Below are 57,671 nucleotides of genomic sequence, written 5' to 3'. Positions count from 1 at the left end.
CGGCCTTCTGGCGCGTCACCTTCCCGCTGTCGCTCGCCGGTGTCGTTGCCGGCTGCCTGCTGGTCTTCATTCCGGCGGTCGGCGAGTTCGTCATCCCCGATCTGCTCGGCGGATCGGAAACGCTGATGATCGGCAAGACGCTCTGGAACGAGTTCAACGCCAACCGCGATTGGCCGGTCTCCTCGGCGGTGGCAACGATCCTGCTCTTGATTTTGGTGATACCGATCGTGTTCTTCCAGAACGCGCAGGCCAAAGCCGACGGCGAGGGGAGGTAGGTCATGGGCAACTGGTCACGCTTCAACATCGCCTCGATCGTACTCGGCTTCGGCTTCCTCTACCTGCCGATCGTGCTCTTGGTGATCTTCTCGTTCAACGAATCGAAACTCGTCACCGTCTGGGCCGGGTTTTCGACCAAGTGGTACGCGCAGCTCTGGCACAATCAGGCGCTTCTCGATGCGGCTTGGGTCACCATCCGCGTCGCGCTGATCTCGGCCACCTGCGCGACGGTGCTCGGAACGCTCGCGGCTTTGGCGCTGGTGCGCTACACGCGCTTTCGCGGCCGCATGCTGTTTTCCGGTATGGTCTATGCGCCGCTCGTCATGCCCGAGGTGATCACCGGTCTGTCGCTGCTGCTGCTGTTCGTCGCCATCGGGCTTGATCGCGGTTTCTGGACGATCACCCTTGCACACATCACCTTCACCATGTGCTTCGTTGCCGTCGTCGTGCAGTCGCGGCTCCTAAGCTTCGACCAGTCGATCGAAGAGGCGGCATTGGATCTTGGTGCGACCCCGGTCAGGACCTTCTTTGCGATCACCCTGCCGGTGATCGCGCCGGCCGTCTTTTCCGGTTGGGTACTGGCCTTCACGCTGTCGCTCGACGATCTCGTGATTTCGAGCTTCACCACGGGGCCTGGTGCCACCACGCTGCCGATGAAGATCTACAGCCAGGTCCGCCTGGGGGTGACGCCTGAAATCAACGCGATCTGCACGATCCTCATCGGTATTGTCGCCATCGGCGTCGTCGTCGCCTCGATCGTGACCAAACAGCGTGAAGCGCAACGCGAGAAGGACGAGCGCGCCGCTTTCGCGCAGTAGAGCCTTTCCAGGAAAAGTGCGATGCGGCTTTCCGTTAGGAAATGCGCAAAAACAAAGAGTTAGACCGCTTTTGCGACTCCGCATAAAGCGGAAACGGTCTAACGCTTAGCTCCGTTTTTCAAGAGATCGGCCGGTGCTTCCAAGCACCGGCCGATTCAGTTCGGCTCGCCGAGAACGGACAGCGGCGAGATCCCTGCGTTCGGCCAGGAGCCCCCGACGAAGAACCGCAGTCGCTGGGGCGCATTGCCGGCGTCGGTAAAGGTTCCGGCGAGAGCCAAGCTGCCGCTGCGATAGGGGACGACGCCATTGACCGACAGGCTGCCCGTCGGCCCGGTAAAAATAGCGCGGTTCAACCGGGCAGATCCGTCGCTGAAACGCGCCTCGATGTCGGCGCGCTGGAAATCGAAGGTGCCGCTGCCGGCCTGCGACAACGAGAAGAACTCACCCTTGCGGACCAGGTCGGAGAAGGCGTTGGCGTCGAACTCCGAGAGTGTGCCGTTGGCAAGCGACAATGTCAGGCGTCCGGAGGCATCGGCTGCCTGCGGCGTCCAGAACGGATGGTCGGTCGCGAGATCGAGACTGACGCTGCCGCGTCCCGTCGGTACCGGGCCGGTGAAGCCGAAGTCGGCGACGGCCGCCGCAAGATCCGCATCCTTCAGCACCAGCTCCAGCTTGCCGCCACGGGTCAAGCCTGCTTCCGACAACACGAGGCGGCCGCTGAGCCTGCCGTCGGCATAGGTGCTGTCGCCGATATCGAGTGACGCACGCCCGTGATCGATCATGACGCCGGCCGCCACATCGGTGAGCCGCAGCGGGCCGATCGCCGCTTCCTGTGTCGAAAGGCGCACGTCGACGCGCCATGTGCGGGCGAAAGCGTCCGTCATGTGCCTGGCAAGTTCTTCGGGATCGACCGGAAGCTGCGCGAAGAGCGGCTGCAGCCCGTTGAGATCGATCCGGTCGAAGGCGAGCGTGCCCTCGACGCGCGGCGTGTCGTCGGCGGGAGCGACAACGTCGAGCACGCCGGTCGCCGTCGCGCCGCCGATCGACAGTTGCAGGTCGTCCAGCTTCAGCGTCGCGTCCCCGGTCGTGACATTGGCATTGAGATTGAAGCTGCTCTCGGGCAGCCCTTCGTGCGCCTTGCCCTCGAACCAGGCGGCAAGCGCCGGCAATGATGCGGTAGAAACCTGAAGACGGCCAGAGGCGAAGGGTTTCATCGACAGATTGCCGACACCTTCGAAGGAGAAGTTGAGAGGCGCCGAGGTCAGCGACGTCTTCAGCGTCGTGTTGCGGCCGGCCAGAAGCGTCAGCGGTTCGTCGCAGGCCAGCGCCCAGGTCACGGCCTGCCCGCCGATCATGGTCGACAGTTGCGCATTCAGCCGTCCGGCGAAGGAGGGCCACTTCACGGTACCGGATATGCCGGGAAATTCACGCGCATAGTTGGTCGTCCGGTCGAAGACCTGCAGACGGCCGTTCTCGATGGTGATGTCGCCGAACGGCGTGTCGTTGCCGTCGGCGGTGGGCTCGCGCGGCGCAAGCCAGCGCGGTCGCTCCCAATTCAGCGCGCCGTCGATGCCGCGTTCCAGTGTCACCACCGGTTCGATCAGGCGGATGTCTTCCAGCGCCGGTTCGCCGCGAAGTGCTGAAAGCAGGCTGAAGGCTGCGGTGATGCTGCCGATCCGGGCGAGTGTGCGCGGATTGCCATCGGTCGTCTCGATCGTGGCTCCGTACAATGTCAGCGTCGGGTTCGGCCAGAAGCGGATGTCCGGCTCGCCGGTTATCCTGCTCTTTCCACCGGACCAGGCGTCGAGCATGCGCTCCATCGTCGGCCGCACGTCCGTCGTCGAGATAACGAGCGGCAGGGCCGCGTTGTATCCGACGGCAAGCACGATGCCGATCGCCGCCGGCCAGAGGAAATGGCGACGGCGAAGCCGCGACCAGGGGCGTGATTCACCCATCATATGCAGGATTTTTCTTGTCATTTCCGCCTGGTTGCCCATCGCTTGGGATCACGCAGCTTGGATAGGCTTTCGGCTCGCATAAATCAAATGCGGTCGACACGGAAATGTCGCCAATGCGACGCCGGAGCAGGTTCCGCTGCTGTTTATTTTGCGTTGCAGCATGGTATAGAGAGCGTGGAGTAGGAGTGGAGGAAAGCATGCAGTCTGAGCAACCTTTGTGGGTTCCCGGTCCAGAGATCCGCGAGCACAGCCCGATGGCGCAGTTCATCGCCTGGTGCAGCGAGCGATTCGGTAGAAGCTATGCCGATTATGACGCGTTTCACGCCTGGTCGGTTGCCGAGCGCGGCGATTTCTGGACGGCGGTCTGGGAGCATTGCGAAGTCATCGGCGATCGTGGCGCAACGGCTCTCATCAATGGCGATCGCATGCTCGACGCCCGCTTCTTCCCCGAGGCGTCGCTGAATTTCGCCGAGAACCTGCTGCGGCGGGCCGGCAGCGACGATGCGCTCGTTTTCCGCGGCGAGGACAAGGTCAGCTACCGGCTTTCCTGGGACGATCTGCGTGCGCTGGTCTCGCGGCTGCAGCAGGCGCTGAAGGCGCGCGGCATCGGCAAGGGCGACCGCGTCGCCGCCATGATGCCCAACATGCCCGAAACGATCGCGCTCATGCTGGCGACAGCCTCGATCGGGGCGATCTGGTCGTCCTGTTCTCCCGATTTCGGCGAGCAGGGCGTTCTTGATCGCTTCGGTCAGATCGCCCCGAAACTGTTCATCGCCTGCGACGGCTATTGGTACAACGGCAAACGCCAGGACGTCGACGCCAAGGTTCGTGCGGTCTCGGCAGCTCTGGGCGTGCCGACGCTCATCGTTCCCTATGCGGGGGAAGCGAGGGTACTGGCGGCATCGATCGCCGAAGGCGTGACGCTCGACGATTTCACCGCTCCGTTTGCAGCCAAGGCGCTCGCCTTCGAGCGCTTGCCGTTCAGCCATCCGCTCTATGTGCTGTTCTCCTCGGGCACCACGGGTGTTCCGAAGTGCATCGTTCATTCGGCCGGCGGCACGCTGCTGCAGCATCTGAAGGAGCATCGCTTCCACTGCGGCCTTGGAGACGGGGAGAAGCTCTTCTATTTCACCACCTGCGGCTGGATGATGTGGAACTGGCTCGCTTCCGGCCTGGCGGTCGGCGCGACGCTTTGCCTGTTCGATGGCTCACCGTTCTATCCGGACGGCAACGTCCTCTTCGATTATGCGGCGGAAGAAACCTTTGCCGTGTTCGGCACGTCTGCAAAATACATCGACGCGGTCCGCAAGGGCGGTTTTGAGCCGGCAAAGACCCACGACCTTTCCCACCTGCGCCTTCTGACCTCGACCGGCTCGCCGCTGTCGCCCGAAGGCTTCTCCTTCGTCTATGAGGGCATCAAGTCGGACGTCCAGCTTGCCTCGATTTCCGGCGGCACCGACATCGTCTCGTGCTTCGTGCTCGGCAATCCGCTGAAGCCTGTGTGGCGTGGCGAGATCCAGGGCCCGGGCCTCGGACTGGCGATGGATGTCTGGGATGACGAGGGCCGCTCCGTGCGCGGTGAAAAGGGCGAACTGGTCTGCACCAAGGCATTCCCGTCGATGCCGGTGATGTTCTGGAACGATCCCGAAGGCGTCAAATACCGCGCCGCCTATTTCGAACGTTTCGACAATGTCTGGTGCCACGGTGATTTCGCCGAATGGACGTCGCATGGCGGCATCGTCATCCATGGCCGCTCCGACGCGACGCTCAATCCGGGCGGCGTGCGCATCGGCACGGCGGAAATCTATAACCAGGTCGAACAGATGGAAGAGGTCGCCGAGGCACTCTGCATTGGACAGGATTGGGAGGACGACGTGCGCGTCGTGCTGTTCGTGCGCATGGCATCCGGCGTCTCGCTCGATGAGCAGTTGGAGAAGGCGATCAGGAACCGCATCCGGATCGGCGCATCACCGCGCCACGTGCCGGCGAAGATCATCGCGGTCGCGGATATTCCGCGCACGAAATCCGGCAAGATCGTCGAACTGGCGGTCCGCGACGTCGTGCATGGACGCCCGGTCAAGAACAAGGAGGCCCTCGCCAACCCGGAAGCGCTCGATCTTTTCGTCGGGCTCGATGCCCTCAAAAATTGAGGGGCGTTAACTTGTTCGCGCTTTTGGAATTAACCAAGCCTTCAGACATGCTGAAAAATCCCTAAAATTGTCGGATCGGCTGGTAAGGTCTTGTTTACGATTGGGGGCGCATGGTCAGGCCAACTTGAGGCCGGCCGATGAGTGGTCGGCGCCTGGCAGCGATGCCGCCGCAGACATGATGTCATTACTTCTCGAGCATTTGTTGGTTTAGCATTCAATTATCGAGGTGGCCTCCCAGCCACCTCTTTTTTTGCCTTGGCGTCGGCCGGGTCAGGGCCGGCGTTCCATCGATCTCGAAACCAGGATCACAGGGATCATGCCGGCAACAACGATGATCATCGCAGCCACCGATGCATCCTCGACCTTCGCACGCGATGCGTCCTCATAGACGAGCGTTGCAAGCGTGTTGAAGTTGAACGGGCGCAGCATGATCGTCGCCGACAGTTCCTTCATGGTCTCGATGAAGACGAGCAGCGCAGCGGTCAAGACGGCAGGGCGCATCATCGGCAGAAGCACGGTGCGCAGCGTCTGCCCGCCGGTGCGGCCGAGTGCACGTGCTGCCATGTCGAGGTGCGGCGACAGCTTCTGGAAGCCGGCCTCCAGCGTGCCTTCGGCCATGGTGAGGAAGCGTACGGTGCAGGCATAGATGATGGCAAAGCCCGTTCCCGTCATCATGAGGCCGGTGGATATGCCGAAGGTGCTGCGAAAGCCGGCGTCGACCAGATTGTCGAGTGCGGCCAGCGGGAAGAGCACGCCGATCGCCAGAACCGTGCCGGGCACGCCGTAGCCGAAGGAGGCGAGGCGGCCGGCCGTGTCGGTGAAGCGCGAGCGTCCGGTGCGGGCCGCATAGGCAAGCACGAAGCCGAGCAGCACCGTGAACAGCGCCGTGGCACCGGAAACCAGCATACTGTGGAAGAGTGCGTTCAGCAGCCGTGGCTCGATGAATTGATCTAGCCGCTTCAGCGCGTAATTGCCGAGGATCAGGAACGGCACAGCAAAGCCCGAGAGAACCGGTAGCAGGCAGGCGATCGTCGCGGCCCATTTCTTCCAGCCGGAAAGCGGGAGCCTGACGGCGTCATGAACCGCGGATGTCGTCTTCTGGCTGGAAAAGCGCTGCCTGCGCCGTGCGGCACGCTCGATCATCATCAGGCCGATGACGAAGACCAGCATGATGCAGGCGATCTGCGCCGCGCCGGCAAGGCTGCCGCGGTTGAGCCAAGTGTCGAAGATCGAGAAGGTGAGCGTCTGCACGCCGAGGAATTCGACGGCGCCGATGTCGTTCAGCGTCTCCATCGCCACCAGCGTCAGGCCGATCATGATCGCCGGTCGCGCCATCGGGATCTGGATGCGGAAGAACACCTTGAGCGGCCCGGCGCCGAGCGTGCGGGCGACGTCAGCCGCTGCGCGCCCCTGCATCAGGAACATCGAGCGGCAGGCCAGATAGATATAGGGATAGAGCACCGAGCTCAGCACCAGGACGGCGCCGCCGAGCGAGCGGATGTCGGGGAACCAATAGTCGCGGCTGGTCTTGAAGCCGAAGATGGCGCGGATCAGCCCCTGCACCGGCCCGGTGAAGGTGAACAGTTCGCCGAAGGCATAGGCCGCGAGATACGCGGGAATGGCTAGCGGCAGCACCAGGGCCGCAGACAGCAGTCGGCGCAGCGGAAACTCACAGCTCGCCACCAGCCATGCCGTCAGGATGCCGACGACGGCGGTGACCGCACCGGTCAACCCGATCAGCAGCAACGTGCGGATCGTGGCGCGCGGGATGACGTTTTGCATGAGATGCGGCCAGTCTGCACCGCCACCTGAAATCGCGAGCCACGCGATGGCGAGGATCGGCATCAGCACGATCAACGATGCGCCTCCGGCCCACAAGGCGAGCAGCGGATGGGAAAGACCGGTTTTTGCGCCGGTGCGGCGCTGTTTGAGGCTTTGTGACGTGGACTGCAATCGATCGAATCCGGAGCGAAACGGCTACAGCGCCGCGCGTCGAATATGACGCGCTAAGGACGCTGTAACGCTTGAAACTCGCCGCATGATCTTCTCCTTAAATCGACTACGATTTAAGGAGAAGATCATGCAGTAGGAATAGCCGTGAGGATGCCAACAAACTGGCTTCCTCAAGTCAACATTTCCTTACAGCATCTGTCCTCAGTTCGCCAAGACGCGTTGTGACGGGAAGGAGATTTCCACCAATGTGCCCTCGTTCGGTGCGGAGGTAATGGCGAACTGGGCGCGGTTGGCTTCGGCCATGGCCTTGGTCAGCGGAAGACCGAGCCCGGTGCCGTCGCCACGCTTGCGGCCTCCGGTGGTCACCTGCCGGAACGGCTTCATCGCCTGATCGAGTTCTCCGCGCGTCATGCCGACGCCGGTGTCGCGGATGCGCAGGATCACACTGCCGTTCGCCTCATAGGAGGTCGACACCACGATCTGGCCGCCGGACGGCGTGAAGCGGATGGCGTTCGCCAGGATATTGAGCGCGATCTGCTTGATCGAGCGGCTGTCGGCAACCACGCTCGGCACCGCTGCCGAAAGCGACGTGCGGATGATGACGCGCTGGCTGTTTGCTTGCGGCTGCACCAGCGACACCGCTTCGGAAACCGCATCGTTGATTTCGACGGAGCCGAAGTCGAAATCCATCTCGCCCGCCTCGATCTTCGAGATGTCGAGCAAGTCGTTGACGATATCGAGCACATGGCGGCCGGAGCGGCCGATGTCGCCGGCATATTCGATATAGCGCGGATGGCCGACAGGGCCGAAATGCTCGCTCGCCATCATATCGGAAAAACCGATGATCGCATTGAGCGGCGTGCGGATCTCGTGGCTGACGCGTGCCAGGAACTCGGTCTTGTGGGCATTTGCCGTCTCGGCCGCGCGCTTGGCGTTGCGCAACTCTTCCTCAGTCCGCTTCCACTGGGTGATGTCGCGGATGACGGCGCAGTATCCGTTAGAGGCAGACAGGCGGCCGATGGTCATGAACAGCGGCAGGAAACCGCCTGCCGCCTCGCGGCCGATCACTTCGCGGCCGTCGTTGAGCACGCTGGCAACGCCGTGGCCGGACAGGCCCTGCAGATAGTCTATGACCGCCTTCTGGCTCTCATGGGCAAAGAGCGCTGCAAACGGTTTGCCGCGGATTTCGCTCTCATCGTAGTTGAAGAGCGCGCTCGCCGAGCGGTTGATCGAGCGGATATCACCGTCGTGTCCGAGGATGACGACACCATCGGTCGCCGTCTCGAGGATCGAGCGCAACTCGTCGATTTCGGTCTTGAGCTTGTCGACCTGTTCGTCGACGACGGGAGCCTGGCTCGCTTCAACCTGGCTGGCTTCGCTCTCCTGGGGTTGCGAGGCTTCGGTCGATGCCAGCGCCAGCATCAGCGCGCTCTTGCCGTCCCAGCGGATCGAATGCAGGTGCGCCGTCACCGCAACGAGCTGACCGGTCTTGCGGATCAGCGTCATCGTGCCGTCGGGCTCGGTGTCGCCAATCTCTTCGTCATTGGCAAACAGCGCGTCGATGCCGCCTTCCTGCTTGAAATCATCGAGAGTGTCGTAGCCGGTCAGTCGCAGGAATTCCGGATTGGCGTGCAGCAGGTCGTCGCCGAGATGCACGAGCAGGCCGACAGGCAGGCTGTCGAGGATCTCTCCGCTGAAGCCGACGGTCGCGATCGCCGCCGGATCCATGCCCCCCTCGGCCAGGTCGTCGGATCGCGGTTCGGCTGCGGCCACCTCGATCGAAGCCTCTGGCGTCTCGAGTTCGGGCTCGCCGGTCGCGGTCGGCGCGGCCTCAACAGCTGCTTCGTCGTCGGGTTCGGATACCTGCCGTTCCGTTTCGCCTTGGATGGCGTCGTTGGAAGCTTCGTCCGACGGGGTGTCCTGCGCCTCTGGGCGCGCTACGAAATTCTCGCCGAGCTGTCGCGCGATTTCGCGAAACGCCGCCTGTTCGCCGCGGGTGAGCGCGCTCGAGCCGGCGGGGCGGTGTTGCTCGAGTTCGATGATCTTGTCGGAAGCCCGCCGTCCAGGCGTCTCGACGATGCGAAGCGCCGGGCGTTCGCCGAGGAAGGGATCGGCCGGCACCGCAGGCTGGCCGGTCGTTCCTGTCTCGGTCGGCTGCGGCTCGTCAGCAAAAAGCGAGGGCTCGTCGGTCTCATGCTCACCAGCGGTCGGGATCTCGTTGGTCGCATCTTCAGCGTTTGCCAGGTCATCCGCAGCAGCCGGGACGGCCACGTCCACCACCTCAATCGCACCCTCGTCACGATCGAGTGAAAGACCGTTGGCGTTTTCGTCCTCGACGGCGTCTGCAACGCGCACGATGCCGAAGCCGCGGAAGCCGTCGAATTCCCGCGAGCGCGAGTAGGTCGGCAAGGCGGCGAGGTCGACCGGAACCTTGAGGCTCGTGCCTTCCACCGGCCAGAAGATCGTCTTGCCGGACCAGGTGTCGCGGCGGTGCAGCAGCTCGTTGATCTTGTTGTCGGGGTCGAGGCCGTAGCGCGCGGCGAGGGAGGCGAAGCTGACGCCGATCACGTCGGCAGCCTTCGGCCCGACGGCGGAGGCAAATTCCTCCGAGATTTCGCTGAACTGGCCTTCCGCGTCGATCTTCCAGACGAACCGCACCGCCCGCCCGCCGGTTGCAAAGGCGAAGTCGGACTGAGCGTCAGTGGCCGCGTCGCCGTGCTCGGACGGTTCCGCCGGCACCAGGTCGGCGACGGGGGCTGCCTCAGCGGTCGGCAATTGCTCCGCGCCGCCGTCGACGGCGTCTGTCTGCTCTGGGGCCTCATCGGCTGTTTCGGCGGTCGCCATCTCCAACGGCGTCTCGAAATCGGCGTCGATGGTGAGGTCGCGCGAAGCTTCCTCGATCTCGGTCGATGAGACGATATCGTCCGCCTCTGCAGGTGGCTGCTCGATTTCGCCTTCGGTGACGATCTGCCCATCCGTTGAAGCCAGGCCACCAGGAGCCGATTGCTCGTAGACTGTTTCCATAGCGTCGGCGGCCATGGCTGCGTCCATTTCGACGGCAGCGGGCGCGACCTCGGTAACAACGTCACCCTCGACGACGCCCGCAACGGCTGCCGGCGGTAGCACAGCCTCGGCCGGTGCTTCATCCGGGTCGAGGTTGCCGAGGATGGTTTCCACCGCGAAGAGAAGATGAAGTGCTGGTTCGTCGGCGATCTTACCAATGGCGGCGGGCAGGTGTCCCTTTGCCGTGGCGACCGGCCGCTTGATCAGCCAGTCGTGGTCGCGGGCAACGGCCAGGACGAGCTGGCGCCGCGTCTCGTCGGACATGCCGAGATTGGCAAAACCCGGTGACTGCGCGACGATCGCGCCGTCGGCGTCGAGCACGGCCATGTGCGTGTCCGGGCCGTCGAGGCCGGCGATCATGTGCGCAGCGCGATCCTCCGTCGAAAGCGGTTTTCCGGAATGGGGCGCGGTGAAAAGCACGCCGAGTTCGTCCGGCCGGACACGGATCAGTTCCACCGCCGTGTTCAGCGGCACGCTTCGAAAGCCTGAGGCGATACGCATCAAAAGCTGACGACGGTCGCCGACCGAAACGAGCTGCGTCGCAGCCGCCTTCAACTGGCGCACCGACAGGTCGTTCGGATTGGGGCCAATGTCGATGAAGTCGTAGATGGAACCGACGCCGAAGAACGCGGCGCCCTGATCGTTGGCCCAGAGAACGCGGCCAAGATCCCTCGAAAACAGGATCGCCGCATCGCCGCGCGCAAAATGTTCGCGCACCCGCTCATGCACGGCAATGTCGATGAAGGGGTACTGTCTTGCGGGCATGAACGGGCCTATTGACGGGACGCTGGTACGTTAACACTCTATTAATACCCGCCGAGAGGCTGAGGGTCCAGCAATCGGCGTCTCTCGCTCACCCCTTTCAGTGCGAAGGGTTAACGCAGATGATTTTGTGCACTGCACAATTTTATTGCAATGCACAAGAGTATCGATTATATAGCGTGCATCAATCAACGGCGCCTCAAATGAGGGCCCTGACACCAAGGAGCGCTTTCATGGCTACCAAGAAGACCGACGACGCATTTTCCTTCTCCTCTTTCGACCCGGCAAAGGTTGCCGATAACTTCCGCGACTTCGCGGAAAAGGGCGCGGCCCAGTCGAAGGACGCCTATTCCAAGATGAAGACCGCTGCCGAGGAAGCAAGCAAGACCGTCGAAGCGACGCTTGAAAGCGCCCAGACCGGCAGCGTTGAACTCGGCCTCAAGGCCATCGACGCCCTGCGCACCAATGCCGAAAACTCGCTTTCCCACATGGAAGCGCTGCTCGGCGTGAAGTCGCTGTCTGAATTCGTCGAACTGCAGACCTCGTTCTTCCGCAAGCAGGCTGAACTTGCCGTCGAACAGACCAAGTCGATGCAGGAAGCAACCAAGAAGGTTGCCGAGAATGTTGCAAAGCCCGGCAAGGACGCCGCTGAAAAGGCGATCTCGTCTTTCAAGAAGGCCTGATCCTCGCCGGCCCCTGGCCGCGCTGGACATGAATGGGACCGGGTGGCTTGCCATCCGGTCTTTTTACTGGATAATCTCAAGTTTAGGCTTGCAAAGCGACGGAAGTCTCCGTATGTGAGCCGCCAAGCGACTGATGTCGCTCGTATGTGCGGTTGTAGCTCAGTTGGTTAGAGCGCAGGTTTGTGGCACCTGAGGTCGGAGGTTCGAGACCCCCCAACCGTACCATTCTCTTTATATCTATCTGATATTAAGCGCTTTTCGCGCACCCGCTCCGTCTCTATCGACGTTCTCTGGACATTTGCACGACAAATGCACCACAATCGACGGTGCGGGTTGGTCGTGCCAACGCTAAAATCCGCTTTAAGGCAGGAGCGGAATTCCAAACGTCGCTGTGTCCATCTCCGCCATCGACCCGAACCGGTCGTTCCTGAGGGCCGGATCGCACCCTGAAGCCGACATTCTTTGGAACTGCATCGGCGCACCACACAAGTGGAGGTTGGCGCGCCCTGCAACGATGTTGGATATCGATCAACCAGCTTCAAGCCGAATGGACATGGGAGCAAGACGCCAGTAAAATTTCGCCAATGGGCGCTAGCAAGGCGCCCCAGGAAGGCGCCATTGTCCATGGCCAACGAACCCATCACACGGCGGCTTGCCGCCATTTTGGCGGCTGACGTAGTCGGCTACAGCCGGCTCATGGAGCGTGACGAGAAAAGCACCTACACGCAGCTCATGGCGCGATGGAAAGAGGTGTTGGAGCCGCTCGTCGCTACACATCAGGGCCGCGTCTTCAAGAGGACCGGCGACGGCGTGCTCGTCGAGTTCTCCAGCGCCGTCAACGCCGTCGAATGCGCCGCGGCACTTCAGCGGGCCATGGCAGCCGCCAACAAGGACGTGCCGCCAGACCTGGCGATCGTGCTTCGCGTCGGCGTCAACCTGGGCGACATCATGGTCGCTGACAGCGATCTCTACGGCGATGGGGTCAATGTGGCGGCCCGCATCGAGGCGCTTGCCAGGCCTGGCAGCGTGGCCATTTCGGATGGCGTTCATGAATATGTGCATGGTCGCATCGACCTCGACTTCGTCGACAGCGGTCATCACGAGGTCAAGAACATCGAACGCCCGGTGCACATCTGGACGTGGTCGCCGGACGACCGCACGAGCGATCCCATCAAGATTGCCACCGAAGCCCCGCCGCAGCTTCCAAAGAAGCCATCGATAGCCGTTCTGCCGTTTGACAACATGTCCGGCGACCCGGAGCAGGGTTATTTCGCCGACGGCATCACCGAGGACATCATCACGGATCTCTCAAAGGTTTCCGGTCTGTTCGTGATCGCCCGCAACTCCTCTTTCGCCTACAAGGGCAAGGCGCCGGATATCCGCAAGGTGAGCCAGGAACTTGGCGTCCGCTATGTCCTGGAAGGCAGCGTGCGCCGGGCCGCTGATCGAATCCGCATCAATGCCCAGATGATCGACGGCACGACCGGCGGTCATCTATGGGCCGAGCGCTACGATCGGGGAATTGAAGATATCTTCGCGGTTCAGGACGAAGTGACCCGCACCATCGTCGCCGCGCTCAAGGTGAAGCTAACAACCGACGAGGAAGAGCGACGCGGGAGCCTCGGCAAGGTCGATCCGGAAGCCTACGACCTGCTTGTCCGCTCCCGCCAGGCTATCCTACGGTTCGATCCCGTGTCGTCTTCGGAAGCGCGCAGCATGCTCGAGCGCGCGATCGCCATCGACCCGGGGCTTGCTGCGGCCTATGCTTCGCTCTCGATCATCGCCTTGACGGACTACATCAACAGGTGGAACGGCGGGACCGTCGACAATGTCCGGCGCGCATTGGAGCTCGCCCAGAAAGCCGTCGATACCGACGACAACGAGCCGCATGGCCATCATGCGCTCTCGCTGGCGCTCTGTTGGATGCGGAACTTCGACGACGCCGAGCGCGCCGCGCAACGGATGATCGAACTCGATCCCAATTCCGCCGGCGGCCATACCGCCCTCGGCACGATCAGGGATTTTCAAGGCCAGTTCGAAGAGGCCTTGCCATTCTATACGCGGGCGCACCGGCTCGATCCGCAATTCGACCTGTCGCTGCATTTCCTGGGGCGGACGTTGTTGAACCTCGGCCGTTTCGGCGAGGCCGAGATCGCCTTCAAGCGCCGCCTGGCGCTTGCGCCGCGATCGGACATGACGCGCTTTTATCTCGCCTGCCTCTATGGTCGCACCGGGCGCCACGAGGAAGCACGCCGCTACTGGCACGAGGTATTCGAGGTCAACCCGAACTTTTCCATCGATCACCTCAGGCGGGCCTTGCCCTACCGGGATCCCAATGTGCTCGATCGACTGGCGGGCGGACTCCGCGAGGCCGGAGTGTCCATCTAACCAGGGAAGGCGCGGATCAGGAGGTCCATTCGACCTCGCCGCCGTGCCGTCCCGTGGCACGGATGACGTTTCGCTGCTTACTGCTTGCTCGTCGGCCAATGTGAGGCCATTCTCAGGTCGATCCTGGCTGTACGCTAAGACGCGAGGTCAGGCCGTGCGGCGCTTAATCTCGACCCCGACAACATGGCGGAGGCCGAGAGCCTTTTGCGTTGGAGCAGGACGTGTGCGCCCAGTACGGGCCCGACCTCGAAGCGCTTGTCGTGCTGCCTCTTCTTCATTGGTCCTTCGGGCGAGGAGGTTGACCATGTCTGCACATTATCTGGGCCATCCGTTACAACCGGGCGACCAGGCTCCGAACTTTGTGCTGGATGCGATCTCACGCGAGGGGAAGATCGCACTTGATGATTTTCGCGGCCGTCGCCCGTTGTTGGTCGGTTTGTTTCGAGGCCTGCTGTGTCCGTTCTGCCGACGCCATGTCGCGGCGATGGCACAGTTCAACGCGGCCCTGCGCGAAAAAGGCGTCGATTCTCTAGCGGTGGTCAACACTCCGGTCGAGCGCGCGCGACTCTATTTCCGCTATCATCCGATACCCGGTCTTCTGGCTGCATCGGACCCGGAACGAGCTTCACACCGCGCCTTCGGCTTACCCCTCATCGAGTTCACGGAGAATGAGACCGACTGGCCACGCAAGGTCGGAATGGACATGATCATGACAATGCGGGTCGATCGGCCGGATGAATTGCCTGAACCGATGGATCCGGCGACCGCGGACGACCTTCTCAGCAAGAAGGATGGGTACGAAATCACAGAAGCCGATCAGCAGGTGAGGATACCCGGCCATATGCAGCTCGTCGGCCAGTTCCTGCTCGATCGAGAAGGTGTGGTGCGCTGGAGCTTCACGGAAGTTGAGGACCAAGGCCGAAATATGTGCCAAGCGCTGAACTCCGAAGAATTGATGTCGGCAGCTTCACAAGTCGCACATTGACAGCGAAAAACGCGCTCGGCGAAACCGCCGCGTTGGATTCTGTGGGGAAAGACATTCGCCGGCGCGCGATTGCCCCGGATCTCTCCGGCTCTGTTGCGCGGTCAGGCGAATATCTGATGTTCTGCCGTCACCAGTTCCTGCAGAAACGCCACTACTGTGCGCACGCGGACGAGGTCGCGGGCGCTTTCATGATAGGTCGTCCAGTAGGCGCGGCGGATGGTCGTGTCCGGCAGGATGCGCTCGAGTTCGGGCGTGTGCCGGGCGATGTAGTTGTGCAGGATACCGATGCCGGCGCTGGAGCGTACCGCTTCCGTCTGGCCGGTGGCGCTCGAGATCTCGAAGGCGGCGTCCCAGCTGCGCATGATCTCGGCGGAGAAATTGAGCGACGGAGTGAAGATCAGGTCTTCGACATAGCCGATGCGGCGATGGTGCTTGAGGTCGTCGATCGTTTGTGGCGTGCCGTGCTGCGCAAGATAGGTCGAGGAGGCGTAAAGGCCGAGCGTGTAGTCGGTGAGTTTTGAGGAGACCAGGCGGCCCTGTTCCGGCCTTTCGATGGTGATGGCGATATCGGCTTCGCGCTGCGACAGCGAGAAGGAGCGGGGGACCGGCACGAGCTGCAGCTTCAGTTCCGGATAACGCGCCGTCAGCCGGCCGAGACGCGGCGCCAGGAAAGAGACGCCAAATCCATCGGGCGCGCCGATGCGCACGGTGCCGGCGATCGCCGTGTCGATGCGTCCGATCTGTGACTGCGCCGCCAGCATCTCCGTTTCCATTCGCTCGGCGGCCGCCAGGAAGATCTCGCCTTCGGCCGTCAGCTCGCAGCCGTTCGGCCGGCGCACCAGGAGGCGGGTCTTTAGGGTTTCCTCAAGAGCTGTGACCCGCCGGCTGAGCGTGGCGTGGTTGAGGCCGAGGCGCTTGGAGGCGGCAAGGATCTGCCCGGTGCGCGCGACCGCCAGAAACATTCTCACGTCGTCCCAGTTCATGTTTCTGATCCTCATGGGCTTCAATTTGTGCACAACGGTTGCTGAATATCGGAAATTGCTTTGTTCAAATCGTAGTGCGATCATGCCACCACAATCAAGATCAGGAGGAGACATCCATGTACGAACTCGGTCATTTCATCGATGGCAAGCGCGTCGCCGGCACAAGCGGGCGCAAGAGCAACATCTTCAACCCGGCAACGGGCGAAGTGCAGGGCACCGTGGCGCTGGCAAGTGACGCGGAACTCGCTGCTGCCGTCGCAAGCGCCAAGGCCGCGCAGCCGAAGTGGGCTGCCACCAACCCGCAGCGCCGCGCCCGCGTCTTCATGAAGTTCGTCGAACTTCTGAACACCCACATGAACGAGCTTGCCGAGATCCTCTCGCGCGAGCACGGCAAGACGATTGACGACGCCAAGGGCGATATCGTCCGCGGCCTGGAAGTCTGCGAATTCGTCATCGGCATTCCGCACCTGCAGAAGAGCGAATTCACCGAAGGTGCCGGGCCCGGCATCGACATGTATTCGATCCGCCAGGCCGTCGGCATCGGCGCCGGCATCACGCCGTTCAACTTCCCTGCCATGATCCCGATGTGGATGTTCGCCCCGGCGATCGCCTGCGGCAACGCCTTCATCCTGAAGCCGTCCGAGCGTGACCCGTCCGTTCCGGTCCGCCTTGCCGAACTGATGATCGAAGCAGGTCTGCCGGCCGGCATCCTCAACGTCGTCAACGGCGACAAGGGCGCTGTCGACGCGATCCTCACCAACCCCGATATCTCGGCCGTATCCTTCGTCGGCTCGACCCCGATCGCCCGTTACGTCTATGGCACGGCTGCCATGAACGGCAAGCGCGCCCAGTGCTTCGGCGGCGCCAAGAACCACATGATCATCATGCCGGACGCCGATATGGACCAGGCCGCCAACGCGCTGATGGGCGCCGGCTACGGCTCGGCCGGCGAGCGCTGCATGGCGATTTCGGTTGCCGTGCCGGTCGGTGAGGACACCGCCAACCGCCTGATCGCGAAACTGACGCCGATGGTCGAAAGCCTGCGCATCGGTCCCTATACCGACGAGAAGGCCGACATGGGCCCGGTCGTCACCAAGGAGGCCGAGCAGCGCATCCGGAGCCTGATCGACAGCGGCGTCGAACAGGGTGCGAAGCTCGTCGTCGACGGCCGCGACTTCAAGCTCCAGGGCTATGAGGACGGTCACTTCATCGGCGGCTGCCTGTTCGACCATGTGACCCCTGACATGGATATCTACAAGACGGAAATCTTCGGACCGGTTCTCTCGGTGGTCCGCGCCAAGGACTACGAGGAAGCCCTCGATCTGCCGATGAAGCACGAATACGGCAATGGCGTCGCGATCTACACCCGCGATGGCGATGCTGCCCGCGACTTCGCGTCGCGCATCAACATCGGCATGGTCGGCGTCAACGTGCCGATCCCGGTTCCGCTCGCCTACCACTCGTTCGGTGGCTGGAAGTCCTCGTCCTTCGGCGACCTCAACCAGCATGGCACGGACTCGATCAAATTCTGGACCAGGACGAAGACCATCACCGAGCGCTGGCCCTCGGGCATCAAGGACGGTGCCGAATTCGTCATACCGACGATGAAGTAACGACGGGATAAAGATCCTCCCGCCTCCAGGGCCTCCTTCGGGAGGCCCTTTTTTGTTGCTTGCCGGGCACTTCCTGTTGCATGCCATTTTGCACTGCAACTAATTTGATATGCTCGAGGCGGCGGAAAATTGATTCGCGCCTTGATCGAATATTGCAAGCATTTCGACCGTTCTTTTGCATGGAAGGCTCATCCGGGGGATAGCCACAGTTCGCTGGGTTCACAAATGACGTCATCCTGTCGCAACGCGGCGCTTGTCTGTTAGCGGGCCGCCGCAAGCTGATTTCATTGAGAGAGGTTTTATCATGGTCGTGGCCGAAACGGCGTCGATGCACGGGACGTTGACGCAGAGGGTACCGGACAATTTCCACCGCCTGGCGTTTACCGGCAGCGGAAAAGAGTATTTTGGCATCTGGATCGTCAACGTGCTGCTGACGATCATCACGCTCGGCATCTATTCCGCCTGGGCAAAAGTCCGCCGCAACCGCTATTTCTACGGCAATACGGTGCTGCTCGGGCGCGCCTTCGAATATCATGCGAAGGGCAAGCAGATCCTGATCGGCCGGGTGATCGTGTTCGCCTACCTGATTTTCTACAACGTTATGCTGACCTTCGTGCCGATCGCCGGCATCATCCTTGCGCTGCTGCTGGTGGCCTTCGTGCCGTGGCTGGTTGTCAGGGGCCTGCGCTTCAGTGCCCGCGTCACCAGCTACCGCAATGTGCGGTTCGATTTCGTCGGCGGCGTCGGCGGTGCGTTCCTCGCCTTTATCGTCGGTCCGGTGATTTCGGTCCTGACACTCGGCATCCTGGTGCCGCTCGCCAGCCGCTGGTCCTACCGCTACATCGGCAGCAACCTGCGTTACGGGCAAAGAGCGTTCGCGACCGATCCTTCCGTCGGTGCGATCTACAAGTCCTGGTTCCTGTCGGCGGCCATTATCGTCGCTGGCCTGTTGATCATTGCCTTTGTCGGCTTCCTCAATCTGGCCGTGATCATGACGCTGTTCGACGGTTCCTATGTGGCCACCCCGGAAATGCAGGTGTCTCTGGTCGCGTTGGCCGTCCTTGGTTACATCGCATTCTTCTCGATCTTCGGGGTCGCGGCCCTGTTCTATCGTGCCGGCGTGCGCAACGTGTCCTGGTCGGCGACGACCTTCGACGGCAAGCATCAGCTGACGAGCGATCTGTCGCGGGCCCGTTACGCCTGGATCGCGATCACTAACGTGATCGTCACCCTCTTCACGCTGGGGCTTATGCGTCCCTGGGCCGCCGTGCGCATGGCGCGTTATGTCAATGAGCATACGGGCGTTCATTTCGAAGGCAATGTCGGCGAGATGTTCGACCGGATCGCCCAGGAAGGTTCGGCCGTCGGTTCGGAGTTCATGGATTTCGAAGGTTTCGACTTTGGCTTCTAGCGGCACTGAGATTGCTGTTGGCGAGTGGCATCCGGTCGGTTCCAGCCGGTCGGTGCCCTCGCGGCTGATCGAAGATGGCGGTGGCCTCAAGGCTTTGGACGGCGCCGGCGCCGTGCTCGCAACCGGCGCCCTTGCCGCGGTCGATATTTCCGCGCGTGTCGGTGCCATTCCGCGTCGTGTCGAATTTCCCGACGGTTCGCTGTTCGAGACGATCGACAACGATGCCGTGGATCGTTTCCTGAAGGGGAAGGGAAAAACCAATCTCGTCCACGAATGGGAGCGCTTTCACCCGCGCCTGATCGCGGTCGTCCTGGCGACCGTGCTCTGCGGTGTGGCGATCTATCGTTATGCCGTGCCGGCGCTGGTCGAAGTGGCGGTGCTGGTGACGCCGCCGATCGTGCCGAAGATCATGTCGGCAAGCACCTTGGAGACGATGGATCGAACGTTGCTCGACACGTCGGCGCTGGCAGCTGAGCGCCAGGACAAGATCCGTGACGGGTTCAAGGCAATCGCGCGCCTGTCCGATCGTGGCGAAGGCGGCTATAGCCTCAACTTCCGCAAGGGCGGCACCATCGGCCCGAATGCGTTCGCGCTGCCCGACGGCACGCTGATCGTTACCGACGAACTGGTCGAACTTGCCGGCGACGACACGGAAATGATCGTCGGCGTGCTGGCGCACGAGATCGGTCACGTCGAGCTTGAACATAGTCTGCGGCAGATCTACCGCGCCGCCGGGGTCGCCGGGCTGATCATGATGATCGGCGGCGATATCGGATCCGGTGCGGAAGACATCCTCGTGCAGGGCGCAGGCCTCCTGTCGCTCTCCTACTCGCGTGCGGCGGAAGCGGCGGCGGATCGGCACTCGGTGGAGCTAATGCTGAAAGCCAGGCGTGATCCGACGGCGATTGCCCGGTTCTTCGACTTGCTCGAGAAGGAGCTTGGCGACAGTTCCGATACCAGCATCCTTGCGACCCATCCCGGAACACCGGAGCGACGCAAGACGATCCTCGACTATGCCGGCGAACTGAGGACGCAAGGTCAGTAGCGCCCGGGCCTGTCGAGCGGCTTCGCGATACACGGTACGACGGCATCATCAAAACGAAAACGGCGGGCACTCGGCCCGCCGTTTCCAGTTCATGCGACTGCTGAAATCAGTCCTGCGGACCGTCGTTGTAGCCGACCTTGTCGACCAGTTCGGATGCTTTCTTGCGGTTGGCGGCAATGTCCGCCAGCGGCAACTCGTCGGGCTTGATCGTGCCGAAGGACTTGACCACGTCGGAGGGCTCGGCACCCGGCAGCACCGGATATTCGTAGACCTGCTCGGCGTAGATTTTCTGCGCTTCGCCTTCCGACAGGAATTCCATCAGCTTCAGCGCGTTGTCCTTGTTCGGAGCGTTCTTGGCGAGCGCCATGCCCGAAATGTTCACATGCGTGCCACGGTCCTTGGCGTTCGGGAAGAGCACCTTGATGGCTGCTGCCCATTCCTTCTGCTCCGGCTCCTTCTCGTTGGTCAGCATCAGACCGACGTAGTAGGTGTTGCCGAGTGCGAGGTCGCACTCGCCGGCGAGGATCGCCTTGGCCTGGTCGCGATCACCGCCGTCGGGCTTCTTCGCCAGATTGTTCTTCAGGCCGGTCAGCCACTTCTCGGTCTCGGCTTCGCCGTTGTGGGCGATCATCGAGGCGAACAGGCCGATATTGTAGGAGTGCTGGCCATCACGGGTGCAGATCTTGCCCTTCCACTTCGGATCGGCGAGGTCCTCATAGGTGATGTCGTTTTCGGCGACGCGGTCCTTGGAGGCGTAGACGACGCGACCGCGGGTGGTCAGGCCGAACCAGTTGCCATCCGGGTCGCGGAAGTGTGCCGGGATGTCCTTGTTGATCGTCTCATTGGCGACCGGCTGCGTCACGCCCGCGTCCTTGGCTTCGGTGAGGCGGCTGATGTCGACGGTGAGGATCACGTCCGCCGGCGAGTTGGCGCCTTCGGCCTGGATGCGCTCGACGAGGCCCTTGTCGAGGAACAGCACGTTTGTCGTGATGCCGGTTTCCTTGGTGAAGGCATCGAGCAGCGGCTTGATCAGGTCGGGCTGACGATAGGAATAGATGTTGACCTCGCCATCGGCCCAGGCTGCAGTGGACGCGAGCAGGCTGGCGGTGAGAGACAATACGCCCATTGCAGCTCTTGAAACGGACATGGCTTCCTCCATTTTTTGGTTTGAGCTAAGTTAACAAAATCGCTCATCTTTTTGATCTGCAGCCGCCCAACAGTCAATCGGGAAACGGTTAACGATCAAGCAGATGTGACTTTTTTGGTTTTTTGGAATTGTTCCAAACTACGATCCGTCCTATATCAAGGTTCGATAAACCTCTCGATTCCGGAGCGAATGATGCGACTGACGAAACAAACGAACTACGCAGTTCGCATGTTGATGTACTGCGCTGCAAACGGCGACAAGCTCAGCCGCATTCCCGAAATCGCCAGGGCCTATGGCGTCTCCGAGCTGTTTCTGTTCAAGATTCTCCAGCCGCTGACCCGCGCTGGCCTGGTTGAAACCGTTCGCGGCCGAAACGGCGGCGTCCGCCTGCCGAAACCCGCTTCGGCAATCACCCTGTTCGACGTCGTCAAGGTGACGGAAGACAGCTTCGCGATGGCCGAGTGCTTTGAGGCTGGTGAAATCGATTGCCCGCTGGTTGACAGCTGCGGCCTCAACGCCGCCCTGCGCAAGGCTTTGAACGCCTTCTTCGAGGTGCTTCAGGGCTACACCATCGACGATCTGGTCAAGGCCCGTCCCCAGATCAACTTCCTGCTCGGCCTCGAAGAGACCAAGCGCCCGCAGACGACCGCGGCCTGATCCGGCTTTTCCAGCGCCGCGTGTTAAGTATGACGCTCGGCGCTGCAACCCTTAAACCCACCGCATGATTTTGCCGCTCCGAGCGGCTGCCGACCGCCCGTTCAGCTCGGCGCCAGATATTCCCTCAGTATGAACTCTATTGCCGTCGGATCGATCTCGGACTTGTCGATCCGGAAGTCCGCGCCGTACTCTTCCAGGTTCTGGAAATAGGGATCGGCGAGCGACCCCGAGATCACGCCGATCGGGCCGATGAAGCCCTGGTGCCGGAGTGCCGGTACCGTTTCGCGGAAGTCGCGCTGCGGTTGAAGGCGGTTGTCCATCAACACCATCGAGACCGGTTTGCCCGAACGAAGGAATTCGAGCGCGCTTTCGATCGTCTGGCAATAATGCAATTCGATCTCGATATTGCTGACCTTCTTGATCAGCCCGCGCAGAATGAGGTTCTCTGCAGGGTCGTCGTCAACGAGCAGGATATCGGCTTTTTGTGTCATGATCGTCCAAGTACCTGAGTGACCGGGAGCCATTCTGCTGTGCCCGCCTGTCAGCGGCAAGCGGGTGGGGAGGCGAGTTTGTATCGTTTCTGCGGCGTCTGATGCCGGCGCTTGCGCCTTGCGGCGCCGCCAGGTTCAAATCGCCCCGTCGATCGGCTTCACTGAATGATCTGTTCCCTTATCGCCTTCGCCACCATTTGAGTCCGATTGACGACATCCAGCTTCTTCAGGATCGTCGCCGTATGCGAATTCACGGTGTGTTCGGAGACCGATACGATCAGCGCGATCTCGCTTGCCGTCTTTCCATGGGAGATCCACTTGAGAATCTCCGTCTCGCGCGGCGTCAGGCCCATGCCGGCCTTGTTGGAAAGCGCGATGCGATAGAAATAGTCGAAGGCGCAGACGGCGTCATAGCTCAGCTCGAAATGCTCTGAGCGGGCGATATCGTTGCCGTCGCCCAGAAACAGGACGGCGTAGCGCGCGCCCGTCGCCGCCGCGTGCACAGGCACGCTCAAGAGCAGCTCGAAGCCGAGCTGGACCAGCAGGTTTTGGCCGTTGGCGCAGCCGGGATCGTCCGACCTCCAGACGGAGGAAATGATCGACGTGTGCAGGGTCTTGTAGAAAAGCGAATCGCCGAAGCGGTGACGCTTGTCGTATTCCTCCGCGAGGCCTGACGGAAGATCGTGCAGAACGAGCCGGGTGGACAGCATGCACGCGTCGTTCTCGTTGCCGAGCTGCAGAATGCCGAAATGGTTGAAGCCGAACCGCAATGCCATCGTGTGAAAGATGCGAAAGAAATCGACGCGGTTGAGCGCTTTCTCCAGATCGTCGCGGAGATCGTAGCGCCTGTGATTTTCCAGCAAACGTGCCACGCGTGCGCTACCCCCTTGTCGCGAGGCGGCAGTCTACTCGCAAGCCCGGCTCAATCAACCGCATGAAGCCGGTGACGAAATTGCGGATCGGCATCATCACGGCCGTCTCGCGGCCGCGACGCCGCGATGTTGAAAGCGCCTGGAGGCGGATACCGCCCCCTCCCAAGGACGTTCTGGCACGTCGATTGTCTCCCCCGAGATCTTCTGCAGGTTCTATTGCACAATCGAGCAGGTGATTTCTACCCAACTATCTTGGGATTGACCCGTTTGCTGCGATTTCATCGAATCGCCGATGGCCTGGCTGTAACGACACACGCAGGGCGGGTGCATGAGGGATGGCGATCGGTTACAGGCGTCCCGTTCACGCTCCTGCCTTTTGCCATCGCACATCAGTCGCGCCGTCTACGATGAACCGGATGCGGTTCGGCGCGCCGGCCGGGCAGCGACCGATAAAGCCCATAGAAATGTCAGGGATTTCTAAAACAGTGGACAGATTTCCGGCTCGTCCATAGGAGGAATTTTTCGCATAGACAAATTTGTTTGGCGACTTATTGCAAAGCGACGCCAAATGTCGTTCCATCCGGCCTTGACCGGGGGCAAACGTCATTCCGCGTCAGGAAAATACGAGAACAAGAACAAATCTGGGAAGCAAAGCTCATGAAAAAGCTCACTACTCTCTTCGCAGCGACGGCGCTTGCCACGCTGATGGCCGGCTCCGCCTGGTCGAAAACGTTCGTTTATTGCTCGGAAGGTTCGCCTGAGGGTTTTGACCCGGGCCTCTACACCGCCGGCACGACGTTCGACGCAGCGGCGCACACGGTCTACAACCGCCTGCTCGAGTTCAAGAAGGGCACGACCGAAACCGAGCCGGGCCTCGCTGAGAGCTGGACCATTTCCGACGACGGTCTTGAATACACGTTCAAGCTGCGTGCGGGCGTGAAGTTCCAGACGACGGAGTTCTTCACTCCCACTCGCGAGCTGAATGCTGACGACGTCGTGTTCTCGTATGAGCGCCAGCTCAAGGCCGACAACCCCTGGAACAAGTACGTGACCGGCGCTTCGTGGGAATACGCAGCCGGCATGGGCTTCCCGGAAGTCATCAAGTCGGTCGAGAAGGTCGATGACCTGACGGTCAAGTTCACCCTGACGCGCAAGGAAGCACCGTTCCTCGCCAACATCGCCATGCCGTTCGCTTCGATCCTGTCGAAGGAATATGCCGACAAGCTGCAGGCCGAAGGCAAGATGAACCAGATGAACCAGATGCCGCTTGGCACCGGTCCGTTCGCGTTCGTCGCCTACCAGCAGGATGCCGTCATCCGCTACAAGGCAAACCCGGACTACTGGGGTGGCAAGCAGAAGATCGACGACCTCGTCTTCGCGATCACCACCGACGCTTCGGTTCGCTTCCAGAAGCTGCAGGCCGGCGAATGCCACCTGATGCCGTATCCGAACTCGGCCGACGTGCAGGCCATGAAGGCCGATCCGAACCTGAAGGTCATGGAACAGGCCGGCCTGAACGTTGCTTACCTCGCCTACAACACGACACAGGCTCCGTTCGACAAGCCGGAAGTCCGCAAGGCGCTGAACAAGGCGATCAACAAGCAGGCGATCGTTGACGCCGTGTTCCAGGGCGCTGCCCAGCCGGCAACCAACCCGATCCCGCCGACAATGTGGTCGTACAACGACACGCTCCAGGACGACACCTACGACCTCGACGCAGCCAAGAAGATGCTCGAAGAAGCAGGCGTCAAGGATCTGTCGATGAAGCTCTGGGCGATGCCGGTTTCGCGCCCGTACATGCTGAACGCCCGCCGCGCTGCGGAACTGATGCAGGCTGACTTCGCCAAGATCGGCGTCAAGGTCGAGATCGTGTCCTACGAGTGGGCCGAATACCTCGACAAGTCGAAGGCGAAGGACCGTGACGGCGCCGTCATCCTCGGTTGGACCGGCGACAACGGCGACCCGGACAACTTCCTCGACACCCTTCTCGGCTGCAACGCTGTCGGCGGTAACAACCGTGCTCAGTGGTGCAACCAGGAGTTCGACGCCCTGGTCAAGAAGGCCAAGGAAACGTCCGACTTGGCAGAGCGCACCAAGCTCTACGAAGAGGCGCAGATCGTCTTCAAGCGCGAAGCGCCCTGGGCAACGCTCGACCACTCGCTGTCGGTCGTTCCGATGCGCAAGAATGTCGAAGGCTTCGTCCAGAGCCCGCTCGGCGATTTTGCCTTCGACGGCGTGGATATTGTCGAGTAAACTAATGAACTGATCCGAAAGGGGGCGTTTGCCACGGGCAAACGCCCCTCTTTGCATCTACTACAGCGCCGTGTGTCTTCTAAAACGCGCAGAGGTCGCTGTAGCACTTTGAGTTGCTGCATGTTTTTGCCCTCAAATCCGAAGGGTTTAAGGAAACATGCAGTGGTGCCAGCGCCGGGAGACAACGGCGCGGCCACGTGGCGCGGGGTAAAACATGTTTCGATTTCTCTTGGGGCGTTTGGCGGTCCTGATTCCGACTTTCATCGGGGTCTCCATCATTGCCTTCTCCTTCATTCGCATGCTTCCGGGCGATCCTGTCGCCCTGCTTTCGGGCGAGCGTGTCATGTCGCCGGAGCGGCATGCGGAAATTTCACACGCGCTCGGTTTCGACCGGCCGATCGTGATCCAATACTTCGATTATCTCTGGGGCGTCGTTCAGGGCGACTTCGGCATGTCGATCGTGACGAAGAAGCCGGTGATCGACCAGTTCTTCGAACTGTTCCCGGCGACGCTGGAGCTTTCGCTCTGTGCGATCATCTTCGCGATCGTGCTCGGCATTCCCGCCGGCGTGATCGCGGCGATCAAGCGCGGCTCCTTCGTCGACCAGACGATCATGGGCACGGCACTCGTCGGCTTCTCCATGCCGATCTTCTGGTGGGGCCTCCTCTTGATCATGCTGGTCTCGGGCATCCTGCAGTGGACGCCGGTTTCGGGCCGCATTTCGCTGATGTACTTCTTCCCGCCGGTCACAGGCTTCATGCTGATCGACTCCTTGCTGTCGGGGCAGGCGGGGGCCTTCAAGTCTGCGGGGGGGCATCTCATCCTGCCGCCGATCGTGGTTGGCACCATTCCGCTGGCCGGGATTGCGCGCCAGACCCGGCGGCGGTGCTTGAAGTGCTTTTGGGAGACTATGTGCGCACGGCGCGTGCCAAGGGCCTCTCGACCTTCCGTGTCGTCGGCGTCCATGCGCTCCGAAATGCGATGATCCCGGTCGTCACCACGATCGGCCTGCAGGTGGGCGTCATGCTCGCCGGCGCGATCCTGACCGAGACGATCTTCTCCTGGCCGGGCATCGGCAAGTGGATGGTCGATTCCGTCTTCCGGCGCGACTACGCCGTCATCCAGGGTGGCCTGTTGGTCATCGCCGGCATCATCATGCTGGTGAACCTAGCCGTGGACCTGCTCTACGGTCTCATCAACCCCCGTATCCGGCACTAAGGAGGGCGATATGTCTCAAGCTGCTGCAACGAGCGCCGTTTCGACAGATCCGTCCCGCCGGGCGCGACTGGCCGAATTCTGGTACTATTTCTCCGAAAACCGCGGCGCCGTCATCGGCCTCGTGTTCTTCCTGTTCCTCGTCCTTTTGGCGATCTTCGCTCCGATCATCGCGCCGCATGACCCAACCGCCCAGTACCGCGATGCGGTGCTGATCCCGCCGGTCTGGCAGGAGGGCGGCCGCGCCGAGTTCCTGCTCGGCACCGACGCCGTCGGCCGCGACATGCTCTCGCGCCTGATCTACGGCACCCAGTTCTCGCTGTTCGTCGGCGTCATCGTCACCACGCTTTCGCTGGTCGGCGGTATCTTCATCGGCGTGATCGCGGGCTATTTCCGCGGTTGGGTCGATACCGTCATCATGCGTGTGATGGACATCATCCTCGCCTTCCCGTCGCTGCTGCTGGCCCTCGTGCTGGTCGCCGTTCTCGGACCGGGCCTCACCAATGCGATGATCGCCATCGCGCTGGTTTTCCAGCCGCACTTCGTTCGTCTGACGCGTGCTGCGGTGATGGGTGAGAAGACCCGCGACTATGTCGTGGCTGCCAAGGTCGCAGGTGCCGGTCACGGCCGCCTGATGTTCAAGACGATCCTGCCGAACTGCATGGCGCCGCTGATCGTCCAGGCGACGCTGTCGTTCTCGAGCGCGATCCTCGACGCTGCCGCCCTCGGCTTCCTCGGCATGGGCGCCCAGCCTCCGACACCGGAGTGGGGCACGATGCTCGCCGAAGCGCGTGAGTTCATCCAGAGCAAGTGGTGGGTGGTGACGCTTCCGGGCGTGGCAATTCTGGTCACGGTGCTGGCGATCAACCTGATGGGTGACGGCCTGCGCGATGCTCTCGATCCCAAGCTGAAGAGGTCCTGACATGGCGCTTCTCGAAATCGAAAACCTGGTCGTCGAATTCCAGACGGCCACCGGTCCCTTCCGCGCCGTCGACGGCGTTTCCATGAAGGTCCATGAAAAGGAAGTGCTGGCGATTGTCGGCGAGTCCGGTTCGGGCAAGTCCGTGTCGATGCTGGCGGCCATGGGCCTCCTGCCCTGGACGGCCAAGGTCACGGCCGACAAGCTGACGTTCAACGGTCGCGACCTGCTCGGCATGTCGTCGGCGGAGCGCAAGAAGATCATCGGCAAGGACATTTCGATGATCTTCCAGGAACCGGTCGCAAGCCTCAATCCGTGCTTCACGGTCGGCTTCCAGATCGAGGAAGTGCTGCGCATTCACCTCGGTCTCGACAAGGCGGGACGGCGCAAGCGCGCCATCGAGCTGTTCGAGGCGGTCGGCATCCCCGACCCGGCCGAACGGCTGGGGCACTTCCCGCACCAGATGTCGGGCGGCCAGTGCCAGCGCGTGATGATCGCGATCGCCATTGCCTGCAACCCGAAGCTCCTGATTGCCGACGAGCCGACCACCGCGCTCGACGTCACGATCCAGAAGCAGATCCTCGATCTCCTGATGCGGCTCCAGGCCGAGCATGGCATGGGCCTGATCATGATCACCCACAATATGGGCGTGGTCGCCGAGACCGCCGACCGCGTCGTCGTGCAGTACAAGGGTCGCAAGATGGAAGAGGCCGACGTGTTGTCGCTGTTCGAATCGCCGAAGAGCAACTACACGCGCGCGCTTCTGGCAGCCTTGCCGGACAATGCAACGGGTGACCGGCTGCCGACCATCTCTGAACTGTTCGTGGATGAGCCGAGCCTTCAAGGAGCCGCCCGATGACCGTCGTTCTCGAAGCACGCAATCTGGTGCGCGACTACCATATTCCCGGCGGCCTGATCAAAAAGGCCAAGACCGTGCATGCGCTCAAGGGCGTGAGCTTCACGGTCGAGCAGGGCAAGACGCTGGCGATCGTCGGCGAAAGCGGCTGCGGCAAGTCCACCCTTGGCCGCATCCTGACGCTGATCGATCCGGCGACATCAGGTGAATTGTTGATCGATGGCAACAAGATCGACATCACCAAGGGCGAGCTGACGTCGGAGATGCGCCGCAAGGTGCAGATCGTCTTCCAGAACCCCTATGGCTCGCTCAACCCGCGCCAGAAGATCGGCGATATTCTCACCGAACCGCTGATCATCAACACCAAGACGCCCGCCGATGAACGGCGCGACCGGGCGATGGCGATGCTGAAGAAGGTCGGTCTCGACGAGCGGCACTACAATCGTTACCCGCACATGTTCTCAGGCGGCCAGCGCCAGCGTATCGCCATTGCGCGCGCGCTGATGCTCAACCCGAAGCTTCTGGTGCTGGACGAGCCGGTCTCGGCGCTCGACCTGTCGGTTCAGGCGCAGGTGCTGAACCTGCTTGCGGATCTGCAGGACGAGTTCCAGCTGACCTACGTCTTCATCAGCCACGATCTCTCGGTGGTGCGCTATATCGCCGACGAGGTCATGGTGATGTATTTCGGCGAGGCCGTCGAATACGGCAGCCGCGACGAAGTCTTTGCCGACCCCAAGCACAGCTACACCAAGACGCTGTTTGCCGCGACGCCGCGCGCCGACGTTGCCAGCATCAAGGCGAGGCTTGCCAAGAAGCAGGCCGCCTAAGCCTTCTCGGCGTTGTCATCCAATAGCGAGGCCGGGGAAAGAATTCCCCGGCTTCTTGGCCTTGCCGGGCCGATGGTGTAGAGCTTTCGCGCCGCCATTCACTTCTCGCCTTCCGGCGGCGGGCAGCCGCTTTTCGGCCGGACCATTCAGCGTTCGGCCCAACTTCAGGAACACGATCATGGAAATCAAGCGTTTCGAAACCGGCCCCCGGATGAGCCAGGCCGTGGTTTACAACAACACCGTCTACCTCGCCGGTCAGGTCGGCAATGCCGGTGACGATGTCGTGACCCAGACGAAGCAGGCGCTTGCCGAAGTCGACCGTCTTCTGGCGCTCGCCGGCACCGATAAGACCCGCATCCTCTCGGCCACCATCTGGCTCGCCGACATGGCCGATTTCCCGAAGATGAACTCGGTCTGGGATGCCTGGGCACCGCAGAGCCACACCCCGGCACGCGCCACCGGCGAAGCCAAGCTTGCAACGCCGGAATACCTCGTCGAAGTGATCGTCGTCGCAGCCGCCGCCTAAGGCAGGTCGCGCAAAAGTGCGTAGCGGTTTTGCGATAAAGACATGCGCAAGAACAAGAGCTTAAAGCGCAGCAATCGTATCTGAAGATCGCGCGCGTTAAGGCGCTTGGCGAAGCCGAACGGCTTCATGCGACATTGCATTTCCGCCGCCGTGCCCCGGGCACGGCGGCGTTTTCTTTTGCCGGATCTGCGGCCAGCATTCCGCCGCGGCACAGGAACCATTCGCCAGCCTGCACGTTTACCTTCGGTTCCACGAAAACATGGGAGGGTCGTCGATGCTCTACTGGCTGCCGCGGGTCTGCGTGCTCGCTTTTGCAGGTCTACTGATCGGTTTTGGCTTGGTCCCGGACACCGCCACCGATGTGGCGCGCACACTTCTGGTCATCGTCCTCGGTCTCGGGCTTCTGTCGCTCACCCTACTTGTGTTCCCGCCCGAACGACACTGAACGATCCGGTCCGCCCGACGGGCGTGGCGCATTACAAAACAACGGCGAGGGACGGCATTGGACACATCCGGCCACACGGCTGCTTACTATAAGCTGAAACGCATTGCCGAGGAGGAGAAGGCATCGGTAGAGGCGGCGCTGCCGGCCGAGCCGAAGCGGGACGGTATCGAGCTGATGGTGGCCTGGAGCATCATCGGCGTCTTCGTCATTGCCGGCTCAGCTGCAATTTACCAGATGGAAACCATCTTGATGCCGATCACGCTGGCGGTCGTCGTCGGCATCGTGCTCGGCCGCGCCGCCGACAGCTTGGCAAAGTTCGGCTTTCCACCGATCATGGGTGGGCTGCTGCTGGCACTTTTCTTCGTCCTTAGCCTCGCTTCGGTCGTCAGCGCCCTGCTTGGCCCCCTGACGGAACTGGCGCAGCAAGCGCCGAAGTTGGCGGAAGGCGTCGTCGAGCGTGTGCTGCCGTTCATCGAGCGCTTCGAATGGCTGCGGCTGGCCCTGGCGCGAGGGGCGGGCGGCGACGCGCTCGCCGACACGGTCATGAAGAATGCAGGCCCGGTGCTCGGAGCTGTCGCCGGCGGGCTGACGCCGGCCTTGATACAGACGTTGATTTTCCTTGCGGCGCTTGGGCTCTTCCTGCTTGGGCGCCTGCACCTGCGCCGAACCATCATCCTTGCCTTTACCAGCCGAGAGCAGCGTCTAAGCACGATCCGGATCATGAACGCGATCGAGAACGCGCTGGCGCAATATTTTTCCATCGCCAGTCTGATCTATCTGGCGCTCGGCGTCGTCACCATGGTCATCGCGCTGGTCGGCGGCTTGGCCATGCCACCGCTCTGGGGTCTGTTCGCCTTCGTCTCCAGCTTCATCCCCTATCTCGGCGTGACCATGATGACGCTGGCTCTGCTGGTGGGCGGGCTGATGACGCACGAGCCTATCCTGCTGGCGCTTGCACCGGCCGCGGCTTTCTTCGTGGTGCATCTTGTCATGGAAAACCTGGTGATCCCGTCGATCCTGGGCAACAGGTTCGAGGTCAACCCGTTCCTCGTCTTCGTCGCGATCATCTTCTGGACATGGATGTGGGGCGCGGTCGGGGCCATGCTGGCGCTGCCGTTGTCGCTGATCGCCATGACGATTTTCGAAGAGGTGCGCGAGCAGCTGCCCGAACGGCAACTGCCGGCTTGAGGCGTGCACTGCCTGAGCATTATCCTCGTGTCGAGCGAGCGTGCTCATCGAAGAACAAAGCCTGGCTGATCAGCGCCTTGACCATATCCGGGTTGAAAGGCTTGGTCACGAGGAAGGCAGGCTCCGGCCGTTTTCCCGTCAGCAGGCGCTCGGGGAAGGCGGTGATGAAGATCACCGGCACCGTCGCATCCTTCAGGATCTCATTGACCGCGTCGATACCGGAGCTGCCGTCGGCGAGCTGGATGTCGGCCAGAACCATCTTCGGCGCCGTCTTGCGGTAGAGATCCAGCGCTTCCTTATAGGTGCGGGCAATGCCGGTCACACGATGGCCGAGGCTCGTCACCATGTCTTCGATATCGAGCGCAATCAGCGGTTCATCCTCGATGATCAGGACTTCTGTTGCCACCTGACGCGAAATGTCTTCCGAAGCGACCGTCAGGAGCTTGGAAAACGCCGCCTGGCTCTGCCCCATGATCTCGGCGGCATCGGCGATTGAGAATCCCTCGACCGACACGAGCAGAAACGCCTGCCGCGCCGCAGGCGCGATCAGCGAAAGATTGGCGGCGGCCTGCTGTTCCCAGGCAAAGGGAGAGGCGTTCTCGGTCCGGTCGATGGAGACTTTCTCGAACAGCGAGCAGAACAGCTTGTAGAGGGCGATCCGGTCGTTGGAGCTCTCCGGGAAAAGACTGATGTCTTCGATCAACGCTTCCAGAATCGCCGCCACATAACCGTCGCCAGCGGCCTGCGAACCGGTGACGGCGCGGGAGTAACGGCGAAGAAAGGGAAGGTGTGGTGCAATACGGGTCGAAAGTGACATCAAGTACTTCCTTGGGTCTGAAGTGATTCGCTTGTTTTCTGAGGACAGTGCGCATCCTGCGAAAGACGTGAGTGTTTTGAACACGTTTTTCGGCCTATGGGAAGCTGGGAACAGTGACGCGTACTCGAGGTGTTTCGAGCGCCGTCTGGCTTAGGGATTGTGGGGATGAAAGATCCTGTGGACGAGCGTGGCGTCGGTGAAGAGGAAACGGCGAGGGCTGCGAGAGGTTCAGATCCGAACGGCTTGATCGGTTCGAAGCTGAAGGCGCTCTATCGTGCGATCGAACAGGAGCCGGTGCCTGACCTTTTCATTGACCTTCTGCAAAAGCTTGACGATGCCGAGGCGCTGAGCCGCGCCGACGACAAAGTTCGCTCCGTGGTGTAAGCGCAAGGCATGAGAAACGGGCCGAAGCCCGTTTCCCGAAATCTTTCGAAGCTTTCGCCTTAGCAGGCGGCCTCATAGCGGCGGCCGTAGCGGTCGCGATAGATGCAACGTCCCGGTTCATTGGCATTGCCGATGAGCGCGCCGGCGACACCGCCGATCGCTGCACCGACTGCAGCACCTCTGACATTGCCCGTTGCGGCACCGCCGATGATCGCGCCGCCGGTCGCGCCGATCGCTGCACCCTTCTCCGTTTGCGTGCAGGCCGCCAGGGGGAGGATCAGACTTGCTATGATAAGTATCTTCTTCATGACGCGTTCCTATCCGAGGTTTGCTTCGTTGAACATTGAAGGATGCATTCGGTCGAGACCGGTTGCGAGGGACTGAGGACGAACAGAATGACGACAATGAGGCCGTTCGCAAAGGCGAACGCCCGTTATCGACGCCGGCCCTGATGCGGGCCCCACGCCTATCTTAACCACCTTTGGATTGCTCGCAACGGGCGGATCTGCACCGCTCATCAATGTCTCCCTTGTGGTATCGCCACGGGTGCGGCGCTTGTTATCGCTGTGAAAACGACGATCACGGCAATTTGTTCCATCGAGCGGATTCTTCCCGAGACATGCCGTTTGCCGGCCGCAACGGCGCTCGACCCGCCACGGATCTCGCAGGGGGGATCGCCCGGGTTTTCAACGGTTCTCTCCACCCGCTTCCCCGGAAAAATCCGGGCCGACCGCGCGAACCCGCGACGCTGCCGACAAAAATTTGATGGATCTCGGTGGAACTCCACGCCGTCCATAACCGTTTGCTGTTCAAGTTTTTGATGAAAGGAGCATGCGGATGGAACATATCGCTGCCATCATGGTCCTCGTCGGCTGCATGCAGGGCGATGCCGCCTGCCGTGAGGTTCCGACACCGGTCGTCGGCTTCGAGACCGTCGAGGAATGTCATGAATTGCTTTCGCCGTCGATCGAAGAGGTCGGAAAGACGTTCAAGAGCGCCTACGGCAAATGTGCCGAAGTCGATCCGGCCCTGTTCGTAGAGGACGCGATGATCGAGTGGCGGATCACGCCGTCGCGTCAGCTTGAAGTCAAGGTGATTGCCGACGACGGCACCTACGCCGTTGCTGCGCGCGCGGACGAAAAGCCGAAATTCCGCAACTGAACCCGCCATGCCCATTCTCGTTGCTGTGCTGAAAGGAGCGACGCATGAACTGGGACATCATTCAAGGCAAGTGGACTGAGCTGAAGGGCATTGCCCGCGATGAGGCCGAGCGCCAGATCGACGAGTGGGCTTCCCGCCACCGAGAAGCGTGCCTGATCGGCTCGAAAAGCCAAAAGCAAACGCCGCTACGGATACCAACCGTCGCGGCGGTTGCTTTTTTAAGTCTTTGCTGAAGAACGGCGCAACGCAACTATCTCTTCGGCTTCGGCTTCGGCTTCGGCTCGGCCTTTTTCAGTTCTTCGAGAAGATTGTTTAGGTCCTGACTCGGTTTGTCTGCGTTGTGAGCATAGAGATCGCGCATCGTCCTACCGATATGAAGATTGCTGTCCGGCAACTCGGCGTTTCGCCGCGCCGTTTCAGCCGCGGACTTCCAGATATGTGACATTGGCATCTTCATGTCGAACCTGCTTCATTCCTTGAGGGAACAACGTAGGACTATCTCGAATGTTCCTGGCGATTTTCGTCTCGGCTGTGCCAAACCGGGACTGTTTTGATGGTCGTGGTTAATAGTTGGTTTCCAGCCTCGCTCATTGCATTCAAAGATTTCGTCTACGCTTGCGTCGGCGCTGGAACAAAATAGGTGACCATGACGTTTCATCTTCAGCGACGCAGACAAGGAGATATCCTATGCTTTACTACGCTCTCGTCTTTCTGGTAGTGGCCATTATCGCAGGTGTACTTGGTTTTGGCGGTATTGCCGGTGCTTCCGCAGGTATTGCGCAGATCCTGTTCTTCCTCTTCCTCGCCTTCCTGGTGATCTCTCTGGTGGCCGGACTCATGCGTAGAACCTGATCCAGGTGCTGATCCGCTTTAGGAAATCAGCAAGGGACGAATGTTGAAAGACTTCGTCCCTTTTGCATGTCGCGATGCTCCGGTTGCATCCCTTGCCCTCACAGATGCGCTTGGCTATTCATGCCAATACGGATCTGACGCGCACCAAAGGCCTGCAATACACGAGCCAGCAGCTGATGTGGGCGACGATCATGCATCTTGCTTTCGTGGTCTCGGCCGTCTTGCTCGGTTATCTCGAGCAGATCATGAATGGACTGAAGAAGAAGTAGCTTGGACCGAGCGGCGCGCATCGCTGCGGTGGTCTTGATCGAGTAGCGGGGCACCTGGACATGAAGACTGACGTAGTGGTTCTCGGCGCCGGTATCGTCGGCATATCGACGGCCATCCATCTGGCGCGGCGCGGCAAGTCGGTGGTGCTGCTCGATCGTCGCGGTGCAGGTGAAGAGACATCCTACGGCAATGCCGGCCTCATCCAGCGCGAGGGCGTGTTTCCCTACGGCTTCCCCCATGATTTCGGGGCATTGTTCCGCTACGCGTTGAACAATACGATCGACGCTTCCTACCACATTCGCGCCCTGCCAGGGCTGGTGCCGTTCCTGGCGCGCTACTGGTGGCATTCGGGTTTCACCCAGCACCAGCGCATCGCCCACCTGTATGCGCCGCTGATCGAAAATTCGATCGCCGAGCATGAGGATCTGATCAATGCCTCCGGCGCGGGCGATCTGATCCGCAAGGACGGCTGGATGAAGGTCTTCCGCACCGAGAAGGAGCGTGACGCTGCCTACAAGGATGCCGAGAAACTGTCGACCGGTTTCGGCGTCAATCATCAGAAGCTCTCGACCAGCGAGTTGAAGACCATGGAGCCGTCGATCAGGGCCGATCTCGTCGGCGGCCTGCGCTGGAGCGATCCCTGGTCGATCCGCGATCCGCACAGCCTCAACAAGGCCTATCTCACCTATTTCCAGTCGCTCGGTGGCCGGCTGGTTTCCGGCGACGCGGCGACGGTCGAGCACGTCCTTGAAGGTCCGGGCTGGCGGGTGGCGACACCCGAAGGGCCGCTTGAGGCGCATGAAGTCGTCGTCGCGCTCGGGCCCTGGGCCGATACCGTGACGCGCAAGCTCGGCTACCATTTCCCGCTTGCCGTCAAGCGCGGCTATCATATGCACTACGGCATGCAGGAGGGCGCCCAGCTCAACAACTGGGTGCTGGATGCCGAGAGGGGTTATTTCCTGGCGCCCATGCTGCGCGGCATCCGCCTGACGACGGGCGCGGAATTTGCCTGGCGCGATGCGCCGAAGACGCCGGTTCAGCTCACCCGCGCCGAGCGTGTAGCGCGCGAGTTCTTCCCGCTGGCCGAACGCCGCGACGAAGAACCGTGGATGGGCGCTCGCCCGTGCACCCCGGATATGATGCCGATCATCGGCAAGGCGCCGCGTCACCAGGGCCTGTGGTTCGCCTTCGGTCATGCCCATCACGGCATGACGCTCGGCCCGGTCACCGGCCGGGCGCTCGCCGAAGCGATGACCGGCGAAAAAACGGTGATCGACATCGCCCCCTATCGTCCGGAGCGTTTCTTCTCCTGATCGTCTATCCGATCGTCGAAAGAGGCCGGGAGCATCGCTTCCGGCCTCTTTGCCATGGGTCTTGTTGCTACAGTGTTTCCGGTTCAGACGGAGTTGCGGAAACGCTATATCTCTTTGTTTTTACGCATTTCTTGACGGAAAACCGCTTCGCACTTTTCCTAGAAAAGCTCTAGGCGTTCGTGCCGCCGTCGATGGTGAACTCGGCGCCGGTCACGCCCCGCGCTTCGGGCCCGGCAAGCCAGGCGACCAGACCGGCCACCTCGTTGGCATCGTTGAACCGCGGGATCGCCATCAGGCCGCGTTGCGGATCCGCATGCGCGCCGTCCTGCGGGTTCATTTCGGTATTGGTCGAACCGGGATGGACGATGTTGACGGTGATCCCCTTCGGACCCAGGTCGCGCGCCCGCCTTGGTAAAGCCGACGAGCGCCGACTTGCTGAGCGCATAAAGGCTGATGCCCGGAAAGGGGATGCGCTGCGCCAGATTGCTGCCGATCGAAATGATGCGCCCGCCTTCCGGCATATGTTTTGTCGCAGCGCTTGTGGCCAGGACCACCGCCTTCACATTGATGTCGACCGTGCGGTCGAAATCGTCCGCGGTCACGTCCGTGATGGCGACTGCTTCATAAATGCCGGCATTGTTGACGAGGATGTCGATGCGGCCGTGCCACTCGACGACCGTCTTGACGGCGGCCTCAACCGCCTTGGCATCCCGATTGTCGGCGCGAACGGCGAGCGCCGTGCCGCCCGATTGTTCGATTTCGGCAACCAGTGCATCGGCCTTTGCCTGCGATTGCCCGTAGGTGATGGCGACGATGGCGCCTTCGCTTGCCAGCCGCCTGGCGATCGCCGCACCTATGCCACGTCCGCCGCCCGTCACCAGCGCTATCCTGTTCTTCAAATTCGACACGTTCATGCTCCGTATTTGTAGTGATCGATACATATATACCGAACAACTTGCCTCGCGCTGTCAAGTCAATTATGTATTGATCGATACAAAAAAGGGAGTTCACGCGATGCCTAGCCGCGGCCGACCCCGCAACTTTTCGCGCGAGGAAGCGCTGAAGAGCGCGATGGAAATCTTCTGGGACAAGGGGTTCGACAACACCTCGCTTGCCGATCTGACGCGGGTGATGGGGCTCAATCCGCCGAGCCTCTACGCGGCCTTCGGCAGCAAGGCGAAGCTTTTCCTTGAAGCTGTCGATCTCTATGGCCGCACCGACGGCGCCGGCATCTGGGAATTTCTCGATAGCGCGCCGACGGCAAAGGAGGCGGTGCATGACCTTTTGCGGCGGTCGGCCGAGAACTTTACCCAATGGCCCGAGCCACGCGGCTGCATGGTGGTCCTTTCGGCCCCGCAGATGGAGGGTGGCGACGCGGCGGTGTGCGACGATCTGAAGGCCCGGCGGCTGCAGAAGCAGGCGGCATTGCAGCACCGTCTCGAGCGTGGCGTCGCGGAAGGCGATCTTCCCCAGGGGACGGCCTGTGACGACATCGCCGCCTATGTCACCTCGATCCAGCATGGAATGTCGATCCATGCGCGCGACGGGGCCTCGCGGCAGACCCTGATGGCGATCGCCGACTGTTGCGCGGCGGGATGGGACGCGATGGTTGACGCCTCCTCGAGGAAAATCTGACCGCGAACTTGCCCTCAATCCAGATCGTCCAACTCGTGCTCGGCGCGCGCGTCGCAATCCACGCAAGTGAAGCTTTGCCGGAAGAGCTCTCTTCCGGCAAAGGCGAGGCGTGGCGACAGCACCGTTATTGGGCCGGTGCCGGCTGTGTTGTCGTTCCATCCGTTGCAGGCGGTGTCGTGCCTTGCTGTGGCGTCGTTTCCGGGGCGGTCATCGTTCCGCCTGATGGCGCGGTGGTCGTATCGGCCGGCGGAGTGGTCGTCGTATCCGCGGCCGGCGGTGTCGCCGTCTGGCCCGTTGTCGACTGATCGGTCGTGGCCGGTGGCGTTGCCGTCTCGGTCGTGTCACGCGTCAGTTCTGCTGGAAGCCAGGCGATCAGCGCGAGCACGAGGCCGGCAAGCAGGATGATGATGAGCGGCCAACTGCTGCGCTTGGCGCTGACCGGCGCCGGGTCTGTCGGCATCGGTGTCGGCTGACCTGTTACCGGGTCGATGAGCGGCTTTTCCCTAATCTCTTCATGCTGGTTCATCGCGTTCACATCCTTTCTGGGCGTCCTTCGGCCTATGGGTCCTGCCCGGCCGGATCGGCCTCGGCAAAGGCAGAGGACCGGGTTGTGCGGTTGCAAACTGTCGTTGCGAACCTGGCGTGCCCGACTGGACGCGCTCTGCAACAGGAAACGCGCGAAAACTTGCAATGTTCCGCTGGGTACAACCGTCCGGATCGCGAACGCTTTACAGCCTGCTGTTTTCGCTGCAAGAAAGTCGTCTCTTTGGGAGGTGATCATGACGCTTGAGACATACCGAACCGGAACCTTTGTCGGGCGGGTCTGGCGCGCCGATATCGATGGGCCGGCGCTCGTGACCGTCAGGGATGGCGCGATTGTCGACATCACCTCGAAACTGGCGCCCACCATGCGCGACCTGCTGGAGCTTCCCGAGCCCGTCGCTCATATCCATCAGCTGGATGGCGAACGGCTCGCATCGGTGGCGGACCTCGCTACGGGGGAGGGCGAAAAGTCGAATCTTCGCCTGCTTGCTCCTTGCGACCTCCAGGCCGTGAAGGCCTGTGGCGTCACCTTTGCGCGCTCGATGATCGAACGTGTCATCGAGGAGAGGGCGGCCGGCGATGCCGCCCGTGCCGAGGCCATACGCGCGCGCGTCACCGCCGTCATCGGCGACAGCCTGCGAAACCTGAAGGCCGGTTCGCCGGAGGCTGCCCGCGTCAAGGCCGCGCTGATCGAGGAGGGCGTCTGGTCGCAATATCTGGAGGTCGGCATCGGTCCGGATGCCGAGGTTTTCACCAAGGCGCAGGTTTTGTCGTCGGTCGGCTCAGGTGCCGATGTCGGCCTCCACCCCATCTCGCGCTGGAACAATCCGGAGCCGGAAATCGTGCTGGCCGTCGCCTCGAATGGCAATGTGAAGGGCGCGACACTCGGCAATGACGTCAACCTGCGCGATGTCGAGGGCCGGTCAGCTCTGCTTCTCGGCAAGGCAAAGGACAACAATGCCTCCTGCGCGATCGGTCCCTTCATCCGCCTGTTCGACGAGACCTACACGATCGACCATGTGCGCAGGGCCGAACTCGAGCTGCTGGTCGAAGGCGCGGACGGCTACCGCCTGAAGGGAACGAGCAGCATGGCGGAGATCAGTCGCGACCCACTCGACCTCGTCGCTCAGACCATCGGCCCCCATCATCAATATCCCGATGGGCTGATGCTGTTCATGGGCACCTTGTTTGCCCCGGTCGAAGACCGCGACGAAAAGGGCCAGGGTTTTACCCACAAGATCGGCGACGTGGTGACGATTTCAAATGCCGAACTCGGCAGCCTGACAAACACCGTGCGCCTGTCGACGGATTGCCCGCCCTGGACATTCGGCACGGCCGCGCTGATGCGCAACCTCGCCAGGCGTGGCCTGCTTTAGGCTCGATGTGGCGGTGGCTTATTCAGCCTGAGATCAACGCCTGGTCATGAACTGGACAAAGGTCCGACTTAAACGAAAGGGCCCGCCGATCTTCATCGGCGGGCCCCCAACGTGAAATCCAATTAAGCTTGGCTGTTGTCTTCAACAGGTGCGTCCGGTCCGTTTTTCTTGATCGAATCGATGGCGTTCTGAGCGCTGGCCTTGCTTGAATAGCCTTCGGTCGAAAACATCACTTCGCTGTTGTACTTGAAGCGAACCCGATATTCGCCGGCCTTGTCTTTGTAGATCTCGAACTTATGAGCCATGTGCCCTCCCATAGGTAACCGTGAATCACGCAAGGACTAGCGTGGCAGTTGTAAGCGGCGTTGACAAGGTGTCGGCGGTCTCATTCAAATCTACACGTCCGCTTCACCCACTGTTGATGCTTGCATGGTCGGTAGAGCAATTTCCCGCGCATCGGTCCGGCCCCGCATTGGAAAGGCAGAAAACCCACCATGAGCACGGAAACTGACGCCCGTTTCTGGGACCGGAGTTCACGGAAATACGCCATGGGCAAGATTGCCGATCAGGCCGGCTATGAGCGCACGCTGGAGCGGACGAGCGCCTTGATGAAATCAAGCGATCGGGTCCTGGAGTTGGGCTGCGGCACAGGAACAACGGCGCTCCGGCTCGCGAGCCAGGTGCACAGCTATCTTGCAACGGATATTTCCACCGGAATGATCGCGATTGCCGAAGAAAAGCACGTCGCCGATCCTCTCCCGGGCCTGACCTTCCGCACAGCAACCGCAGAAGCGCTGACGCCCGAAGGAGTGCAGTTCGACGTCGTTCTCGGGTTCAACTATCTCCATCTGGTCCGCGACCTGCCTGGCACGCTCAGCCACATCCATGCCCTGCTTGCACCGGAGGGTCTGTTCATTTCCAAGACGCCCTGCGTTGGAGATATGAACCCACTCATCCGGCTTGCCCTGTTGCCCGCGATGCGCGCGCTCGGGAAGGCACCCTACGCCGGCATCTTTCGGGCAGCGGATCTGAACCAGCTGATACATGCCGCAGGCTTCGATATCCTTGCCGCTGAAAGCCACGCAACCAAGGGCAACGACAACCGTCCCTATATCGTAGCCCGCAAGAGATGACGCGCCGGTGTCCGCGGAAAATCGCGGTGATGTTCGGCATCCGATTTGTCGGTGTACAGCGACGCGGCCGCCATGCGCCGATACGTCTCGCGGTCAAAACGATCGGCTGTTGTTTGACCAGATCGGACCCAGGCGCTCTTCTTCCTTGATGCTGTTCGAGCCGTAGGAGAATCGCAGGCCGCCGAAGATCGTGCTGCTGTCGCCTGACACCGAGGAGCCGAAACCGGAAACCTCCTCGTCTGCGTATTTGTAGCCGCCGAACAATGTGACCGGGAAGGATTCCGGGCGATAGTTGGCCGTCAGCTTCAGGCTGCGGATATCGTAGTCGATGCCGCTGTCGGTGATGCGATCGAGCGCGCCGTCGAGATCGAAGCGCACATTGTCGGTCGCATAGACGCGGGCGCCGAGCGCAGCCATGTAGTGGTCGGCGCCGAAACCTTCCCACCGTGCCTGGCCGTAGCCGGCCGCACCGTGGATGGTCCATGTGTCCTGGAAATAGGCGCCCTCAATGCCGCCCATATAATCGTTGATGTGGCTGTCGAAGCCTGCATCGAGACGCGACGCTTGCACGAACACACCAGCCGCATAGAGGTTGTCCCGGTAATAACCATGCAAGGTGCCGTTATAGGCATTCGTATTCGCGTCCACGATCGAGGCGCGGGCATAGCCGAGATCCACCTGTAGATTGAAGCCGGCGCCTGCATCGAAGTTGACGGCGCCACGCAGCGCCCATGCGTCGGCATCGATATCGCCGGGAGAATCGATAACGCTTCCATAGGCCCCTTCGATGTACCCCGTCACACCCAGAGACGATTGTTCGACCGGCGCTTCATAGTAGTCGTCTGCCCCGACCAACGGCCTATCCATATCGGCGGCCGCCGCGAACTGTGCGCCCGACAAAAGAAAAACAAGAAAACCGCTCGTCCGAAACATCTGCCCACTCCGCTGGAAACCCTACCAAAGAGTAAGCAGATATCCTTAATGCAATCTAAAGGCGTACCTGATTGCTGCGCATAAGGTGCGGCGGGCCGACCGAGCCAGAATCCCTCGAAGAGGCGCCCAAAGCGTGCGAACCCGACAGTCGTCGAAGCGACCATGCGACTGAATTTGTTTGTGAAAAAAGAAATTTGGCTGGGGAACCTGGAAAGTAATCCAACTTCTCTCAAGCCTTTGATGCGCAACAACCTATTGCAAATAAAGAGCTTATTTTCTAGGACTGTTCCGGTTGGGTGTTCCGGAATAGTGCTACGGATGGGCAAAATTGGCAAGGGTTACGTATCTCGAGAGACGTGGAGCGACCTACTACGCGAGGTTGGATGTGCCGCTCGATCTGGTGAGCCACTACGGCACCACGACGCGCAAGAAGTCACTCCGCACTAAGGATGAGAACGAGGCGAAGAAGCGCCTCTGGCCCGTCGTCGAGGGTTGGCGAACGGAGTTCGAGGAAATCCGTGCACGGCGCGAGATCACAGCTGACGATAGCGGGCTCGCAGTTTGGCAGCACTACGAGACGACAATCGAACGGTATGATCGAAAACAGCAGCGCATGCCGACCCGCGCTCAGATTGATGCGGAGTTGCAAAGGCTCTACGGCCTGATCGACGAGGGAAAGATCAACGGCGAAAACCCGTATGCCATGATCAATGCCTATGTAGACCATGAACTGATGCTTCGAGCGCGTGACGACGACGCGAACCTGCGATCCCGTCGCCTGACGGCCCTCAAGGCCGCAGTCGGTTCAGGAGATGTCCGGCTTATCGAGCCAGCGGTCGAGATTTTCATCAAGCAGAATAACCTGCTCGTCGAACCAGGATCGGACCATTACCGCGATCTGTGTGCATCGATGGCGCGCGCTGAGATCGAAGGTCTGCAGCGAACTCTTGAGCGCGATAAGGGAGACTTTACCGGGGCGCCCAAGGATCCCATCGTCAAGCCTGTGAACCGCCCGGTCCATGAAGCCGCTCCTCCTAGAGAAACGATCATGGAGCTCTTCGAAATTTACGCGCGCGAGAACCCGAACCAAATCAAGCAGGACACCTTGGCGCAGGCTCGCCGTGACGTCGGACTGTTTGTCGAGTACGTCGGCTCCACATTCCCCGCTCACCGCATCGATAAGAAGGGTACACGCGAGTGGAAAGCTCTTTTGCTGCAGTATCCTGTAAAGGCGACTGAAACGAAGGCGTTCCAAGGGATGACGATCACGCAGATTGTCGAGCACAACAAGACAATAAAAAAGCCGGTGATCAGCTCTACAACCGTCAATCGCTACCTCTCCGGTTTCAGCGCATTTTGCACATGGATGACCAACCACGGCTATCTGACTCAGAACCCAGCGTCAGACATGTTCTTGAAGAAGTCGAAGGACAAGACGACGAAGCCGTTTACCGTCGAAGAGATGAACGCGCTTTTTAAATCTCCGTTCTTCACTGGGTGTCAATCGGATGAGGCCCCTCGCTTTTGGAGCAAGCCCGGAAACATGCAAATCCGCGACCATCGTTTCTGGGTGCCGCTTGTGATGCTTTTCTCCGGGGCTCGGCCGGGGGAGATCGCGCAGCTCGCCATTGATGACTTACGTCAGGATCGTGGGCATTGGATCATGCATATCACCACTGAAGGGGATGGGGATAAAAGCGTCAAGACCGATGGTTCGATGCGAGTTGTTCCTATCCACCCCGAACTCATGCAGCTTGGCTTCCTGCGTTACCACGCTGAAATGAAGCAAGGTGAAGAAAAGCGGCTTTTCCCAAGTGCTGAGCGTAACGAACGCGGGCAGATGATCGCTGATTTCAGCCGAGATTTCCCCCGCTATCTGACGAAGATCGGGTTAAAGGAAGGCCGCGGTCTCTCTCTATACAGTTTTCGGCACGGAGCAGCGGACGCCTTTCGACGCGCGGGGTACTTGGACGAGCAGTTTGGCTTCATCCTGGGGCATACCACGGGCACAATGACTCAGCGCTATGGAACGTTGCCGCAGGGCATGCTTGACCAACGAGTTGAGCTCATTAACTCGATCGCTTATCCAGGATTAATGTTGGACCACTTAAAGACCGACATTGAAACGGCCTGAGAGCGCATCTCGGTCGTTGACCCTTCTTCCTGAATTCGGGGTTCTCACCGTGACTTAAACAGCTTGCGATATAGACACAACTCATCGATGCAATTAGCCATTGATATCTGATTGTATTTGAGCCTTCACAGCGGAATGCGGGTCGATATGAAGATTCTGGATAACACCTCGCTACTGCTTGGTGATGACTTGAAGGAAACGCTCGCTCGCGGCTCGCGAGTAAAGATCGCTGCATCGTGCTTCTCGATCTACGCATTCGAAGCGCTGAAGTCAGAGCTCTCCAAGGTTGAAAGCCTGCAATTCATTTTCACGTCGCCAACTTTTGTGCCGACGGATGCGACGGATCGGCTACGGAAGGAGAAACGCGAGTTCTTCATCCCGAAAGCTGGCCGGGAGAGTAGCCTTTATGGCACCGAGTTCGAGATCAAGCTTCGCAACAAGCTGACCCAGCGTGCCGTGGCGAGGGAATGTGCGGAATGGATCCGCAGAAAGGCGCGGTTCAAATCCAATGCGACACAGGCCGCGATGCAGCCATTTGCTCATGTGGACACCGGTGCTGCGGCAGTTGCCTATATGCCGATAAGCGGGTTTACGGCTGTCGACCTCGGCTACCAGAAGGGCAACGCTGTTTCGAACTTTGTCACGCGGATGGATGAGCCAGTGCATGCCGGGATCTATCTCCAGCTCTTCAACCAGATCTGGAACGATGCCGAAAAGCTGAAAGACGTCACGGACGCGATTTGCGTGCACATCGAGTCAGTCTATCAAGAAAACGCACCGGAACGCGTCTACTTCCTGATGCTCTACAGCATCTTTCGCGAATTCCTGGAGGACATCAACGAGGACGTGCTACCGAACGACCTGACCGGCTATCAGGAGAGCATCGTCTGGAACAAGCTGTTCAACTACCAGCGGGACGCGGCGACCGGGATCATCAACAAGCTCGAGACCTACAACGGCTGCATCCTGGCGGACTCGGTTGGTCTTGGAAAGACATTCACGGCCCTTGCCGTCGTCAAATATTACGAGCTTCGCAACAAGTCGGTGCTGGTGCTTTGTCCGAAGAAGCTGGCCGACAACTGGCGGAACTACAACACCAATCTCACCACCAACATCTTCGCCAAGGATCGCTTCAATTATGACGTGCTCTGCCACACCGATCTGTCGCGCACGTCGGGTGAGTCGTTCGGCATTCCGCTGAACCGGGTGAACTGGGGCAATTACGATCTCGTGGTGATCGATGAATCCCACAATTTCCGGAACAACGACGTCTTCAAAGACCGCGAGACCCGCTATCAGAAGCTGATGAACAAGGTCATCCGCGCGGGCGTGAAGACCAAGGTGCTGATGCTCTCGGCGACGCCGGTAAACAACCGCTTCAACGATCTGCGTAATCAGCTCGCGCTGGCCTACGAAGGGCAGTCGGATACGCTCAGCAAGAGCCTGAAATCGCAGACCAGCATTGAGGAGATATTCCGGCGCGCCCAGAAGGCATTTAACGAATGGTCGGCGCTGCCGCCAGACGAGCGAACGGCTGCCACAATCCTCAAGACGCTGGATTTCGACTTCTTCGAACTGCTGGACGCCGTGACCATCGCCCGGTCGCGAAAGCACATCGAGACCTTCTACGACACGAAGGACATCGGAAAATTCCCCCAGCGCCGCAAGCCTCTGTCGTTCCATTGCCCGATCACGCAGCGCCCTGACGTGATGGGCCTGAACGAGATCTTCGGCCAGTTGTCGGTGCTGAAGCTCGCGGTCTATGCGCCGATCAGCTACATCCTGCCGAGCCGGCTCAGGAAGTACGAGGAGATCTACGACACCCAGGTCGAAGGTGGCCGCGGAAAACTTCGGCAGGCCGACCGCGAGCGCAGCCTCCAGGCGCTGATGACCACCAACCTCCTCAAGCGCCTCGAAAGCTCGGTTGCGGCCTTCCGCCTGACCTTGCGCGCTCTGGGCGGCAACATTACGCGGGCGCTCGATGCCATTGCCGAGTATGAGAGGACCGGTCGCGGTGGAAGCATCAGCGACCACCTAGAGGATATGGGCGATTTCGACCCTGAAGATGATGACCTCTCCGGGCTCGATGAGTTTACCGTCGGCAAGAAGGTGCAGATCAGCCTCGGTGACATGGACTTGCCGTCCTGGAAACACGATCTCGCGGCGGACCGCGCCCTGATCGACGCGTTAATCGTGTCGATGGACAAGGTGGCGCCGAAGGACGACGCCAAGCTTCAGCACCTGATTTCGCTCCTCCAGCAGAAGGTCGCGGAACCACTCAATCCGGACAATCGCAAAGTCATCGTGTTCACGGCCTTCGCCGACACCGCGAACTACCTCTATGAAAACCTGGCGCCGCTTGCCCATGGACTTGGCCTGCATGTGGGCCAGGTCACAGGCTCGAGTGCCCCGAAAACCACCCTCAAAAAGGCTTACGACTTCCAGAGCGTGCTGACGCTCTTCTCACCCCGCTCGAAGGAAAAGTCGGTCGTTCTGCCTCATGAGACAGCCGAACTGGATATCCTGATCGGCACGGATTGCATTTCGGAAGGTCAGAACCTGCAGGACTGCGATTTCCTGGTCAATTATGACATTCATTGGAACCCGGTCCGGATCATCCAACGCTTCGGTCGTATCGATCGTATCGGTTCTCCGAATGATCAAATCCAGCTCGTCAACTATTGGCCGGACATCACGCTGGACGAATATATCAATCTCAAGGAGCGTGTCGAAAATCGCATGGTGATCGCCGACGTCACTGCGACCGGCGACGACAATGTGCTCACCGCCAAATCCAGCGACATCGCCTACCGCAAGGAACAGCTCAAGCGGATGCAGGAAGAGGTGATCGAGCTGGAAGACGTGAAGGCCGGGATTTCGATCACCGACCTTGGCCTCAACGATTTTCGCATGGACCTGCTCAACTACGTCAAGGAACATGGGGATCTGGAGGCCGCGCCGTTTGGCATGCACGCCGTCGTGCCAGCGGCCGACGAGGTGGGGTTGCGGCCCGGCGTGATCTTCGCGCTGAAGAACATCCACGACAGCGTGAACATCAACCAGCAGAACCGGCTCCATCCCTTCTACCTGGTCTATATCGACGACGACGGCGAAATCGTGGCCGACCATACCGAGGTCAAGCGGCTGCTCGACCTGATCCGCAGCAGTTGCAAGGGGCGGGCCGAGCCTGTTCCGGGCGTCTGCCGTCTCTTCAACGAGCGGACCGAGGACGGCCGCCAGATGGGACGCTATTCGGATCTGCTGAGCCAGGCGATACGTTCGATGATCGAGGTGAAGGAAGAGAAGGACATAGACAGCCTGTTCAGCGGTGGCCGCACGACCGCGCTGACGCATACGATCAAGGGTCTGGATGATTTCGAGCTGATCGCCTTCCTGCGCGTCGAAGGAGGCCTGCGCGTGGACGGGGGTGCGTCGTGACCCTTTACGATTGGCCCCGCGCCAGTGCTTTCGGGCGGGTCATCCCCAAGAACAAGATCTATGAGCATGCGGGCGCTAACACCGCGCTCAAGGACCTGTTCGTGCGGGAGGTCGATCAGATCGTCTGGTCGCACAAGCTGGCGCCGGAGACGATCAATCTGCCCGCGACGAAGGCGGTGACCGAAATCCAGGTGTTTCGGATCACGCAACGGGAAAAAACCCTCAGCATTGACGCGCTGCGCGCCATCGATCGTGCTATCCCGTTTCCATTGCTGTTCGAGCTGGCGCATGGCGGCAAGGTCAAGCTCGCCGCGGCCTATAAACGGCCAAGCGAGGCTGACAGTACGAAATGGGTGCTGGGCGACTATTTCGAGAGCGAGTGGCTGAACGAGGACGCGCCACGGACGGCGCTACCCGTGGCGCTAACGATGGGCGCGCTTTACGAACAGCTTCTCGGTCCCCTGGTCGAGGAGCAGACCGTCCGGCTGGCGCCCGGCGCCACAACCGGCTTTGCGGAAGCCCCGCAGGCTTCGTTCGCAGCAGGGCCGGTGATACAGCCTCTGTCACTGGAGGAAAGGATCGCCCAGGCCGAGGCGATCAGGGCCATGACCCGCGAGGTCGAACGGATCAAGGCACGGTTGGGCCGCGAGAAGCAATTCAATAAGCGTGTGGCGATCAATGCCGAGCTGCGCGCTGCGAAACAGGAACTGGAGCGGCTGGCCGGCAAAAGCCCGGTGCAGGCTCTGGTGAAGGAATAAGAGGACGAGAATGGACAAGCTGAAGATGCACAGTTCTGACCTGAGCCAGGAGAAAATCGCCAAGATCCGCGACCTGTTTCCCGGCTGCGTGACCGAGGCGCGCGACGAGGTGACCCAGCAGTTGCGTCTGGCCGTGGATTTCGATCAGCTTCGGCAGGAATTGAGCGATAGCATCGTGGAGGGATCGCAGGAGCGGTATCGGCTTGACTGGCCAGGGAAGCGGGAGGCGCTACTGCTCGCTAACGCGCCAATCGCAAAAACACTACGTCCGGCACCTGCTGAAAGCTTGGACTACGACGAAACGCGGAACCTCTTCATTGAGGGCGATAATCTTGAGGTCCTCAAACTACTCCAAGAGAACTACCTTGGCTCAATCAAACTTATCTACATCGATCCTCCATATAACACAGGGAGCGATTTCATCTACGATGATGATTTTTGTGAAGCGGCCAGCGATTATTTTTCGCGCACAATGCAGATTGATGCCAGCAAAAACAGGATGATTTCAAACCCGGAGACAAGTGGCCGATTTCATTCCGATTGGCTCACTATGATCTACTCGCGCCTGAGGCTGGCGCGCAACTTACTCTGTGATGATGGGTTCATTGTTGTCAGCATAGATGATGTCGAAGCGGCAAATCTAAAGAAAATATTGGACGATATATTTGGTGAAAGCAACGAATTAGCGGTGCTTTGCTGGGACAAAAACCGAAAGAACGATGCTAGATTTTTCTCAGTTGGGCATGAGTACATGTTCGTCTATGCAAAAAGTCGCTCGCTGCTATCTGAACGGCAAGTAAAGCTTAGGGAGCCGCGAGACGGTATTGATGAAGCCCTTCAACTATTCAACTCACTGAAGAAGCGCCACGGTGAAAATTGGGATGGCATCCAGAGTGACTGGAGGGCTTTCTATCGCAACATTCCAGCGTCTGACCCTCGGAAAAAGATTGGCCGCTTTGCGAAGGTTGGACCCAAAGGCCCTTACAGAGATGATGGCGACCTCTCTTGGCCGGGTGGGGGCGGGCCAAAGTATGAGGTATTGCACCCTGTCACCGGCAAGCCGAGTAAGGTTCCTGCTGGCGGCTGGTGCTACTCCAAGCCCGAAAGATTTTGGGAAGAGTTTGACGCTGGCAGAGTGGTGTTCGGACCGGACGAAAAGACCCTGCCGCGCCAGTGTCGCTATCTTTTTGAAAGCGAGGGTCAAGTAATGCCCTCGGTGTTTTATAGTTATGCGCAAACTGCAACAGTGGATTTTGTCGAGTTAATGGGCGATCGCGTATTCGACAATCCAAAGAATTGGAAAGATCTAAAAAGGATTGTCAGATATCTAACTGGTCGCGATGATATTATTCTGGATTTTTTTGCCGGCTCTGCAAGCACTGCACATGCCGTCATGGCCCAAAACTCCGAAGATGGCGGGTCGCGCAGGTTCATTATGGCGCAGATTAGCGAGGACATTGACTGTGACTCGGTCGCGGGGAGAAATGGGTTCGGAAGCATTCCAGATATCTCGAGGGAGCGCATTCGCCGCGCCGGCAAGAAGATCCTCGAAGGCGAATGCCACACCGACTGGAACCGCGACGTCGGCTTCCGTGTGCTCAAAGTAGACACCTCGAACATGAAGGAAGTCTACTACCGCCCCGATGAACTGAAGCAGGCTGACCTTCTCGATATGGTCGACAACGTGAAGGAAGGCCGCACGGCCGAGGACCTGCTGTTCCAGGTGCTGGTCGATTGGGGCGTGGATCTGACGCTGCCGATCCGCCGCGAGACCGTACAGGGCAAGACCGTGTTTTTCGTAGATGACAACGCCCTCGTCGCGTGCTTCGACGAGGGGGTGACCGAGGATCTGGTCAAGGACCTGGCAAAGCGCGAGGCGCTGCGCGTCGTCTTCCGCGACAGCGGTTTCGTCTCGGACGCCGTGAAGATTAATGTCGAGCAGATTTTCCGCCAGCTTTCCCCGACCACCGACATCAAAGCGATCTGAGGCCGCGACGATGGATCAGACCGACCTCTCTGCCCTGCTCGACCAGCTCATTTCCAATTGGGAGAGCGAAGTGGTGGAGTTCAAGCGTGGAAGGGATGGCTTCCAAAGCAGTGACCTCGGCAAGTATGTCTCTGCATTGGCAAACGAGGCCAATCTGCGAGGACGGGATCGCGCCTGGCTGGTCTTCGGCGTCGATGACAAGACGCGATCTGTGGTCGGCACGAGCTATAAGGAGACCCCCGCTCATCTGCAGGCCGATAAGATGCAGATCATCAATGGCACTGGCAGCTTCACGGTCCGCGATATTTATGTGCTGAACCATAAGGATGGCCGGGTTGTTCTTTTCGAAATCCCGGCAGCGCCCCGCGGCATGCCGATCAACTGGAACGGCCACTACTATGGCCGAGCAAACGAGAGCCTGGTGGCGTTGGGGCAGGACAAGCTGGACGAGATACGCTCACAGACGCTTGCGACCGATTGGACGGCTCAGCTTGTCGAAGGCGCTACCCTTGCTGATCTCGATCCGCAGGCGTTGAAGGTGGCTCGTGAACGTTTTGTTGCCAAGCATGCAAACCGCTTCAGTTCGGAAGAAGTCGTCGGCTGGAGCGATGCAGCGTTCCTTAAGAGGGCAAAGCTGACGCAGGATGGTGCGATAACCCGTGCAACCCTTTTGTTGCTAGGCAAGCCTGAATCCGCCTGGAGGCTCAATCCGCATCCTGTTGAGATCACTTGGAAGCTCGAAGGGGAAGAGCGGGCCTATGAGCATTTCGGGCCGCCCTTCCTGCTGACGTCGTCACAGGTCTTTGCCCGCATCCGCAACATTCAGCTCCGACTGCTTCCGGAAAACGAACTGCTGGCCCACGAGGTGGCGAAGTACGATCAGAAAGTCGTTCTTGAAGCGCTGCACAACTGCATCGCCCATCAGGACTATGCTCGCTTAGCGCGTGTTGTCGTGACTGAGCGACCGGATCGGCTGATCCTGGATAATGAGGGTGGTTTCTTCGAAGGCCAACCCGAGGACTATGTCCTGCACGACCGCGTGCCCCGGCGCTATCGAAATCCCTTCCTGACCCAGGCGATGACCGAGCTGAACATGATCGACCACATGGGGTATGGCATTCAGGATATCTATCGCCGGCAGCGCCAGCGCTTCTTTCCACTGCCAGATTACGACCTCAGCGAGCCCCATGTTGTCCGACTGACAATCCATGGCAGAGTTGTCGATCCCGCTTATAGTCAGCTTCTTATGCAGCAGACCGGACTGCCGTTGGCAGATGTCCTTGCTCTGGACCGGGTGCAGAAGCAGCTACCCATTACCGATGAAGCCGTCCGCCACCTGCGCCGAAATCATCTGATTGAAGGCCGAAAGCCGAACATCTTCATATCTGCCAGCGTGGCGAATGCGACCTCTCAAAAGGCTCGTTACATTAAGACGCGGGCGTTCGATGACCATCACTACGAGGAAATGATCGTCGGATTTCTAAGAGAGTTTGGCCAGGCCTCAAGAAAGGAAATCGATGACCTTCTCCGGAATAAGCTCAGTGAAGTGCTCGACGATTCGCAAAAAAGAAACAAAATAGGTAATCTTTTGAGTAGCTTGAGGATAAAGGGGCGGATTTACAACGCCGGATCCAAGGCTACTCCCGAGTGGCGCCTCATGGACTAAACAGTGAACATTCTACGAAAGCCCTAAGAGAGCTAAGAAAGAAATTTAAGAAAGCCGACGTCCCATGAAGCTGAAATTCAAGGTCCAGCCGTACCAGACCAATGCCGTCGATGCCGTCGTCGACTGCTTCGCGGGCCAGCCCAGGAACGATGGCCTCACCTACCGGATCGATCCCGGTCGAAAGGCGCAGTCCAGCGCCTTCGAGGAGGGGTTCAAGAACGCCGACTTCGCGCTCAGTGAGCCGCAGATCCTGGAGAACATTCAAAAGGTCCAGCGGCGTCAGAACCTGCCTCTATCGCAGTCCCTGACCGAATTCACCACCTCCAATAACCGTGGTGAGCGCGTGCCTGCCCCTGCAGCTTATAAGAAGGACGCCCTTGCCGCGACCCGCGTCCACCTGGACGTCGAGATGGAGACTGGGACAGGCAAGACCTACTGTTACATCAAGACCATCTTCGAAATGAACAAGCGCTATGGCTGGTCGAAATTCATCGTCATGGTGCCGTCCATCGCCATCCGCGAAGGCGTTGCCAAGTCGCTACAGATCACGGCCGACCATTTCACCGAGAGCTATGGCAAAAAGGCTCGGTTCTTCATCTACAATTCCAAGCGCCTGCATGAGTTGGAGAGCTTCTCGTCCGATGCCGGCATCAACGTGATGATTATCAACATCCAGGCGTTCAACGCGCGGGGCGCCGACAATCGTCGCATCTATGACGAGCTGGACGACTTCCAGTCGCGAAAGCCGATCGACGTCATCGCCTCGAACCGGCCCATCATTATCCTCGACGAGCCGCAGAAGATGGAAGGCGCGGCAACGACAGAGGCTCTGCCGAAGTTCAAGCCACTGATGATCCTGCGCTACTCAGCTACCCACAGGACGCAGCACAGCCGCATCCACCGGCTCGACGCGCTCGACGCCTATAACCAGAAGCTGGTGAAGAAAATCGCCGTCCGCGGAATCCATACCCGCGGGCTGGCAGGCACAAATGCTTACCTCTATCTCGAAGGGATCGACATCTCGAAGAAGGCACCTGTTGCCCGCGTCGAGTTGGAGGTGAAGCTGGCGTCCGGCGAGATCAAGCGGCAGCTTCGGCGCCTGGAGTTCCGGGATGATCTGTTCGTCGAGTCGGGTGATCTAGACCAATATAGCGGCTTCACGATTAGCCAGATCGATGCGGTCAGCGAAACGGTCGAATTCACGAATGGCGTCGTGCTCAAGGCTGGCGAAGCCAACGGCGACGTCTCGGAGCGCGATATTCGCCGCATCCAGATCAGAGAGACCATCAAGGCGCATTTCGACAAGGAGAGGCAGCTCTTCTCCCGCGGCATCAAGGTGCTATCGCTCTTCTTCATCGACGAGGTGGTGAAGTATCGCGACTACGCCCAGGCCGACGAGAAGGGCGAGTATGCCCGCGTCTTCGAGGAAGAGTATACGCTCCTGAAGGAGGAATATCTGTCGGAGCTGGCGATCGACAACGAAGCCTACCGGAAATATCTGGCCGGCATCGACGCTGCGAAGACCCACAATGGCTATTTCTCGATCGACAAAAAGACCAATCGCCTGAAGGACCCTGATGTTGGTGCCCGCGCCGTCGATTCTGACGACGTCGACGCCTACGACTTGATCCTGAAGGACAAAGAAAGCTTGTTGGCATTTCCTACCTCGAGGGATTCTCCCGATGATGGAGCCAAACGCATGGTCAGGTTTATCTTCTCACACTCGGCACTGCGTGAAGGATGGGACAACCCGAATGTCTTCGTCATGTGCATGATGAAGCACAGCGACAACACGATCTCCCGTCGGCAGGAAGTCGGCCGCGGACTGCGCTTGAGCGTCGATCAAAATGGCGATCGGATGGATCATCCCGCCACGGTGCATGACATCAACGTGCTGACAGTCGTCGCCAGCGAGAGCTACAAGGTCTTCGTTGACGCTTTGCAGAAGGAGATGGTCGAGGCGCTCACGGCGCGTCCGCGCCAGGCGAATGAAGAGTATTTCAAGGGGAAGGTGCTGCACACCGAGGATGGAACCGTCGAGGTGTCACCGGACATGGCGGCAGGTATCGAGTTCTTCCTCGTGCAGAACGGGTACGTCGACCGGCAGAAGAACATCACCGAAAAATACCAGACCGCCCGTCAAAGCGGGACGATCGCCGAGCTGCCCGATGATCTGAAGTCCTACACGGACCAGATCCTGGACCTCGTCGATGGCGTCTTCAATGAACGGCAGTTGCCGAAGCTGCAAGATGATCGTCGCTCCAAGATCAATCCCCTGAACGACAACTTCCACCGCAAGGAGTTCCAGGAGCTCTGGAACAGGATCAACCAGAAGGCTGTGTATCGGGTCGAGTTCGATCCCGGCGAGCTGATCCGCAAAAGTGTCAGCGCGCTCGACAGCCATCTTCGCGTGACCCCACTGCAATATACCGTCACGAGCGGGATCCAGCAGGACGGCCTGACCTACGACACGATCGGAGACGGCAAGAGCTTCCGCGAGAAGGAGCAGGCAACCTATCAGGCCGATAGCGTTACATCGCTGGTGAAGTACGATCTGCTGGCAAAGCTCGCCGAGGGCACGCAGCTCACGCGGCAGACCATCGCGGAGATCCTGTCGAAGATCCAGTCGAGCGTCTTCAACCAATTCAAACAGAACCCGGAGCACTTTATCAGTGAAGCTTCGCGTTTGATCATCGAGCAGAAGGCCTCGATGGTGATCGAGCGCCTCACCTACGATGCGGTATCGGAGCGATACGAGACGGATATCTTTACCGCGAGCCAGACCGTTCAGGACTTCTCCAGGGCGAGCGAGAAGCTGAAGAAGCACGTGTACGACTACGCGCTCCTCGATTCCGACACCGAGCGCCGTTTCGTCGAGCAGTTGGATACGAGCAACGAGATCGTCGTCTATGCCAAACTTCCCAGGGGGTTCGCGATCCCGACGCCCGTCGGCGACTACAATCCGGACTGGGCGATCTCGTTCAAGGAAGGCTCCGTGAGGCATATTTATTTCGTCGCAGAGACCAAGGGCACGCTGTCGTCCCTGAAGATGCGAGAATTCGAGACCACAAAGATCGAGTGCGCCCGCCGGTTCTTCGAGGAGGTTGGCAGCAAGGTGACTACCGATCAGGTGAAGTATGATGTCGTCACAGATTATTCTCGGCTTATGGACGTGGTGAGGAGCGCCTAACACCGGTGCCTGAAAATCACCACCAATCCTTTGCACAGGGCGCGAGATCCATGATTCCCGACTACCAGACACTCATGCTACCGGTCTTGCGCGCTGCCGCTGACGGAGAAACACGGGTCGCCGACGTTGCAGAGCGCATAGCCGATGACTTGGCGTTGACATCGGAGCAGCGAGACGAGCTTCTCCCGAGCGGGCGCCAGCGTGTCCTGCACAACCGAATTCACTGGGCCAAGTTTTACATGAGTAAGGCCGGCCTGATCTCGTCGCCTGTACGAGGCCGTTTTATCGCGACTGACAAGGGCAAAGCACTCCTGGCTACCGCGCCTGAGCGGATCGATGTTGCCCTTCTAATGCGCGAGCCGGAATTCCGCGAGTTCTACAGGAACGAGGGTAGCGCTATCGAAGAAGAAGGCGTCACTGCGGTAACAACTCCTCTCAATACTACCCCGGAAGAGCAAATCGACGCTGCCCACACCGCGCTAGCGGCGGCCCTGCGTGACGAGCTTCTCGAACGCATCCTCTCAAACAGCCCAACTTTTTTTGAGCAGCTTATCGTCGATCTGCTGGTGTCCATGGGCTACGGCGGCAGCCATAAAAATGCCGCTGCCCAACTCGGACGCACCGGCGATGGTGGGGTGGACGGGATTGTAAACGAGGATCGCCTTGGCCTAGACCGCATCTATGTGCAGGCGAAGCGTTATGCTCCCGGCAATCCGGTAGGCCGTCCTGACGCCAACGGCTTTGTCGGTAGCCTCGTCGGTCTTGGCGCTACCAAAGGCGTCTTCGTCACCACCTCGACCTTCAGCCAACCTGCCCGCGATTACGTCAAGCACCTCGCACAACGTGTCATTCTAATCGACGGCCAAGAGCTAACTGATCTGATGATTGAGCATGATGTCGGAGTGCGAGGCTACCGGACCGTTGAGTTCAAGCGGCTAGACGAGGACTTCTTCAGCGAGGAATAATGAACCGCGACGGCGAGAGTCAATTTTCATTGTTCTCCTGGTTTGTTCGAAAAGGAAGCAAGTTTTTCCCGAAAAATTTTGAGCGGCTAAACGCTGGTGGTCCGCTACTGAGCCTATCTGTCATGGTTATTGATGAACGGATTGGGATCAGGCCTAATAACTTGCTATACGACAGCTTATTCGACCTTAGTAGATCACCTAAACACCCATCTCTTTCCTCACCGTCCTCTGGAGCCCAGCCAGCGCCCGCTCCACCATCCTGGTCAGCTCTTCGTACGCGATCATCGTTCCGTATGCGCCCGCGCCCGATCTCATCTTGGGCGGCACCTTGCTTCCGCTGGTCCTATGCCATCTTCTGATTTTTCGCATTTCCAGCGCTCGCAGCTCTTCCCTTGCGTCTTCGCGGATCTGCAGTCCCAGCACGCCCGCGTTCAGGAATCTTTCCCTTCGGTATTCCTCGACCTTTAGCTTCACCGTCGCTGATCCTGGTCGAGCACTTCCCGGCCGGATAATTGCGAAAGTCGGCTTCATAAACTGGAAGAAGCCTTTCTGCAGGCGCGTGATCATCAGTGTTTCAAGATCGCTGTAATTTTCCAATCCGATTTCCCGGCAGCCCTCGTGCCCAAGCGTTACCTCAATCCGAATTCGCTTCTTGTCATCAGATAGCTCATCCCGTGTGCCTGCAGCCTTGTTCTGCTTGTCGAGCACCTTGTTCTGGATGCGCCAGAAGGCTCGTGGATGGTCTCGCTCGCCGACGTAGTAGGTGGAGCCGTAGAGCGCGGGACGGTCTATTCCTGGCGTCATGCGGTCGACAATGTCCAGGCTGTCATCACTATCGTTACGGCCGACTGTGTAGTCGGTCTTGTCGACAGAACCCGGCATGAACCGCGGCCACATCCGGTTGCTCCTCAATACGCGGGTGGTTGGGAAGAAGTGCCGGACCAGGACCCCGTGCATCTGTGCTCGTGCTTCCTCGCTCGGCGTTTTTGGGTAGAAGTCGATACTGATTTCGATCCCACTGATGGTGGCTGGCGCAACGAAGCCATACACGCTCTCAAGCTCGTCGAGCACCTTCCGGACGTACTGGAAATCTGGCTCTTGGACGCGAAGCCTATATCGCGTTGCTGTCTTGCCTTCGCCGAGATCCAAAGCCTCGGGATACTCCTTCCGGCCCGTCAGTTTTTCGACGCGATCGTTCAAGTGCCAATACTGTGTGCGCCGAGACAGCTCGAAATCAATGTCGATCCAATCGACCACAGCGCGACACTGGTAGGCTTCGAGATCGATCTGTGGGGTCAGCGTCATCCGGTTGATCAAGCGCGCCTGCGAGCTCCTGAGAGTCTGCTCGGTGTATCTGAGCGTCACCGGTTCCGTATTGCCCTTGTCTCGATAAAGGATGACCTGATGCATCAACGCGTTTCTCCGCGGCGGTCACCCATGTGACGTCCGGGGCGTCGTAGGCTGATTCTTCACGCGGAAACAGACTGGATATCCGGGCGAGACACCTAGCAGCCTGTCGGACTGGGTATTTGCGAGATAGACGGCGTACGGGCCGCGTTGCCTTGGAGAACGCAGGCGATTGCTTTGGCTGGTGTTGTCGTCAACAGGCAGGTTTTAGACAGTTTGGAGTCC

The 57,671-nt window shown here is 60.1% G+C and carries 46 protein-coding genes, 1 tRNA gene and 2 pseudogenes (1 of these 49 running past the window's edge); 35 read left to right on the top strand and 14 right to left on the bottom strand.

The window, feature by feature from the left end:
• Together AC244_RS19125 and AC244_RS19120 are read left to right on the top strand one after the other, a co-directional pair.
• Positions 1 to 275, top strand: the 3' portion of a protein-coding gene (locus AC244_RS19125) for an ABC transporter permease subunit (RefSeq protein WP_053250416.1). It extends 637 nt beyond the left edge of the window; the window shows 275 of its 912 coding nt (coding positions 638-912); the start codon falls outside the window, past its left edge; its stop codon occupies positions 273 to 275.
• 3 nt (positions 276 to 278) lie between these two features.
• Positions 279 to 1,094, top strand: coding sequence for an ABC transporter permease (locus tag AC244_RS19120; RefSeq protein WP_053250415.1), 816 nt, complete (start codon positions 279 to 281; stop codon positions 1,092 to 1,094).
• A gap of 155 nt (positions 1,095 to 1,249) precedes the next feature.
• Here AC244_RS19120 and AC244_RS19115 read toward each other — a convergent pair whose 3' ends face one another.
• Positions 1,250 to 3,073, bottom strand: a complete 1,824-nt coding sequence (locus AC244_RS19115; RefSeq protein ID WP_053250504.1) for an AsmA-like C-terminal region-containing protein — start codon at positions 3,071 to 3,073, stop codon at positions 1,250 to 1,252.
• A 176-nt stretch (positions 3,074 to 3,249) separates the two neighbouring features.
• Here AC244_RS19115 and AC244_RS19110 point away from each other — a divergent pair, with 176 nt between their 5' ends.
• Positions 3,250 to 5,202 carry an acetoacetate--CoA ligase gene (locus tag AC244_RS19110; protein ID WP_053250414.1) on the top strand — a complete coding sequence of 651 codons (1,953 nt, stop codon included), beginning with the start codon at positions 3,250 to 3,252 and terminating at the stop codon, positions 5,200 to 5,202.
• Between the two features lie 270 nt (positions 5,203 to 5,472).
• Here the strand turns inward: AC244_RS19110 and AC244_RS19105 are convergent, their stop codons facing one another.
• Complete coding sequence (locus AC244_RS19105) at positions 5,473 to 7,155, bottom strand: ABC transporter permease (RefSeq protein WP_053250413.1); 1,683 nt, start codon at positions 7,153 to 7,155, stop codon at positions 5,473 to 5,475.
• A 201-nt stretch (positions 7,156 to 7,356) separates the two neighbouring features.
• Complete coding sequence (locus AC244_RS19100; RefSeq protein ID WP_053250412.1) at positions 7,357 to 10,983, bottom strand: PAS domain-containing sensor histidine kinase; 3,627 nt, start codon at positions 10,981 to 10,983, stop codon at positions 7,357 to 7,359.
• Between the two features lie 230 nt (positions 10,984 to 11,213).
• On the opposite strand from AC244_RS19100, the gene AC244_RS19095 reads away from it, so the two are divergent.
• The 4 genes from AC244_RS19095 to AC244_RS19080 all read left to right on the top strand — a co-directional run bounded on the left by AC244_RS19095 (position 11,214) and on the right by AC244_RS19080 (position 15,036).
• Positions 11,214 to 11,663, top strand: a complete 450-nt coding sequence (locus AC244_RS19095) for a phasin (RefSeq protein ID WP_053250411.1) — start codon at positions 11,214 to 11,216, stop codon at positions 11,661 to 11,663.
• 148 nt (positions 11,664 to 11,811) lie between these two features.
• Positions 11,812 to 11,888, top strand: a tRNA-His gene (locus AC244_RS19090).
• 399 nt (positions 11,889 to 12,287) lie between these two features.
• Complete coding sequence (locus AC244_RS19085) at positions 12,288 to 14,051, top strand: adenylate/guanylate cyclase domain-containing protein (protein ID WP_053250410.1); 1,764 nt, start codon at positions 12,288 to 12,290, stop codon at positions 14,049 to 14,051.
• Between the two features lie 304 nt (positions 14,052 to 14,355).
• The gene (locus AC244_RS19080) at positions 14,356 to 15,036 is read left to right on the top strand and encodes a peroxiredoxin-like family protein (RefSeq protein ID WP_053250409.1); all 681 of its coding nucleotides are present in this window, start codon (positions 14,356 to 14,358) and stop codon (positions 15,034 to 15,036) included.
• Between the two features lie 101 nt (positions 15,037 to 15,137).
• Here AC244_RS19080 and AC244_RS19075 read toward each other — a convergent pair whose 3' ends face one another.
• Positions 15,138 to 16,019, bottom strand: coding sequence for a LysR family transcriptional regulator (locus AC244_RS19075; protein ID WP_053250408.1), 882 nt, complete (start codon positions 16,017 to 16,019; stop codon positions 15,138 to 15,140).
• Between the two features lie 116 nt (positions 16,020 to 16,135).
• On the opposite strand from AC244_RS19075, the gene AC244_RS19070 reads away from it, so the two are divergent.
• From AC244_RS19070 to AC244_RS19060, 3 genes are all read left to right on the top strand, one after another.
• Entirely contained in the window at positions 16,136 to 17,632 is a 1,497-nt protein-coding gene (locus tag AC244_RS19070; protein WP_053250407.1) for a CoA-acylating methylmalonate-semialdehyde dehydrogenase, read from the top strand.
• 304 nt (positions 17,633 to 17,936) lie between these two features.
• Positions 17,937 to 19,043, top strand: coding sequence for a YjgN family protein (locus AC244_RS19065; protein ID WP_082366940.1), 1,107 nt, complete (start codon positions 17,937 to 17,939; stop codon positions 19,041 to 19,043).
• Complete coding sequence (locus AC244_RS19060; RefSeq protein WP_053250406.1) at positions 19,033 to 20,088, top strand: M48 family metallopeptidase; 1,056 nt, start codon at positions 19,033 to 19,035, stop codon at positions 20,086 to 20,088. The genes AC244_RS19065 and AC244_RS19060 overlap by 11 nt, the downstream gene beginning before the upstream one ends.
• A 106-nt stretch (positions 20,089 to 20,194) precedes the next feature.
• Here the strand turns inward: AC244_RS19060 and AC244_RS19055 are convergent, their stop codons facing one another.
• A complete protein-coding gene (locus tag AC244_RS19055) occupies positions 20,195 to 21,214 on the bottom strand; it encodes a Fe(3+) ABC transporter substrate-binding protein (RefSeq protein ID WP_414735937.1) in 1,020 nt (339 codons plus the stop codon).
• A 213-nt stretch (positions 21,215 to 21,427) separates the two neighbouring features.
• Between AC244_RS19055 and rirA the strand changes: the two genes are divergently transcribed.
• Positions 21,428 to 21,892: an iron-responsive transcriptional regulator RirA gene (rirA, locus tag AC244_RS19050; RefSeq protein WP_053250404.1), complete on the top strand. Its 465-nt coding sequence runs from the start codon at positions 21,428 to 21,430 to the stop codon at positions 21,890 to 21,892.
• A 101-nt stretch (positions 21,893 to 21,993) separates the two neighbouring features.
• Here rirA and AC244_RS19045 read toward each other — a convergent pair whose 3' ends face one another.
• Together AC244_RS19045 and AC244_RS19040 are read right to left on the bottom strand one after the other, a co-directional pair.
• Positions 21,994 to 22,383 (bottom strand): response regulator, encoded by a 390-nt coding sequence (locus AC244_RS19045; RefSeq protein WP_053250403.1) that lies wholly within the window; start codon positions 22,381 to 22,383, stop codon positions 21,994 to 21,996.
• A 158-nt stretch (positions 22,384 to 22,541) separates the two neighbouring features.
• Positions 22,542 to 23,255 carry a helix-turn-helix transcriptional regulator gene (locus AC244_RS19040; RefSeq protein WP_139110014.1) on the bottom strand — a complete coding sequence of 238 codons (714 nt, stop codon included), beginning with the start codon at positions 23,253 to 23,255 and terminating at the stop codon, positions 22,542 to 22,544.
• Positions 23,256 to 23,912: 657 nt separating this feature from the next.
• Here AC244_RS19040 and AC244_RS19035 point away from each other — a divergent pair.
• The 8 genes and pseudogenes from AC244_RS19035 to AC244_RS19005 all read left to right on the top strand — a co-directional run bounded on the left by AC244_RS19035 (position 23,913) and on the right by AC244_RS19005 (position 31,484).
• Positions 23,913 to 25,508 carry an ABC transporter substrate-binding protein gene (locus AC244_RS19035; RefSeq protein ID WP_053250401.1) on the top strand — a complete coding sequence of 532 codons (1,596 nt, stop codon included), beginning with the start codon at positions 23,913 to 23,915 and terminating at the stop codon, positions 25,506 to 25,508.
• A 214-nt stretch (positions 25,509 to 25,722) separates the two neighbouring features.
• Positions 25,723 to 26,726, top strand: a pseudogene (locus tag AC244_RS19030) (ABC transporter permease subunit).
• Positions 26,727 to 26,736: 10 nt separating this feature from the next.
• Positions 26,737 to 27,645 (top strand): ABC transporter permease subunit, encoded by a 909-nt coding sequence (locus AC244_RS19025; protein ID WP_053250400.1) that lies wholly within the window; start codon positions 26,737 to 26,739, stop codon positions 27,643 to 27,645.
• A 1-nt stretch (position 27,646) separates the two neighbouring features.
• Positions 27,647 to 28,501 carry an ABC transporter ATP-binding protein gene (locus tag AC244_RS19020; protein ID WP_082366937.1) on the top strand — a complete coding sequence of 285 codons (855 nt, stop codon included), beginning with the start codon at positions 27,647 to 27,649 and terminating at the stop codon, positions 28,499 to 28,501.
• Positions 28,498 to 29,325, top strand: a complete 828-nt coding sequence (locus AC244_RS19015; RefSeq protein ID WP_053250399.1) for a dipeptide ABC transporter ATP-binding protein — start codon at positions 28,498 to 28,500, stop codon at positions 29,323 to 29,325. Before AC244_RS19020 ends, AC244_RS19015 begins: the two co-directional genes overlap by 4 nt.
• A 178-nt stretch (positions 29,326 to 29,503) precedes the next feature.
• The gene (locus AC244_RS19010; protein WP_053250398.1) at positions 29,504 to 29,851 is read left to right on the top strand and encodes a RidA family protein; all 348 of its coding nucleotides are present in this window, start codon (positions 29,504 to 29,506) and stop codon (positions 29,849 to 29,851) included.
• A gap of 274 nt (positions 29,852 to 30,125) precedes the next feature.
• Positions 30,126 to 30,296 (top strand): hypothetical protein, encoded by a 171-nt coding sequence (locus AC244_RS37600; RefSeq protein ID WP_202596095.1) that lies wholly within the window; start codon positions 30,126 to 30,128, stop codon positions 30,294 to 30,296.
• Between the two features lie 57 nt (positions 30,297 to 30,353).
• Positions 30,354 to 31,484: an AI-2E family transporter gene (locus AC244_RS19005; protein ID WP_053250397.1), complete on the top strand. Its 1,131-nt coding sequence runs from the start codon at positions 30,354 to 30,356 to the stop codon at positions 31,482 to 31,484.
• A 19-nt stretch (positions 31,485 to 31,503) separates the two neighbouring features.
• Here the strand turns inward: AC244_RS19005 and AC244_RS19000 are convergent, their stop codons facing one another.
• Positions 31,504 to 32,301, bottom strand: coding sequence for a response regulator (locus AC244_RS19000; protein ID WP_053250396.1), 798 nt, complete (start codon positions 32,299 to 32,301; stop codon positions 31,504 to 31,506).
• Positions 32,302 to 32,466: 165 nt separating this feature from the next.
• Here AC244_RS19000 and AC244_RS18995 point away from each other — a divergent pair, with 165 nt between their 5' ends.
• Entirely contained in the window at positions 32,467 to 32,685 is a 219-nt protein-coding gene (locus tag AC244_RS18995; RefSeq protein WP_053250395.1) for a NepR family anti-sigma factor, read from the top strand.
• Between the two features lie 59 nt (positions 32,686 to 32,744).
• On the opposite strand, the gene AC244_RS18990 is transcribed toward AC244_RS18995, so the two are convergent.
• A complete protein-coding gene (locus AC244_RS18990; RefSeq protein ID WP_053250394.1) occupies positions 32,745 to 32,993 on the bottom strand; it encodes a glycine zipper domain-containing protein in 249 nt (82 codons plus the stop codon).
• Positions 32,994 to 33,522: 529 nt separating this feature from the next.
• On the opposite strand from AC244_RS18990, the gene AC244_RS18985 reads away from it, so the two are divergent.
• The 5 genes from AC244_RS18985 (at position 33,523) to AC244_RS18965 (ending at position 36,281) form a co-directional block, all read left to right on the top strand.
• Positions 33,523 to 33,846, top strand: a complete 324-nt coding sequence (locus AC244_RS18985; protein ID WP_063934118.1) for a hypothetical protein — start codon at positions 33,523 to 33,525, stop codon at positions 33,844 to 33,846.
• A 44-nt stretch (positions 33,847 to 33,890) separates the two neighbouring features.
• Positions 33,891 to 34,079, top strand: coding sequence for a CsbD family protein (locus tag AC244_RS38185; RefSeq protein ID WP_053250392.1), 189 nt, complete (start codon positions 33,891 to 33,893; stop codon positions 34,077 to 34,079).
• Between the two features lie 454 nt (positions 34,080 to 34,533).
• The gene (locus AC244_RS35515) at positions 34,534 to 34,698 is read left to right on the top strand and encodes a DUF1328 domain-containing protein (RefSeq protein WP_037105882.1); all 165 of its coding nucleotides are present in this window, start codon (positions 34,534 to 34,536) and stop codon (positions 34,696 to 34,698) included.
• A gap of 110 nt (positions 34,699 to 34,808) precedes the next feature.
• On the top strand, positions 34,809 to 34,967 hold the full coding sequence (locus tag AC244_RS37595) for a hypothetical protein (RefSeq protein WP_202596097.1): 159 nt from the start codon (positions 34,809 to 34,811) through the stop codon (positions 34,965 to 34,967).
• Positions 34,968 to 35,027: 60 nt separating this feature from the next.
• Positions 35,028 to 36,281 carry an NAD(P)/FAD-dependent oxidoreductase gene (locus AC244_RS18965; RefSeq protein WP_053250389.1) on the top strand — a complete coding sequence of 418 codons (1,254 nt, stop codon included), beginning with the start codon at positions 35,028 to 35,030 and terminating at the stop codon, positions 36,279 to 36,281.
• 169 nt (positions 36,282 to 36,450) lie between these two features.
• Here the strand turns inward: AC244_RS18965 and AC244_RS18960 are convergent.
• A pseudogene (locus AC244_RS18960) lies at positions 36,451 to 37,195 on the bottom strand (SDR family NAD(P)-dependent oxidoreductase).
• A 100-nt stretch (positions 37,196 to 37,295) separates the two neighbouring features.
• On the opposite strand from AC244_RS18960, the gene AC244_RS18955 reads away from it, so the two are divergent.
• Positions 37,296 to 37,916 (top strand): TetR/AcrR family transcriptional regulator, encoded by a 621-nt coding sequence (locus tag AC244_RS18955; RefSeq protein WP_053250388.1) that lies wholly within the window; start codon positions 37,296 to 37,298, stop codon positions 37,914 to 37,916.
• Positions 37,917 to 38,040: 124 nt separating this feature from the next.
• Here the strand turns inward: AC244_RS18955 and AC244_RS18950 are convergent, their stop codons facing one another.
• A complete protein-coding gene (locus tag AC244_RS18950) occupies positions 38,041 to 38,442 on the bottom strand; it encodes a hypothetical protein (RefSeq protein WP_152976022.1) in 402 nt (133 codons plus the stop codon).
• 253 nt (positions 38,443 to 38,695) lie between these two features.
• Between AC244_RS18950 and AC244_RS18945 the strand changes: the two genes are divergently transcribed.
• The gene (locus AC244_RS18945) at positions 38,696 to 39,835 is read left to right on the top strand and encodes a fumarylacetoacetate hydrolase family protein (protein WP_152976021.1); all 1,140 of its coding nucleotides are present in this window, start codon (positions 38,696 to 38,698) and stop codon (positions 39,833 to 39,835) included.
• A gap of 122 nt (positions 39,836 to 39,957) precedes the next feature.
• Here AC244_RS18945 and AC244_RS18940 read toward each other — a convergent pair whose 3' ends face one another.
• Entirely contained in the window at positions 39,958 to 40,140 is a 183-nt protein-coding gene (locus AC244_RS18940) for a YegP family protein (RefSeq protein WP_053250386.1), read from the bottom strand.
• A gap of 189 nt (positions 40,141 to 40,329) precedes the next feature.
• On the opposite strand from AC244_RS18940, the gene AC244_RS18935 reads away from it, so the two are divergent.
• Positions 40,330 to 40,968, top strand: coding sequence for a class I SAM-dependent methyltransferase (locus tag AC244_RS18935; RefSeq protein ID WP_053250385.1), 639 nt, complete (start codon positions 40,330 to 40,332; stop codon positions 40,966 to 40,968).
• Positions 40,969 to 41,061: 93 nt separating this feature from the next.
• Here the strand turns inward: AC244_RS18935 and AC244_RS18930 are convergent, their stop codons facing one another.
• A complete protein-coding gene (locus tag AC244_RS18930; RefSeq protein WP_053250384.1) occupies positions 41,062 to 41,901 on the bottom strand; it encodes a hypothetical protein in 840 nt (279 codons plus the stop codon).
• A 328-nt stretch (positions 41,902 to 42,229) separates the two neighbouring features.
• On the opposite strand from AC244_RS18930, the gene AC244_RS18925 reads away from it, so the two are divergent.
• The 7 genes from AC244_RS18925 to AC244_RS18895 all read left to right on the top strand — a co-directional run bounded on the left by AC244_RS18925 (position 42,230) and on the right by AC244_RS18895 (position 56,039).
• Complete coding sequence (locus AC244_RS18925; protein WP_053250383.1) at positions 42,230 to 44,035, top strand: site-specific integrase; 1,806 nt, start codon at positions 42,230 to 42,232, stop codon at positions 44,033 to 44,035.
• Between the two features lie 147 nt (positions 44,036 to 44,182).
• The gene (locus AC244_RS18920) at positions 44,183 to 47,473 is read left to right on the top strand and encodes a helicase-related protein (RefSeq protein ID WP_053250501.1); all 3,291 of its coding nucleotides are present in this window, start codon (positions 44,183 to 44,185) and stop codon (positions 47,471 to 47,473) included.
• The gene (locus tag AC244_RS18915) at positions 47,470 to 48,231 is read left to right on the top strand and encodes a DUF4391 domain-containing protein (protein ID WP_053250382.1); all 762 of its coding nucleotides are present in this window, start codon (positions 47,470 to 47,472) and stop codon (positions 48,229 to 48,231) included. The genes AC244_RS18920 and AC244_RS18915 overlap by 4 nt, the downstream gene beginning before the upstream one ends.
• Before the next feature lie 10 nt (positions 48,232 to 48,241).
• Positions 48,242 to 50,218 (top strand): site-specific DNA-methyltransferase, encoded by a 1,977-nt coding sequence (locus AC244_RS18910; protein ID WP_053250381.1) that lies wholly within the window; start codon positions 48,242 to 48,244, stop codon positions 50,216 to 50,218.
• 10 nt (positions 50,219 to 50,228) lie between these two features.
• On the top strand, positions 50,229 to 51,884 hold the full coding sequence (locus tag AC244_RS18905; protein ID WP_053250380.1) for an RNA-binding domain-containing protein: 1,656 nt from the start codon (positions 50,229 to 50,231) through the stop codon (positions 51,882 to 51,884).
• Between the two features lie 64 nt (positions 51,885 to 51,948).
• A complete protein-coding gene (locus AC244_RS18900) occupies positions 51,949 to 55,074 on the top strand; it encodes a type III restriction-modification system endonuclease (protein WP_053250379.1) in 3,126 nt (1,041 codons plus the stop codon).
• Between the two features lie 50 nt (positions 55,075 to 55,124).
• Entirely contained in the window at positions 55,125 to 56,039 is a 915-nt protein-coding gene (locus AC244_RS18895; RefSeq protein WP_053250378.1) for a restriction endonuclease, read from the top strand.
• 198 nt (positions 56,040 to 56,237) lie between these two features.
• Here AC244_RS18895 and AC244_RS18890 read toward each other — a convergent pair whose 3' ends face one another.
• Positions 56,238 to 57,449 (bottom strand): hypothetical protein, encoded by a 1,212-nt coding sequence (locus AC244_RS18890; protein ID WP_053250377.1) that lies wholly within the window; start codon positions 57,447 to 57,449, stop codon positions 56,238 to 56,240.
• Between the last annotated feature and the right edge of the window lie 222 nt (positions 57,450 to 57,671).

The organism is Ensifer adhaerens (assembly GCF_001270265.1).
Classification (GTDB): Bacteria; Pseudomonadota; Alphaproteobacteria; order Rhizobiales; family Rhizobiaceae; genus Ensifer; species Ensifer adhaerens_B.
The sequence above is the reverse complement of the archived record's forward strand: the minus strand, read 5'-3'. Positions and strand labels throughout refer to the sequence as shown.

Bases quoted from the DNA above. Each gene is read 5' to 3' on its own strand.
- AC244_RS19120 (WP_053250415.1), top strand. From the start codon at position 279: ATGGGCAACTGGTCACGCTTCAACATCGCCTCGATCGTACTCGGCTTC.
- AC244_RS19115 (WP_053250504.1), bottom strand. From the start codon at position 3,073: ATGACAAGAAAAATCCTGCATATGATGGGTGAATCACGCCCCTGGTCG.
- AC244_RS19110 (WP_053250414.1), top strand. From the start codon at position 3,250: ATGCAGTCTGAGCAACCTTTGTGGGTTCCCGGTCCAGAGATCCGCGAG.
- AC244_RS19100 (WP_053250412.1), bottom strand. From the start codon at position 10,983: ATGCCCGCAAGACAGTACCCCTTCATCGACATTGCCGTGCATGAGCGG.
- AC244_RS19095 (WP_053250411.1), top strand. From the start codon at position 11,214: ATGGCTACCAAGAAGACCGACGACGCATTTTCCTTCTCCTCTTTCGAC.
- AC244_RS19085 (WP_053250410.1), top strand. From the start codon at position 12,288: ATGGCCAACGAACCCATCACACGGCGGCTTGCCGCCATTTTGGCGGCT.
- AC244_RS19080 (WP_053250409.1), top strand. From the start codon at position 14,356: ATGTCTGCACATTATCTGGGCCATCCGTTACAACCGGGCGACCAGGCT.
- AC244_RS19075 (WP_053250408.1), bottom strand. From the start codon at position 16,019: ATGAACTGGGACGACGTGAGAATGTTTCTGGCGGTCGCGCGCACCGGG.
- AC244_RS19070 (WP_053250407.1), top strand. From the start codon at position 16,136: ATGTACGAACTCGGTCATTTCATCGATGGCAAGCGCGTCGCCGGCACA.
- AC244_RS19065 (WP_082366940.1), top strand. From the start codon at position 17,937: ATGGTCGTGGCCGAAACGGCGTCGATGCACGGGACGTTGACGCAGAGG.
- AC244_RS19055 (WP_414735937.1), bottom strand. From the start codon at position 21,214: ATGGGCGTATTGTCTCTCACCGCCAGCCTGCTCGCGTCCACTGCAGCC.
- rirA (WP_053250404.1), top strand. From the start codon at position 21,428: ATGCGACTGACGAAACAAACGAACTACGCAGTTCGCATGTTGATGTAC.
- AC244_RS19045 (WP_053250403.1), bottom strand. From the start codon at position 22,383: ATGACACAAAAAGCCGATATCCTGCTCGTTGACGACGACCCTGCAGAG.
- AC244_RS19035 (WP_053250401.1), top strand. From the start codon at position 23,913: ATGAAAAAGCTCACTACTCTCTTCGCAGCGACGGCGCTTGCCACGCTG.
- AC244_RS19025 (WP_053250400.1), top strand. From the start codon at position 26,737: ATGTCTCAAGCTGCTGCAACGAGCGCCGTTTCGACAGATCCGTCCCGC.
- AC244_RS19020 (WP_082366937.1), top strand. From the start codon at position 27,647: ATGGCGCTTCTCGAAATCGAAAACCTGGTCGTCGAATTCCAGACGGCC.
- AC244_RS19015 (WP_053250399.1), top strand. From the start codon at position 28,498: ATGACCGTCGTTCTCGAAGCACGCAATCTGGTGCGCGACTACCATATT.
- AC244_RS19010 (WP_053250398.1), top strand. From the start codon at position 29,504: ATGGAAATCAAGCGTTTCGAAACCGGCCCCCGGATGAGCCAGGCCGTG.
- AC244_RS37600 (WP_202596095.1), top strand. From the start codon at position 30,126: ATGCTCTACTGGCTGCCGCGGGTCTGCGTGCTCGCTTTTGCAGGTCTA.
- AC244_RS19000 (WP_053250396.1), bottom strand. From the start codon at position 32,301: ATGTCACTTTCGACCCGTATTGCACCACACCTTCCCTTTCTTCGCCGT.
- AC244_RS18995 (WP_053250395.1), top strand. From the start codon at position 32,467: ATGAAAGATCCTGTGGACGAGCGTGGCGTCGGTGAAGAGGAAACGGCG.
- AC244_RS18990 (WP_053250394.1), bottom strand. From the start codon at position 32,993: ATGAAGAAGATACTTATCATAGCAAGTCTGATCCTCCCCCTGGCGGCC.
- AC244_RS18985 (WP_063934118.1), top strand. From the start codon at position 33,523: ATGGAACATATCGCTGCCATCATGGTCCTCGTCGGCTGCATGCAGGGC.
- AC244_RS38185 (WP_053250392.1), top strand. From the start codon at position 33,891: ATGAACTGGGACATCATTCAAGGCAAGTGGACTGAGCTGAAGGGCATT.
- AC244_RS35515 (WP_037105882.1), top strand. From the start codon at position 34,534: ATGCTTTACTACGCTCTCGTCTTTCTGGTAGTGGCCATTATCGCAGGT.
- AC244_RS18965 (WP_053250389.1), top strand. From the start codon at position 35,028: ATGAAGACTGACGTAGTGGTTCTCGGCGCCGGTATCGTCGGCATATCG.
- AC244_RS18955 (WP_053250388.1), top strand. From the start codon at position 37,296: ATGCCTAGCCGCGGCCGACCCCGCAACTTTTCGCGCGAGGAAGCGCTG.
- AC244_RS18950 (WP_152976022.1), bottom strand. From the start codon at position 38,442: ATGAACCAGCATGAAGAGATTAGGGAAAAGCCGCTCATCGACCCGGTA.
- AC244_RS18945 (WP_152976021.1), top strand. From the start codon at position 38,696: ATGACGCTTGAGACATACCGAACCGGAACCTTTGTCGGGCGGGTCTGG.
- AC244_RS18940 (WP_053250386.1), bottom strand. From the start codon at position 40,140: ATGGCTCATAAGTTCGAGATCTACAAAGACAAGGCCGGCGAATATCGG.
- AC244_RS18935 (WP_053250385.1), top strand. From the start codon at position 40,330: ATGAGCACGGAAACTGACGCCCGTTTCTGGGACCGGAGTTCACGGAAA.
- AC244_RS18930 (WP_053250384.1), bottom strand. From the start codon at position 41,901: ATGTTTCGGACGAGCGGTTTTCTTGTTTTTCTTTTGTCGGGCGCACAG.
- AC244_RS18920 (WP_053250501.1), top strand. From the start codon at position 44,183: ATGAAGATTCTGGATAACACCTCGCTACTGCTTGGTGATGACTTGAAG.
- AC244_RS18910 (WP_053250381.1), top strand. From the start codon at position 48,242: ATGGACAAGCTGAAGATGCACAGTTCTGACCTGAGCCAGGAGAAAATC.
- AC244_RS18905 (WP_053250380.1), top strand. From the start codon at position 50,229: ATGGATCAGACCGACCTCTCTGCCCTGCTCGACCAGCTCATTTCCAAT.
- AC244_RS18900 (WP_053250379.1), top strand. From the start codon at position 51,949: ATGAAGCTGAAATTCAAGGTCCAGCCGTACCAGACCAATGCCGTCGAT.
- AC244_RS18895 (WP_053250378.1), top strand. From the start codon at position 55,125: ATGATTCCCGACTACCAGACACTCATGCTACCGGTCTTGCGCGCTGCC.
- AC244_RS18890 (WP_053250377.1), bottom strand. From the start codon at position 57,449: ATGCATCAGGTCATCCTTTATCGAGACAAGGGCAATACGGAACCGGTG.